Annotated in this window: 43 protein-coding genes, 2 pseudogenes and 1 riboswitch; of the genes and pseudogenes, 16 read left to right on the top strand and 29 right to left on the bottom strand. The window is 71.9% G+C overall.

Features of this window, described 5'->3' with window-relative positions:
• Positions 1-388: 388 nt before the first annotated feature.
• The 4 genes from ACJ73U_RS05995 to ACJ73U_RS05980 form a co-directional block, all read right to left on the bottom strand.
• Positions 389-1,087: a TetR/AcrR family transcriptional regulator gene (locus ACJ73U_RS05995; RefSeq protein WP_407776514.1), complete on the bottom strand. Its 699-nt coding sequence runs from the start codon at positions 1,085-1,087 to the stop codon at positions 389-391.
• Between the two features lie 104 nt (positions 1,088-1,191).
• Positions 1,192-3,420, bottom strand: a complete 2,229-nt coding sequence (locus ACJ73U_RS05990; RefSeq protein ID WP_407776513.1) for a xanthine dehydrogenase family protein molybdopterin-binding subunit — start codon at positions 3,418-3,420, stop codon at positions 1,192-1,194.
• 127 nt (positions 3,421-3,547) lie between these two features.
• Positions 3,548-4,531, bottom strand: coding sequence for an FAD binding domain-containing protein (locus tag ACJ73U_RS05985; protein ID WP_407776512.1), 984 nt, complete (start codon positions 4,529-4,531; stop codon positions 3,548-3,550).
• On the bottom strand, positions 4,528-5,013 hold the full coding sequence (locus ACJ73U_RS05980) for a 2Fe-2S iron-sulfur cluster-binding protein (protein WP_407776511.1): 486 nt from the start codon (positions 5,011-5,013) through the stop codon (positions 4,528-4,530). Before ACJ73U_RS05980 ends, ACJ73U_RS05985 begins: the two co-directional genes overlap by 4 nt.
• Before the next feature lie 278 nt (positions 5,014-5,291).
• Between ACJ73U_RS05980 and ACJ73U_RS05975 the strand changes: the two genes are divergently transcribed.
• The 3 genes from ACJ73U_RS05975 to ACJ73U_RS05965 all read left to right on the top strand — a co-directional run bounded on the left by ACJ73U_RS05975 (position 5,292) and on the right by ACJ73U_RS05965 (position 8,214).
• Positions 5,292-5,954 carry an LPXTG cell wall anchor domain-containing protein gene (locus tag ACJ73U_RS05975; protein ID WP_407776510.1) on the top strand — a complete coding sequence of 221 codons (663 nt, stop codon included), beginning with the start codon at positions 5,292-5,294 and terminating at the stop codon, positions 5,952-5,954.
• A 105-nt stretch (positions 5,955-6,059) separates the two neighbouring features.
• Positions 6,060-7,127: a glutamate--cysteine ligase gene (locus ACJ73U_RS05970; RefSeq protein ID WP_407776509.1), complete on the top strand. Its 1,068-nt coding sequence runs from the start codon at positions 6,060-6,062 to the stop codon at positions 7,125-7,127.
• 10 nt (positions 7,128-7,137) lie between these two features.
• Positions 7,138-8,214 carry an MFS transporter gene (locus ACJ73U_RS05965; RefSeq protein WP_407776508.1) on the top strand — a complete coding sequence of 359 codons (1,077 nt, stop codon included), beginning with the start codon at positions 7,138-7,140 and terminating at the stop codon, positions 8,212-8,214.
• Here ACJ73U_RS05965 and ACJ73U_RS05960 read toward each other — a convergent pair.
• From ACJ73U_RS05960 to ACJ73U_RS05915, 10 genes and pseudogenes are all read right to left on the bottom strand, one after another.
• Entirely contained in the window at positions 8,190-9,146 is a 957-nt protein-coding gene (locus ACJ73U_RS05960) for an acetylxylan esterase (protein ID WP_407776507.1), read from the bottom strand. The two genes, ACJ73U_RS05965 and ACJ73U_RS05960, sit on opposite strands and share 25 nt — an antisense overlap.
• Before the next feature lie 51 nt (positions 9,147-9,197).
• The gene (locus ACJ73U_RS05955) at positions 9,198-10,352 is read right to left on the bottom strand and encodes a VWA domain-containing protein (RefSeq protein ID WP_407776506.1); all 1,155 of its coding nucleotides are present in this window, start codon (positions 10,350-10,352) and stop codon (positions 9,198-9,200) included.
• Positions 10,349-12,547 carry a DUF5682 family protein gene (locus ACJ73U_RS05950; protein ID WP_407776505.1) on the bottom strand — a complete coding sequence of 733 codons (2,199 nt, stop codon included), beginning with the start codon at positions 12,545-12,547 and terminating at the stop codon, positions 10,349-10,351. Before ACJ73U_RS05950 ends, ACJ73U_RS05955 begins: the two co-directional genes overlap by 4 nt.
• A 162-nt stretch (positions 12,548-12,709) precedes the next feature.
• Entirely contained in the window at positions 12,710-13,789 is a 1,080-nt protein-coding gene (locus ACJ73U_RS05945; protein ID WP_407776504.1) for an ATP-binding protein, read from the bottom strand.
• A 52-nt stretch (positions 13,790-13,841) separates the two neighbouring features.
• A complete protein-coding gene (locus ACJ73U_RS05940; protein WP_407776503.1) occupies positions 13,842-15,221 on the bottom strand; it encodes a DUF5691 domain-containing protein in 1,380 nt (459 codons plus the stop codon).
• Entirely contained in the window at positions 15,218-16,486 is a 1,269-nt protein-coding gene (locus ACJ73U_RS05935) for an SWIM zinc finger domain-containing protein (protein ID WP_407776502.1), read from the bottom strand. Before ACJ73U_RS05935 ends, ACJ73U_RS05940 begins: the two co-directional genes overlap by 4 nt.
• 103 nt (positions 16,487-16,589) lie before the next feature.
• Positions 16,590-17,822 (bottom strand): annotated as a pseudogene (locus ACJ73U_RS05930) (tannase/feruloyl esterase family alpha/beta hydrolase); the annotation flags it as partial.
• Between the two features lie 12 nt (positions 17,823-17,834).
• The gene (locus ACJ73U_RS05925; protein ID WP_407776501.1) at positions 17,835-18,158 is read right to left on the bottom strand and encodes a hypothetical protein; all 324 of its coding nucleotides are present in this window, start codon (positions 18,156-18,158) and stop codon (positions 17,835-17,837) included.
• A gap of 45 nt (positions 18,159-18,203) precedes the next feature.
• Positions 18,204-18,896 (bottom strand): haloacid dehalogenase type II, encoded by a 693-nt coding sequence (locus ACJ73U_RS05920; protein ID WP_407776500.1) that lies wholly within the window; start codon positions 18,894-18,896, stop codon positions 18,204-18,206.
• 245 nt (positions 18,897-19,141) lie between these two features.
• Positions 19,142-20,176 (bottom strand): aldo/keto reductase, encoded by a 1,035-nt coding sequence (locus ACJ73U_RS05915; protein ID WP_407776499.1) that lies wholly within the window; start codon positions 20,174-20,176, stop codon positions 19,142-19,144.
• Positions 20,177-20,233: 57 nt separating this feature from the next.
• Between ACJ73U_RS05915 and ACJ73U_RS05910 the strand changes: the two genes are divergently transcribed.
• On the top strand, positions 20,234-20,827 hold the full coding sequence (locus tag ACJ73U_RS05910; RefSeq protein WP_407776498.1) for a TetR/AcrR family transcriptional regulator C-terminal ligand-binding domain-containing protein: 594 nt from the start codon (positions 20,234-20,236) through the stop codon (positions 20,825-20,827).
• Here the strand turns inward: ACJ73U_RS05910 and ACJ73U_RS05905 are convergent.
• Both ACJ73U_RS05905 and ACJ73U_RS05900 read right to left on the bottom strand, forming a co-directional pair.
• On the bottom strand, positions 20,816-21,268 hold the full coding sequence (locus ACJ73U_RS05905; protein ID WP_407776497.1) for a hypothetical protein: 453 nt from the start codon (positions 21,266-21,268) through the stop codon (positions 20,816-20,818). The genes ACJ73U_RS05910 and ACJ73U_RS05905 overlap by 12 nt on opposite strands.
• A gap of 84 nt (positions 21,269-21,352) precedes the next feature.
• The gene (locus tag ACJ73U_RS05900; RefSeq protein ID WP_407776496.1) at positions 21,353-24,781 is read right to left on the bottom strand and encodes a phosphodiester glycosidase family protein; all 3,429 of its coding nucleotides are present in this window, start codon (positions 24,779-24,781) and stop codon (positions 21,353-21,355) included.
• A gap of 169 nt (positions 24,782-24,950) precedes the next feature.
• Between ACJ73U_RS05900 and ACJ73U_RS05895 the strand changes: the two genes are divergently transcribed.
• Complete coding sequence (locus tag ACJ73U_RS05895; protein ID WP_407776495.1) at positions 24,951-25,622, top strand: GntR family transcriptional regulator; 672 nt, start codon at positions 24,951-24,953, stop codon at positions 25,620-25,622.
• On the opposite strand, the gene pxpB is transcribed toward ACJ73U_RS05895, so the two are convergent.
• From pxpB to ACJ73U_RS05880, 3 genes are all read right to left on the bottom strand, one after another.
• Positions 25,567-27,096 (bottom strand): 5-oxoprolinase subunit PxpB, encoded by a 1,530-nt coding sequence (gene pxpB / locus ACJ73U_RS05890; protein WP_407776494.1) that lies wholly within the window; start codon positions 27,094-27,096, stop codon positions 25,567-25,569. The genes ACJ73U_RS05895 and pxpB overlap by 56 nt on opposite strands.
• Positions 27,093-27,845 carry a LamB/YcsF family protein gene (locus tag ACJ73U_RS05885; RefSeq protein WP_407776515.1) on the bottom strand — a complete coding sequence of 251 codons (753 nt, stop codon included), beginning with the start codon at positions 27,843-27,845 and terminating at the stop codon, positions 27,093-27,095. The genes pxpB and ACJ73U_RS05885 overlap by 4 nt, the downstream gene beginning before the upstream one ends.
• Positions 27,846-28,035: 190 nt before the next feature.
• Positions 28,036-29,346 (bottom strand): MFS transporter, encoded by a 1,311-nt coding sequence (locus ACJ73U_RS05880; RefSeq protein WP_407776493.1) that lies wholly within the window; start codon positions 29,344-29,346, stop codon positions 28,036-28,038.
• Positions 29,347-29,664: 318 nt separating this feature from the next.
• Between ACJ73U_RS05880 and ACJ73U_RS05875 the strand changes: the two genes are divergently transcribed.
• On the top strand, positions 29,665-31,233 hold the full coding sequence (locus tag ACJ73U_RS05875) for a chitinase (protein WP_407776492.1): 1,569 nt from the start codon (positions 29,665-29,667) through the stop codon (positions 31,231-31,233).
• Complete coding sequence (locus tag ACJ73U_RS05870) at positions 31,230-32,990, top strand: chitinase (protein ID WP_407776491.1); 1,761 nt, start codon at positions 31,230-31,232, stop codon at positions 32,988-32,990. The genes ACJ73U_RS05875 and ACJ73U_RS05870 overlap by 4 nt, the downstream gene beginning before the upstream one ends.
• Positions 32,991-33,045: 55 nt before the next feature.
• Here ACJ73U_RS05870 and ACJ73U_RS05865 read toward each other — a convergent pair whose 3' ends face one another.
• The gene (locus ACJ73U_RS05865; RefSeq protein WP_407776490.1) at positions 33,046-34,023 is read right to left on the bottom strand and encodes an aldo/keto reductase; all 978 of its coding nucleotides are present in this window, start codon (positions 34,021-34,023) and stop codon (positions 33,046-33,048) included.
• A gap of 43 nt (positions 34,024-34,066) precedes the next feature.
• Complete coding sequence (locus tag ACJ73U_RS05860) at positions 34,067-34,627, bottom strand: TetR/AcrR family transcriptional regulator (protein WP_407776489.1); 561 nt, start codon at positions 34,625-34,627, stop codon at positions 34,067-34,069.
• A 73-nt stretch (positions 34,628-34,700) separates the two neighbouring features.
• Between ACJ73U_RS05860 and ACJ73U_RS05855 the strand changes: the two genes are divergently transcribed.
• Both ACJ73U_RS05855 and ACJ73U_RS05850 read left to right on the top strand, forming a co-directional pair.
• Positions 34,701-35,162, top strand: a complete 462-nt coding sequence (locus tag ACJ73U_RS05855) for a nuclear transport factor 2 family protein (protein ID WP_407776488.1) — start codon at positions 34,701-34,703, stop codon at positions 35,160-35,162.
• 19 nt (positions 35,163-35,181) lie between these two features.
• Entirely contained in the window at positions 35,182-35,565 is a 384-nt protein-coding gene (locus ACJ73U_RS05850; protein ID WP_407776487.1) for a VOC family protein, read from the top strand.
• 74 nt (positions 35,566-35,639) lie between these two features.
• On the opposite strand, the gene ACJ73U_RS05845 is transcribed toward ACJ73U_RS05850, so the two are convergent.
• Positions 35,640-37,331: a phosphatidylglycerol lysyltransferase domain-containing protein gene (locus ACJ73U_RS05845; RefSeq protein WP_407776486.1), complete on the bottom strand. Its 1,692-nt coding sequence runs from the start codon at positions 37,329-37,331 to the stop codon at positions 35,640-35,642.
• Between the two features lie 106 nt (positions 37,332-37,437).
• On the opposite strand from ACJ73U_RS05845, the gene ACJ73U_RS05840 reads away from it, so the two are divergent.
• From ACJ73U_RS05840 to ACJ73U_RS05830, 3 genes are all read left to right on the top strand, one after another.
• A complete protein-coding gene (locus tag ACJ73U_RS05840; RefSeq protein ID WP_407776485.1) occupies positions 37,438-38,679 on the top strand; it encodes an alpha/beta hydrolase in 1,242 nt (413 codons plus the stop codon).
• A gap of 148 nt (positions 38,680-38,827) precedes the next feature.
• Positions 38,828-39,571 (top strand): SCO6745 family protein, encoded by a 744-nt coding sequence (locus ACJ73U_RS05835; protein ID WP_407776484.1) that lies wholly within the window; start codon positions 38,828-38,830, stop codon positions 39,569-39,571.
• Between the two features lie 51 nt (positions 39,572-39,622).
• Positions 39,623-40,546 carry an RNA polymerase subunit sigma-70 gene (locus tag ACJ73U_RS05830; protein WP_407776483.1) on the top strand — a complete coding sequence of 308 codons (924 nt, stop codon included), beginning with the start codon at positions 39,623-39,625 and terminating at the stop codon, positions 40,544-40,546.
• Here ACJ73U_RS05830 and ACJ73U_RS05825 read toward each other — a convergent pair.
• The 4 genes and pseudogenes from ACJ73U_RS05825 to ACJ73U_RS05810 all read right to left on the bottom strand — a co-directional run.
• Positions 40,503-41,657 carry an FAD-dependent monooxygenase gene (locus ACJ73U_RS05825; RefSeq protein WP_407776482.1) on the bottom strand — a complete coding sequence of 385 codons (1,155 nt, stop codon included), beginning with the start codon at positions 41,655-41,657 and terminating at the stop codon, positions 40,503-40,505. The two genes, ACJ73U_RS05830 and ACJ73U_RS05825, sit on opposite strands and share 44 nt — an antisense overlap.
• A 67-nt stretch (positions 41,658-41,724) precedes the next feature.
• Positions 41,725-44,607: an ATP-binding protein gene (locus ACJ73U_RS05820; protein ID WP_407776481.1), complete on the bottom strand. Its 2,883-nt coding sequence runs from the start codon at positions 44,605-44,607 to the stop codon at positions 41,725-41,727.
• Between the two features lie 56 nt (positions 44,608-44,663).
• Positions 44,664-45,377 (bottom strand): ABC transporter permease, encoded by a 714-nt coding sequence (locus tag ACJ73U_RS05815; RefSeq protein ID WP_407776480.1) that lies wholly within the window; start codon positions 45,375-45,377, stop codon positions 44,664-44,666.
• Positions 45,378-45,448: 71 nt separating this feature from the next.
• A pseudogene (locus tag ACJ73U_RS05810) lies at positions 45,449-46,057 on the bottom strand (ATP-binding cassette domain-containing protein); the annotation flags it as partial.
• Positions 46,058-46,190: 133 nt separating this feature from the next.
• On the opposite strand from ACJ73U_RS05810, the gene ACJ73U_RS05805 reads away from it, so the two are divergent.
• On the top strand, positions 46,191-47,249 hold the full coding sequence (locus ACJ73U_RS05805; RefSeq protein ID WP_407776479.1) for a sensor histidine kinase: 1,059 nt from the start codon (positions 46,191-46,193) through the stop codon (positions 47,247-47,249).
• A gap of 73 nt (positions 47,250-47,322) precedes the next feature.
• On the top strand, positions 47,323-47,958 hold the full coding sequence (locus ACJ73U_RS05800; protein WP_407776478.1) for a response regulator: 636 nt from the start codon (positions 47,323-47,325) through the stop codon (positions 47,956-47,958).
• A 23-nt stretch (positions 47,959-47,981) separates the two neighbouring features.
• On the opposite strand, the gene ACJ73U_RS05795 is transcribed toward ACJ73U_RS05800, so the two are convergent.
• The 3 genes from ACJ73U_RS05795 to ACJ73U_RS05785 form a co-directional block, all read right to left on the bottom strand.
• The gene (locus tag ACJ73U_RS05795) at positions 47,982-48,734 is read right to left on the bottom strand and encodes an SDR family NAD(P)-dependent oxidoreductase (protein WP_407776477.1); all 753 of its coding nucleotides are present in this window, start codon (positions 48,732-48,734) and stop codon (positions 47,982-47,984) included.
• Between the two features lie 32 nt (positions 48,735-48,766).
• Entirely contained in the window at positions 48,767-49,789 is a 1,023-nt protein-coding gene (locus ACJ73U_RS05790; RefSeq protein ID WP_407776476.1) for a cytochrome P450, read from the bottom strand.
• 88 nt (positions 49,790-49,877) lie between these two features.
• Entirely contained in the window at positions 49,878-50,114 is a 237-nt protein-coding gene (locus tag ACJ73U_RS05785) for a hypothetical protein (RefSeq protein WP_407776475.1), read from the bottom strand.
• A gap of 108 nt (positions 50,115-50,222) precedes the next feature.
• On the opposite strand from ACJ73U_RS05785, the gene ACJ73U_RS05780 reads away from it, so the two are divergent.
• Together ACJ73U_RS05780 and ACJ73U_RS05775 are read left to right on the top strand one after the other, a co-directional pair.
• Positions 50,223-51,284: a hypothetical protein gene (locus tag ACJ73U_RS05780; protein WP_407776474.1), complete on the top strand. Its 1,062-nt coding sequence runs from the start codon at positions 50,223-50,225 to the stop codon at positions 51,282-51,284.
• A gap of 104 nt (positions 51,285-51,388) precedes the next feature.
• A riboswitch (S-adenosyl-L-homocysteine riboswitch) is annotated at positions 51,389-51,469 on the top strand.
• A gap of 16 nt (positions 51,470-51,485) precedes the next feature.
• Positions 51,486-52,465, top strand: a 980-nt coding sequence (locus ACJ73U_RS05775) for a homocysteine S-methyltransferase family protein (protein WP_407776473.1), incomplete at its 3' end; no start/stop codon positions are given.

Below are 52,465 nucleotides of genomic sequence, written 5' to 3'. Positions count from 1 at the left end.
CCTCGGCCAGCCAGAACGTCGCGTTGTCGATCGGGCGACTGAGACCAGCGCGAGGATGGACCTCGAGGGCAGCACTGTCGGGCTCGGCAAGATCGGCACGCGGATGGCGGCATGGCGTCCGCGTTCGGGATGAACGTGCTGGCGTGGAGCCAGAACCTGACCGTGAAGCGCGCCGACGGGTAGGTGTCTCCCTGGCCGGTTCGCTACCGGAGTTGTTGGCGGCGAACGACATCGTGTCGGTGCACGTGGTGTTGGGGTGGAAGACGTTGCAGGCGATTCTGGCTGTGGCCGGCAGCGGCACGGTGACGAGGCTGGTCCGTAAGTTCTGGTGATCGCCGAGGCCGTGGACGAACTCGACCGGGGAAACCACCCCTGGCTTGGGACGGGTTCAGGTGTTGTGGGGCATGGCGTTTCTGGCCCGCATGCCCAGTACCAGTGTTTCGGCCAGGCGGGTGATCGTGGCGGCGAAGTCGTTGTACGGGAAGGCAAGTTGGGGGTGTTCGGCGTAGAGCTGGGCGACTGTTGGTGGGGGGTGGATGCTCTGCGTCAGTACGGCGGCGATCGCGGTTACCGCGCCGACGACTTCTGTGCAGTCTGCCTGGGACAGGTCGGGGAGTACCAGTTGGACCGCGTTGGCCAGGGCGGTCACGGCTGTGTGGGCGGCTAGTTTGAAGCCCAGCAGGGTTTGGACGGAGACGTTGCGTTCCAGGTTGAGCGGGGAGTGGGTGAAGACGTCGCAGAGGAACGGGCGTTGCTCCAGTGTGCGGCCTATGGCCGTGGCCACGCCTTGGACGTCGCCGGTTGCCAGGGACTTGAGTTCGGCGCCGAGTGTGTCTGCCCAGTCGCGCCAGGCATCGATGGCCAGGTGCAGGTAGATGTCCTCGCGGGTCTCGAAGTAGCGGAGCAGTGCGGTCTTGTGCATGCCGACCTCGCCCGCGATGTCCGCGAGGCTGATGTTGCGGATCCCGTCCCGTTTGGCGAGTCGGAGGGCGGCCTCGAGGATGGCGGCCTGGCGCTGCCGCTTCTGTTCGGGCCGTCGGGCCCGTTGGAAGCGCGTCTCCTGGTCGTCCTCGTGGTTCCGCCGCATGGACATACGGTAACCAGGACACCGGCGGATCACACCGCCAAGCCCCTGGTCAGGGGACGGAGGCACGGGAGACAACCCGCGGACCAGCGCGGTCAGCACGGTCATCACAGGAGTTTGTCCACGGTGATCGGCAGGTCGTAGATCCGCCGGCCGGTCGCGTGGTGGACGGCGTTCGCGATGGCGCCGGCCACGCCCACGATGCCCACCTCACCCGCACCGAGCACGCCCAGCGGCATGGTCGGGTCGGGGTCGCCGAGGCACTGGATGTCGATGCGTGGGACGTCGGCGTGGACCGGCACGTGGTACTCGGCCAGGTTCGCGTTGACGATCCGACCCGTCTCGCGGTCCACGAGGGTCTCCTCGCCGAGTGCCGCGCCCATCCCCATCACGATGCCGCCGCGTAACTGGCTGGCCGCGGTCTTCGCGTTGACGACCGTGCCGATGTCGAACACGCCGAGCCAGCGCGTCACCCGGACCTCGCCGGTGTCCGGATCGACCCGTACCTCGCAGAAGTGGGCACCGCACGCGGCCTTCACGTACCGCCGGCGGTCGCGGATGAACCTGGTCAGGAAGCGGAGCTGCCCGGTGACCTGCCCGAACCGGGTGTCCGAGCCGACCGTCGCGGTGAGCTGGTCGCGGCCCGCCGCCCGGAGAATCGTGGTGGGCGGTTCGGCGGGGGACAGGTGGGCGCGATCGGCCAGCTTGCGCAGGTCGCGCTTCAGCTGCGCGGCGGCCTCGAGCAGGCTCGACGTGACGCTGGCGGTCTGCGCGGAGCCGCCGGCGCCGGGACCGACCGGCAGCTCGCTGTCGCCGTACTCGATGTGGACGGCGTCGAACGGCACGCCCAGCGCGTGCGCCGTCACCTGGCCGAAAGCCGTGGCCGCGCCCATGCCCATCTCGTGGAAGGCACAGCGCACCAGGACCGTCCCGTCGGCGGACAGCCGGACCGTCAGGTTGGCCGGGAACCGCCAGGCCGGGTGGAAGGCGGTCGCGACGCCCATGCCGACGAGCCACCGGCCGTCCCGCATCGAGCGCGGCTCGGGCGTGCGGTCCTGCCAGCGGAACCGTTTCGCGCCCACGGCGTAGGCGTCGCGCAGCCCGCGACGGGCGAACAGCTTGCCGTCGAGTGGGTTGCGGTCCGGCTCGTTGCGCATGCGGAACTCGATGGGGTCGAGGTCCAGCCGGTAGGCCAACTCGTCGACGGCGGCCTCCAGCGCGAACGAGCCGATGGCCTCGCCGGGAGCGCGCATGGAGGCGGTGGACAGCGCGGCGATCGTCACCTGGCTCTGCTGCACGAGGATGTGCTCCGCGTCGTACAGGTGCCGGGACTGGGAGACGACCTGCTCCTCGATGCCGCCGACGTGGCCGAGCTGCGTGACGCTGGTGTGGATCAGCGCCGTGAGCTGGCCGTCCCGGTCGGTGCCGAGCGCGACCCGCTGCGTCGAGGGGGTGCGGCCGCCGACCGTGCGGTAGACGCCTTCGCGGGTGAGCATCAGCCGGACTGGCCGCTCGACGACCCGGGCGGCCAGGACGGCGAGGATCGTGCCGGCCCAGATGTTGCCCTTACCGCCGAAACCACCGCCGACGAACCTGGCCACGACGCGGATGTCGTTGAGGTTCATGCCGAACCGGTGCGCGAGCTGGCGGCGGGTCCAGTCGATGTTCTGGGAGCCGTCGTGGACGGTCAGCTTGTCGCCCTGCCACACGGCGGTCGTCGCGTGGGGCTCCAGCGCGTTGTGGTGGTGCATGGGCGTGGTGAAGCGGAGGTCGACGGAGACCTCGGCCGCGGCGAGCGCGGCGTCGGCGTCGCCCTTGCTGCCGCCGCCCTGGATCAGGGCGTTGTTCTTCTGCGGCTTGGCGGTGGGCTCCGCGCGGGCGAAGTCGACGGCGGCCGGTTGGCTCTCGTAGGTGACCCGGACGAGACGCGCGGCTTCGTGAGCGGCTTCGAGCGAGTCCGCGACGGTGACCGCGACGGGTTGGCCGTTCCAGTGGACCTCGTCGGTGTTGAGGTAGTTGACGGAGGTCCCGGAGGCGAGGGTGGCGAGGTTGAGGAAGCTCGGTTTGGGCGGGGGTTTCATGCGTGGGGCGTTCTCGTGGGTGATCACGGCGAGGACACCAGGGGTGGCCCGCGCGGCGGACGTGTCGAGGGACTTGATGCGGCCGCGGGGGATCGTGGCGTACACGAGTGCGGCGTAGGCGAGGTCGGGATAGGGGTATTCGGCGGAGAACTGGGCGGCGCCGGTGGTTTTGACGTGGCCGTCGACGCGGTCGAGTGGTTCGCCCAGGACGCGGGTTCTGGTCGGGATTGGTGTCTGGGGTGGGGCCTGGGTCATCGGATTCGCTCCTGGTGGAGGCGGTGGAGGCGGTGGAGGCGGGGAGGCGGCGGCCTGGCGAGGCGTGGGAGTTTCGGGCACGTCGAACACGCCGTTCGACGGCCTTGGTGATCGGTGGGAAGGCAGGTCAGGACTGCGTCAATGTCCGTAAGGTCGCGGTGATCGTTCGCCGGGCGAGCTCCACTTTGAACGCGTTGTCCGGTTGCGGAGTCGCCGCCGCCAGTTCTGCTTCCGCTGCCGCCCTGAACGAGGCCTCGGTTGCCGGGGCGCCACGCAGGGCTTCTTCCGCCCTCGCGGCTCGCCAGGGGTGGGTGGCCACTCCGCCCAGGGACAGGCGGACTTCCGTGATGTGATCGTGTTCCACGCGTAGGGCGGCGGCTACCGAGACCAGGGCGAAGGCGTACGACGCGCGGTCGCGGACCTTTCGGTAGCGGGAGTTCCTCGCCGCGGGTAGGGGCGGGATCTCCACCGCGGTAACCAGTTCGTCGCCGGACAGGGTCGTCTCCACCTGCGGCGTGGTGCCCGGCGGGACGTGGAAGTCGGCGATGGGGATTCTGCGTTGGCCCCTGGTGCTTTCGACCTCGACCGTCGCGTCCAGGGCGGTCAGCGCCACGGACATGTCCGATGGGTGGGTGGCGATGCAGTGCTCGCTCGTGCCGAGGATCGCGTGGTTGCGGGCGTAGCCCGTCAGTGCCGCGCAACCCGTGCCCGGCTCGCGCTTGTTGCACGCCGCCGCGGTGTCGTAGAAGTAGTGGCACCTGGTGCGTTGCAACAGGTTGCCGCCCACCGTGGCCATGTTGCGCAGCTGGCCGGACGCACCCATCAGGATGGCCTGCGTCAGCACGGGGTACCGGGTGCGGACGAGCGGGTGCGCGGCCAGGTGGCTGTTGCGGACCAACGCGCCGATCCGCAAGGTGCCGTCGGCAAGTTCGGTGACCTCGTGCAGCGGCAGGGCCGTGATGTCGACGACCGTGTCCGGTCGTTCCACGTCGCGACGGATGAGGTCCACCAGGTTGGTGCCGCCGCCCAGGAACTTCGCGTTCTGGGCACTGGCGATAGTCTCGACGGCCTCTCGGACGTCGGTGGGACGTAGGTATGTGAGCGGTCTCATCGTGCAGTGTCCTCAATGGCCGCGACGATGCCGTTGTAGGCACCGCAGCGGCACAGGTTGCCACTCATGCGCTCGCGGATCTCCTCCGTGGTCAGGGTGGGGTGCGACGACACCTCCTCGGTGACGGCGCTCGGCATGCCGGCGCGGTGTTCCGCCAGCATGCCCACCGCGGAGCAGAGCTGGCCCGACGTGCAGTAGCCGCACTGGAAACCGTCGTGGCGGACGAAAGCGGTCTGCAGTGGATGGTCGAGGCCCTCGATCGTGGTGATCTCGCGGCCCTCGTACTGCACCGCCAGGCCGAGACAGGACAGGATTCGCTCACCGTCCACAAGCACCGTGCACGCACCGCACGCGCCCTGGTCGCAGCCCTTCTTCGTGCCCGTCAGCCCCAGATGTTCGCGTAACGCGTCGAGCAGGCTCACCCGTGGTTCCAGCTCCACGGGGCGATTGGTCCCGTTGACGCGCATCCGTACCTCGCTCACCTTTGCTCCGTTTCGCTGGTTCGGTGTGGTCGAGGTCGAATGTAGTGCAACGGCGTTGACTTAACAAGGCAACGGTGTTGCGTTAACTCGAAGGTGTGCGACGGTTGGTAGACACTCCGCTAGGCCGAATGGAGTAAGGTCAGACAACTGGGGGACCCGGTGAAAGTCCACTCGAAAGGGTGGTTAATCTACGCACCTGATCTGTGGCTGGCGACGCTCAGTAATGCTTGGTGTCACCGGCTCCCCCGTCCAGATTACGTAGCAGCCGGAGGCTTCCCTTGGCACTCAACTCGACTCCGCGCCGCCGGTTCGGCGTGGCTCTCGGTGTGGTTCTGACCGGCGTCACCGCCGGCCTCATCGGGTTCGCAGGCGTCGCCAGCGCTCACACTCCCCAGGTCAGCGCGGAGTGCAAGGGGGAGACCACCACCCTCAAGGTCAATCTGACCCAGTACTCCACGAGCAAGAAGAAGTCGAACCACGTCCAGGTCCTCGACGGGACGCAGAAGCTCGCGGACACCGACTTCCAGAAGGACTACAAGAACTCCTTCAACGTCTCGGGCTCCGTGGCGCACGACTTCACCGTGCACGTCAAGGCGTGGGACGACGTGGACGGCCAGCACGGCTGGTCGAAGGACTTCCCCGTCCACGTCGACGCCTGCGTGACCGTGCCGCCGCCGGACACGGAGACGACCACGACGACCACCACGACGACCGAGACCACCACCACGCCGGCTCCGTCGACGACGGAGAGCACCACCACGACGACCCAGGTCGCCCCGGTGGTCGCCACCTCCACCACCACGCCGCCGCCGGCCGCGCAGGGTGGCCCCCTGGCCGAGACCGGTGCGAGCATCGCCCTGCCGCTGGGCATCGCGGGTGTGCTGCTCGCGGGTGGCGTCGTGATGCTGTTCGTCGTGCGCCGTCGCAGCAGCAAGGCCTGACGGTAAGACCGGACGGCAAGAACAAGAACTGAGTGCGGGCGGGTCCGCTGGTGCGGGCCCGCCCGCACGCGTTTGCGCGATCTCGCATTCGGGTACGAAGTCGACGTGACAGCCGAACAGCTCACCATGGGGGTCGAGGAGGAGTTCCTCCTCGTACAGCCGGACGGTCGGCTTTCCCGCTACGGCCCCGAGGTCGTCGACGCCGCGACCAACGAGCAGGGCGACCTCGAGGCGGAGCTGAAGCGGTGCCAGGTCGAGGCGGTCACCGATGTCTGCCACACGCCGGACGAGGTGCTCGAACAGCTGCGCGGCCTGCGTGGCGGACTGGCCGAGGTCGCCGGTCGCCGCGGGCTGCGGCTGCTGCCGAGCGCCTGCCCGATCGTGCCGGAGAACAAGCCGCAGGAGATCACGCCGAAGCCGCGTTACCTCAAGATGGCGGAGTGGTTCGGCGCCACCGTCCGGTCCGTCGCCACGTGCGGCTGCCACGTGCACGTCAGCATCGAGGACCGCGAGACCGGCATCCGGGTCAGCAACCAGGTCCGCCCGTGGCTGCCGGTCCTGCTCACGATCACCGCCAACTCCCCGTTCGACGGCACGGACACCGGCTATGCCAGCTGGCGCTACCAGGAGTGGTCCCGTTGGCCGTCGGCCGGCCCGCCGCCCCTGTTCGCCGGCGTCGACGAGTACGAGTCGATCGTGGACAGCATGCTCCGCTGCGGCGCGCTGATGGACCGGGCCATGATCTACTGGGACATTCGGCTGTCCGAACGGCACCCGACGCTCGAGTTCCGCATCAGTGACGTCGCGGTCAGCCCCGAGCACGCGACCCTGCTCGCCACGCTCATCCGCGGCCTGGTCGCGCACGCACTCGACACCACCACGCCGCCACCCCAGCTGCCGCAGGCCGTGCTGCGCGCCAACCTCTGGCGCGCCTCCCGCGAGGGTCTGAGCGGCTCGGCGCTGCACCCGGTGACCGGCGAGCTGGCTCCCGTGCAGAGCCAGCTGGACGACCTGGTCGAGCTGCTGACCCCCGTCCTCGGCGCGGACCTCGAGTTCGTCAAGGCCGGTATCGCCGACGTGCGTGAGCACGGCACCGGCGCGGCCCGGCAGCGTGCCGCCTACCAGCGTCGAGGTGAGCTGACCGACGTCGTGGACGCGCTCGCCGGCCCGTAGAGTCCTGACCGTGGTCGTACGGTGCGCGGTTCTCTTCGGACTGCTCGGCCTCTTCCAGGCCACCCTGGGACCACTCATCCCGCTCCTGCGCGACCGCGAACACCTGGACGCGGCCACCGCCGGGCTCATCGTCACCGCGTTCTTCGGTGGCTGCCTGGTCAGCACGGCCGTCGGCGGAGCGCTCAACGACCGCTGGGCGCGGGGACCGCTCTACATCACCTCCGCGGTCCTGGTCCTGTGTGGACTCGGCCTGCTCGCCGCACCGTTCGCCTGGCCGGTCCCGCTGCTGGCGGTCGCGATCGCCGGCCTCGGGTTCGGCGGGCTCGTGCTCATCGTCAACACGGTGATGGCCGCGCGCGGGCTCACGTACGTCGCGCTCGTCAACGGGACCTACGGGCTGGGTGCGGCCGCCGGGCCCGCGCTCATCAGCGTCACGCACGGTGGTTTCCTGTTCGCGGTGGTCGCGGTCGGGCTGCTGGCCGTGCTGCCGCTGCGCATGGCCGTGCCCGCGGTGTCGGCTCGCGAGCGACTGAGGGTCAGTCCGGTGCTGGTCCTGTTCTGCGCCCTGTTCTTCTGCTACGCGGGTATCGAGACGGGACTGTCCAGCTGGGAGGCCACGCAGCTGCGGGCGCACGGCTACGCGCCGGACACGGCGTCCGCGCTCACCTCGCTGTTCTGGCTCGGGCTCGCCACGGGACGCCTGCTGGTGCCCCTGGTGACCAGGAACTGGACGGGCTTCCGGATCCTGGTCACCGCGCTGCTCGCGTGTGCCGCCGGGCTCACGCTCATCGCCGTGGAGGTGAGCGCGCCGGTCGGGTTCTTCCTGCTCGGCATGTTCGCCGGGCCCATCTTCCCCACCACGCTGGCGTGGATCGCGGCCACGCTGCCGCACCCCCGGCGGGTCAACGCGGTCGCGCTCACCGTCGCCATGCTCGGCAACGCGACCGTGCCCGCGGTCATCGGGTACGGCATGCAGGCCACGTCCGACCTCGCGTTGCCGGCGTTCGTCGCGGTGTTCGTGCTCGGCTGCCTCGGGTTCGTGGTGACCTTGCGCGGGGCGACTCAGAGGGTCGAGAGCAAGGAGTAGATCTCGTCGTTCGTGCCGGGCAGGTCCTCGTGGGCGAAGTCCGGGTACAGGCGGTACGACTTCTCGCACGTCAGCCTGTTGTACGCGGCGAACTGGGTGGACGGCGGGCAGACGCGGTCGTTGAGGGAGATCGTCACGACCGTGCTGGCCCTGATGCGGGACGCGAGGTGCTGCACGTCCACGTAGCCGAGGCGGGTGAAGACCTCGTCCTCGCGCCGATGCAGGGGGTCGCGGTTGCGGAAGTACTCGGCGATCTCGTCGTACGGGTGCTCCTCGAGGTCCAGCTGCCAGGCACGCCGGTAGTCGGTGAGGAACGGGTACACCGCGGCGGCGATCCTGGTGCCCGGTACCAGCGCCGCGCAGGCCAGCGTGAGGCCGCCACCCTGGCTGTAACCCGTCGCGCCGACGCGGTCGGGGTCGACGCCGTCGAGGCCGGCGACGATCTGGGCAAGGCGGACGGTGTCCAGGAAGAGGTGCCGGTAGAGGAGGTTGTCCGGGTCGTCGTCGACGCCCCGCAGCAGGTAGGTGGCCATGGACCAGCCGGCGACCGGGGTCTCGTCGGTCGACAGGCCGCCCTGGCCGCGTACGTCGAGCGACGCGACGGTGTGGCCGAGCGCGACGTACGGGAGCTTGGTCACCCAGTCGCCGGAGTAGTTGGTGTAGCCGTGGAACTCGAGCACCGCCGGGCCCCGCGGCTCCCGCGGCTGGAGGAGCTTGGCGTGCACGCGGGCCCCGCCGGTTCCGGTGAACCACAGGTGGGAGCACCTGGCGTACGGCGTCTGGAACTCGGCGGGGACGATCTCGACCTCGGCCGGCTGGTTGTCGAGGTCGGCCAGAGCGCGGGCCCAGTACTCGTCGAAGTCGGCCGGCCGCGGGCTGCTTCCCCGGTAGGTGAGCAGGTCGTCGAACGGCATGTCGAAGTTCAGCGGCATGTCCTCGACTGTAGGTGGTCAGAGCGGGGCGAACAGGTCCACGACGGACGCTCACTCCTCCGTCGGGGCGGCGACCGGGATGTCGTTCGTCGCGGCCCAGGAGGTGATGTCCTGGTTCTGGATGGCCGTGGCCATCAGTTCCGGGAACTTGTCCGGGGTGCACGCGAACGTCGGGATGCCCATTGCCGCCAGCGCCGCCGCGTTGTCGTGGTCGAATGCCGGGGCGCCCTCGTCGTTCAGGGCCAGCAGGCAGACCACCTGCACGCCCTCCGCCGTCAGGGCCTGTGCGCGCTGCCGCATCTCCTCCTCGTTGCCGCCCTCGTACAGGTCGCTGATCAGTACCAGCACCGTGTCGCGGGGCGTGTCGATCCTGGTCTGGCAGTAGGCCAGGGCCGCGTTGATGTCCGTGCCGCCGCCCAGCTGGATGCCGAACAGCAGCTCCACCGGGTCCTGCAGGGACTCGGTCAGGTCGACCACCGACGTGTCGAACGCGATGATCTGCGTGCGCAGCGACCGGATCGACGCCAGCACCGCGCCGAACACGCTGGCGTACACCACGGAACTCGCCATCGAGCCGCTCTGGTCGAGGCACAGCATGATCTGCTTGCTCACGTTCGGCAGCCGGCGGCCGTAACCGACCAGGCGTTCCGGCACGATCGTGCGGTGTTCCGGTTGGTAGTGCTTGAGGTTCCTGAGGATGGTCCGGTTCCAGTCGATGTCGGACTGGCGGGGGCGGTGGGTGCGGTTCGCGCGGTGCAGTGCGCCGGTGACGGCCTGCCGCGTCGGCTGGGCCAGGCGCTTCTCCAGGTCGTCCACCACGCGACGGACCACGGCCCGGGCGGTGTCGCGGGAACGCTCCGGGATGGCCCTGTTGAGCGACAGCAGGGTGCCCACCAGGTGCACGTCCGGCTGCACGGACTCCAGCAGCTCCGGCTCCAGCAGCAGTTCGCGCAGGCCGAGCCGGTCCATGGCGTCGCGTTGCATGACCTGCACGACCGAGCTGGGGAAGTAGCCGCGGATGTCGCCGAGCCACCTGGCCACGCGCGGGGACGAGCCGCCCAGGCCACCGCGGCGGTCCTCGTCCTTGTCGTACAACGCCTTCAGGGTGGCGTCGCGCTTGGCGTCCATGCCGGACAGCGGCATGCCCGTGCCGTCCGCGTCGTCGCCACCCAGGATCATGCGCCAGCGGCGCAACCGTTCCGTCATCCGAGAAGCTCCAGAATCCTTGGCACCACGAGAGAAGCACGCTCGTGGTCCAGCGCGGTGTCGTCCGAGCGCGCGCCGGACGCGCCCTCGCCGCGGTCGATGCGCCGGACGCGCAGGCCGATGTCGCGGCGCTCGGTCGCGGTGAACTCCGCGAACGTCCTGCGCAGCAATGGGAGCAGGTGGTCGAACAGCTCGGCGTCGACGCCCGTCGCCCAGTGGTCCACGATCTCCAGCAGCTCCGGCTCGTGCACCAGCAACGCCGCCTCGCCGGACAGGAAACCCTCCAGCCACCCCGCCGCCTGCGTCGCGTCCGAGGCGAGGGAGAGCTGGCGGGACAGGCGCCCGCCCGCGTCGGTCACGTCGAGCAGGCCGGCGTCGAGCAGCAGCCGCACCGCACGGCCCGCGATGATGCCCGGCACGCCGTGCCGGTCCGCGACCGACCGCAGCGCGCCCAGCCAGACCTCACGCAGTTCCCGCTGGTCGAGCAGGCCGATGCCGCGCTGCACGCCGTCGATCAGCTGCCGCACGTCCGTCGCCGCGTCCTCGTCCAGCGCGGTGCACGCCGCGGGCAGGCCGACGGCGATGCGCGTGACGATGCCCGTCAGGACCCGCTGCACCAGCTCGGTGTCGGCCCGCCGCACGTTGCCGTACCGGCGCACCCGCGCCATCGGCTCGACCGCTGCCATGAGCCTCGTGGTGTCGTGCTGGCGGGCCGCGCGTTCGTCGAGTGCCGCGAGGACGCCGGCGAGCGCGGCCGGCAGGTCGGCGGTCAGCGTCGTCTCGACCAGGGTGCTCAGCTCCGCGATGTCGGCGTCGGCGGTGCGTTGCGCGACGACGGCGGTCGCCGCGGACTCGATGGTCGTGCCGAAGCCGCTCGCCTCGATGAGCGCGACCTCCAGCTCCGGCTTCCACTCGAGGAGCCACGACTCGCGGAACGTGCCCTTGGTGCGGGACGTCTCCGCCGGCTCCGCCCACGGCACCTCCAGCAGCAGGAGCCGGTGGAACAGCTTGCTGCGGTCGAGGTGCGACTGGGTGCGCAGGTCGAGGTCCAGGTCCTGCTGAGCCGCGCTCTGCTTGAGCCGCAAACGTTTGCGCGTGACTTCGAGGTCCCTGGCCAGCGGCACCATGGGAGTCTCGGGGGGCACGCGGCCGAGGATGTCGCCGACCAGCAGCCTGCGGGCCACCAGCCGCATCGGCACGTCCGACCCACCGCAGAGGACCGCCTGGCAGGACTCGAGGACCTCGGGGAGGCCGGGGTGCGGTCGGTTGCGCAGTGCCGCCAGCGTCTGTGCCAGCCGGACCGCCTCGATGACCGCGGCCGAGGACACGTCGAGCTGCTCGCGGCGCAGCAGGTGCGCCACGCGGACCAGCCAGCGGCCGACGACCTCGTCCTTGGCGGTGAACAGGTGGTGGTACCAGCCAGGTGACTCGATGCCGGCGCCGTAGCCGCTCATCCTGGCGAGCCGGGTCGACGTCCACGGCACCCAGGTCGCGGCGACCTTGGTGGTGCGCAGGCCTTTCAGCAGCTGGGCGTCCGCGGCCTGGGTCGGGAACTCCGACGGGACGAGGACCGGCGCGTGCCAGGCGCCGCAGACGACCGCGATCGTGCTCGCCTCACTGCGCAGCGCCGCCCGCAGCACGCGGCGCATCGCGGCCTCGCGGCGGCGGGTCCGCAGGTCCGGGACGTGGCCCTCGCGCAGGGTGTGCATGGCGTCGAGGACGGCGTGGAAGATGTCGAGGCCGTGGTACCGCAGCTCGACCGCGTCCTCCCACCAACGTTCGGGGTCGTCGAAGCCGGCCGCCTCCGCCAGCGTCTTGATGGGGTCCAGCGGGGCTTGCGCCTCCTCGGTGCCGTCGCCGTCCTCGAGCACGAGCGAGATGGTGGCCGGCAGGTCGAGGAAGCGGACCTCGCGGCCGTGCTCCAGCGCCCAGCGCAGCGCGACCCACTCCGGCGAGAACACCGCCATCGGGTAGAAGTTCGCCGTGGACGGGGCGTCCACCGCGTAGACGAGGCCGGCGACCGGCGGCCGCATCCCGTGCGCGGCGGCGAGCGGCGCGACAGTGTCCAGTTCCGGCGGACCCTCGATCAGCACGATCTCGGGGTCCAGCTCGGCAAGCGCGGTGGCGACGGCACGGGCGGAACCCGGGCCGTGGTGGCGGATGCCGAGTACGTGGACCCGATGGTGTCTGCTCACGCCGCTCACGACGTCCCCTCGCAGGCTCGGTGACGCCGTTCGTCGGCGTAGCGCCGATGGTTCGCTCCGCAAGCTCCGCTCACGCCGCTCACGACGTCCCCTCGCAGGCTCGGTGACCTCGTTCGTCGGCGTGGTACCGATGGTTCGCTCCGCAAGCTCCGCTCACACCAGCTCGCGGCATGCCCGGTAGAGGTCGTTCCATGGTTTCCGTTCGCGTACCACCGCTTCGAGGTATTCCTGCCAGACGATCCGGTCCTGTACCGGGTCCTTGACGACCGCGCCGTGCAGGCCGGCGGCGACGTCCGCCGCGCGGACCACGCCGTCGCCGAAGTGCGCGGCCAGCGCGATGCCGCTGGTGACCACCGAGATGGCCTCGGCCGTGGACAGCGTGCCCGACGGGGACTTGATCTTCGTGCGGCCGTCGGCGGTGACGCCGTCGCGCAGCTCGCGGAACACCGTGACCACGCGGCGGATCTCGTCGAGGTTCTCCAGCTCGGCCGGCAGCTTCAGGGTCTCGCCGAGCTGCTTCACCCGCAGCCGCACGATCTCCACCTCGGACTCGGTGTCGTCGGGCAGCGGCAGGACGACCACGTTGAAGCGGCGCTTGAGCGCGGCGGACAGGTCGTTGACGCCGCGGTCGCGGTCGTTGGCGGTGGCGATGATGTTGAAGCCGCCGAGAGCCTGGACCTCGCTGTCCAGCTCGGGGATCGGCAGGGTCTTCTCGGACAGGATCGTGATCAGCGCGTCCTGCACGTCGGACGGGATGCGGGTCAGCTCCTCGATCCGCGCTATGCCGCCGGTCTCCATGGCCCGCAGGACCGGGCTCGCGACGAGTGCCTGTGGCGACGGACCCTCCGCGAGCAGGCGCGCGTAGTTCCAGCCGTAGCGGATGGACTCCTCCGCGGTACCGGACGTGCCCTGCACGAGCTGGGTGGAGTCGCCGGAGATGGCCGCGGCGAGATGTTCGGACAGCCAGGTCTTGGCGGTGCCCGGCACGCCGAGGAGGAGCAGCGCGCGGTCGGTGGCGAGGGTCGCGACGGCGACCTCGATGAGCCGCCGGGAACCCAGGTACTTCGCGGAGATCGGGGTGCCGTCCGGTGCCTCGCCGCCCAGGACGTAGGTGGCGACGGCCCAGGGCGACAGGCGCCAGTTGGGTGGCCTCGGCCGGTCGTCGGTCTTCGCGAGCGTCGCCAGCTCGTCGGCGTGCTGCTGTTCGGCGTGTGCTCGAAGCACATCCGTCATGGGAACTCCTGGGATGGTCAGCGGTGCTCGGCGGGTGCTCGTGGCGGCGCGGTCATGCGAACTCCTGGCGGATGGTCGCTCGGATGGTCAGCGCGTGGGCGATGCCGCGCAGAGCGCGGCGGGTGGCCTTCTCGTCGGCGCCCAGGGTGAGCAGCCACGCCTCGACGGCGGCGAGGGTCGTCGGGTCCAGGTGCTCGGCGAGGGCCGGCGCGGCGAGTTGGAGGACGTTGTTGGCCTTGTTGGCACGCAGGCGGTTGACGATGGCGACGGAGAACTCCGGCGGCCACGGGCCGGGGGCCGCGGCGAGGAGACCGCCGAAGCGGGCGTCGAGCTTCTTCTGCCGGTCGAGGATGCCGGTGGCGGCCTCGGGGGTCAGCGCGGCGATCAGCTCGGGGCTCGGCTGGTGGCTGGCGAGCGCGGTGAGCCACTCCTGGTTCCGTTGGCGCAGCGCGGCTTTCGTCCAGCCGATGACGACCTCGCGCTCCGCCTTCTCGATCTGGTCCGTGTGCCAGGTGGACAGCGGGGTGGCGGCGAGGATCTGGATGAGCCAGGACGCGGCGCGCCCGTAGCCGGGCTCGCGGTGGTCGGTGATGCCGTCGCGGCGGGCCGACTCGTCGGGCTCGTCCGGCAGCTCCAGGTTCCTGGCTCGTTCGGCCATGCGCCGTGCGCGGGCGGACTCGGGCAGCCGGTCGAGCAGGGCGGCGGCCACGGCGCGGACGGTCGCGGCGCGGTCGTCGAGCGCTCGTTCGAGGAACGGCTCGTCGCTGATGGACAGGCCGGTGTGGAGGGTGTCGAGGAAACTGGCGCGGGTGGCGGCCTGCTCGTCGGCCCAGGTGTCCTCTATGAGCGTGCGGGCGAAGTCCGGTTCGGCGGCCCGCAGGTCGGCCAGGAGGGCGAGTCGTTCGGCACGGGTGCCGGTGGCGAAGTGCTCGACGACGTCCTGCGGTCGGACGGCCGCCGCCCAGCGCCAGGACGGGTTGTGCTGGGCGAGCCAGGCGCCGCGGGGACCGATGACGACCTTGACCAGCGGCCGGGTGGCGGCGTTGGCCGTGCCGAACCGGAGGAGGTCGACGATGAGGCGGTAGGGCGGTCGCTGGCCGGCGTCCCTGGCGGACCTCAGCCAGTGGACGGCAAGCGGCTCCGGGCCGCCCTCCACGCGGATGCCGCGGTTGAGCAGCAGCTCGAGGAGCTGGGCGGCGGCCGAGGTGCACTCGGGGCGGTCGTCGGGCTCGGCCGGCGGGGTCGGGGTGCCGCGCCAGGTGGGCGGGGTCCAGCCGGCGCGCCGGTATCCGGCGGCGAGTGCCGCGGCGGCGAGCACGGTGGCCTCGGCGCTGTCGGCGTGGATGGTCTCCGTGCCGACGGTCAGGTGGTCCACGGTCCGGCGGCTGGTGCCGACGAGGGCGGTGCTCAGCAGGTCCTCCCAGGTCGTCACAGCGGCACCAGCCGGTCGTCGATCTCCACACTCAGGGGGTGGAGGCGTTCGTCGATCCACTCGGCGAACAGCCGGACCGGGTGGCCGCCGGACAGGGCCAGCAGCTGCCAGATGTCGGTTTCCGGGGCCAGGGTCAGTGCCGCGCCGTCCTCGTCGACGACCAGCGCCGGCTCCGTGGGGACGACCGTCATGCCCCTGAGAGCCATGGGGATGCGCCGCAGCCACGGGTTGCCGGCGAGCCAGCGGGCGGCCTGGTCGAGTGCCTTGTCGACATTCGTCGCGTGAGGGAGGCCGGCGCCCTGCGTGATCTTGTGTTCCTCGTCGGTCAGGAGCGCGCGGCGCGGCTCGCCGCCGGGGTAGCGCGCCACCTCGCCGTCCACGATGGAGCCGAGGACCTGGGCGACCTTCAGCGCCTGGCCGGCGGCGGCGAAGTCCAGCAGCATGACGGTCTCGCCGGTGCGCTCGCCGTACAGCCAGGTGCGCTGGGACAGCAGGCTGTTGTCGTCCTCCTCCTGACTGAGGCCGACGACCCACCACCGGTCCGCGACGCGGTCGCCGATCTCGTTGCGGCGGCGGGACCAGCCGAGGACGGTGCGCAGGTCGCCCATGGCGGTGTCGTCCAGTTCGGCGTGGCGGCGCCAGGCCCGCACGGCCAGGTACCAGCGGCCCAGCTCGCCGAGGAGGTGCGGGGCCCAGTCGTTGCGGGCGTGGATGTCACTGCCCATGGCGCGGACGCGCTCGCCGAGACCGGGGATCTGGGCGTCGACGAGCCGGGCGCCGGCGGTGTCCCAGAAGCTGGGTGGCTGCCGCCGGGCGCTGGCGAGCCCCTGGCGGACGATGTCGTGCAACCAGCGTTCGAAGTCGTCGATGCCGGCGGACATCAGGGACTCGCGCTCGGCGAGCCGCTTGGCCTGGCCTTCCGGGTCCGGGGTGCGGTCGGTGTTCGTGGCCTTCCGGCTGGCCCGTTGCGCCGCCCAGTCGGCGGCGAAGGGCTCGGCGGCCTCGAGGTCGGCGACGACGCCGTTGTTGGCGGCCCACATGAGCAGGAGGGCGAGACCGTGCTTGCAGGGCAGCTTGCGGCTGGGACAGGTGCAGCGGAAGGCGGGCTCGGTGAGGTCGACGGTGACCTGGTACGGGACGCGGGCGCTGCCCTGGCACTTGCCCCAGACCAGGCTTTCGTTGCTGCCGAGGTCGGACCAGGTGCGGGGGTTGGCGAGCCCGCGCGCGGCCTTGGCGGAGCTGGCGTCGGGCGCGTGCTCGAGCACCTGCGCCACCGTCCACCGCGATCCCAAGTCGTCCGTTCCCTTCCCGTGCCGGCCTGCCGCCAGACTATCCGGCGGCACCGACAGGGCGGTTACGTCGCTTCCGTCAGTAGCTCCGGGCGCAGCGGTAGCTGGCTGCCTGGTTCGGGTCGCCGGTGCCGTTGTAGCGGGAGACCAGCGGGTACCGGCACAGGTTCCGCGTCGCGGTCGCGCTCTGGGCGGGCAGTGTTTCCGGGGCCGTGCCGTGTTCGACCCACGCCACCACCGCCGCCAGCGGGTCCGTGGGTACCGGGCCGGTGCCGCCCCCGCAGTGATCCACGCCCGGGGCCATGAACAGGCGGTAGAAGTCCTCGGTGCGGCCGGGGGTGGCCGCGTCCACGCGGCGGTAGTAGTCGGTCGTGCCCGCGGGGAAGATCAGTTGGTCCGCCTCGCCGTGCCAGGTGACCATCTTGCCGCCGGCCGCGCGGAAGGCGGTCAGGTCGGGGTCGGACGTGTCGATGATCTTCCCGTACTCGGCCTGGGACCGGGCGAACAGGCGGTACCAGTCCGCGTAGGTGAGGGTCGACGTGTCGTAGTCGGGATCGTGGAGCAGGAAGTCCTTGATCCAGTTGTCCGAGATGAGGAACGGGATGCCCGCCGTCCCGTCCTCGGTCGTGTTCGCTATGCCCGAGAACACCGTGCCCCGCCGCATGCCGGACCAGACTCCCGGGCCCGCCCAGATCTTGGCCACCACCGCCGCGTCCGCCTCGGTGATCGTCACCGCCCGGCCGTTGCACTGGATCGTCGTGCCCACCAGCCGGTGCGGGTCGTAGTGGCACTGCGCCGGGCTGCTGATGATGCCGTCCGGCACCTTGTCCAGGCGGTCGCAGGCCGCGACGGCCGCGGTGTTGAACGCCTCCAGCTCGCACTGGGTCGGGTGGTTGTCGGCCTCGTTCATCACGACCTGCGGCCACTGCTCGGCCGGGAGGAACCTGGTCCAGTTGATCGCCGGGGCGCTGGCCACGATGCCGTTGTAGTCGGACGGGTAGCGCTGAGCCTCCAACAGGCCCTGACGACCGCCCGTCGAGCAGCCGTTCCAGTACGAGTACGCGGGTGGGTGGCCGTAGAAGCGTTCGGTCGCCGCCTTGCCGACCACGGTCATGTCGTGCAGGGAGCGGTACGCGAAGTTGGTCACCAGCTGCGGGTCGTCCGCCCACGAGCCGGGGTCCGCGGCGTCGACGGGCACGCCTGCGTCGGTGGCGGCCGCCGCGTAACCCTGGACCAGCGCGGGGACCAGGCCCGCCGCGAACAGGCCCGCCGCGAAGCCGCCGCCACCGGTGCCCTGGAAGCGGCCGTTCCACGTGTTGGTGGGTTACCACACGGCGACGGTCACCCTGTCGCCGGCGCCGGGGTGCGTGAGCGTCACGGTCAGCTCGCAGAACGCCGGCATGCCGGGGATCGGCTCCGGGTTGAACGGGCCGGGCGGCACCGTGTAGCCGTCCGGTCGCGCCACTCCGGACACCGACAGCACGCGCGCGCCCGGCACCGCGGGCAGGCGCACCGTGTCGCATGCCGTGCTTGCCGCAGTGGTCGCCGCAGTGGTCGCTGTCGTGGTCGCCGCCGTTGCCGGGGCGGCGAGCACCACCAGCGCCAGCAGCGGCAGCAGCGCGCTGGCCAACCGGACAAGCCTTCGCATGGATCCCCCTCGTATGTGTGTTCGAATAAAAGAGTAGTGGAGTCGTTACGGTGTGTCGAGCTGGGTGGCCAGGTCCAGGAAGCTGTCGGCGTAGAGGTCGCAGTCGACGTCCGCCGCGCGGTCCGCCTCCCGGTCCGGGCCCTTCTCGCGCGGGCGCTCGACGAAGGCGGTGCGGAGGCCGGCCGCGCGGGCGCCGTCCAGGTCCCACCTGTGCGCGGCGACCATCAGGACCTGTTCGGGCGCGACGTCGAGCAGGGCGGCGGCGGTGCGGTAGACGGCGGCGTCGGGTTTGTAGGTGCGGGCCAACTCGGCGGAGAGGATGCAGTCGAACGGCAGGGCAGCGCTCTTCACCAGCCGGGTGAGCAGCGCGAAGCCGCCGTTCGACAGTGCGGCTGTCGTGTACCGAGCGCGGACGCGGGCCAGCCCGGAGACCGAGTCGGGCCACGCGGGGAGCCTGTGCCAGACGCGGACAAGCCGCTCGCGGGTCTCGTCGTCCGCCGTGACGTCCAGTTCCCGGAGCAGGTCGTCGAGGGACTCGCGGTGCAGTGTGTCGAGGTACGCCCACTCACGCTCACCCTCGCGCACCCGGTTCATCGAGGGGATGTACCGGTCACGCCAGCGTTGCGCGAAGCCACCGGCGTCGACGTCCGGTAGCAGTGGGCGTATCTGGTCCGCCACGCCCGTGTACCAGTCGACGGTGGTGCCGAAGATGTCAAACGCCACGACGCGAATGTCCATGCCTGTCAGGCAACCACAAACTCGGAGCCGTTGGTCGCGGTTGATCGGCCAGCGGTCACGGATCGGCAGCCCTGCGCGGAGATTCTCGCCCACGGCGGCGTCCAGTTCGTGCACTCCCTGATCCGGCTCGGCCTAGTCGCGGTCTGGCCGACCAGTACCGCCTGTGGTGCTACCCGCTGCCGCCGGCCGGGTGCGCGTGGCTTCGCATGGTGAAGCCGTCGGTGTTTCGGGTGGTGATGGGTGGGTCAGGCGACTGGGCTCGGGTTCAGTTGGGCGAAGGCCTCCTGGCGTTGGTAGGGGAAGTAGGGGTATGGCGCGGTCGTCGTGCTTGCTTTGTTCAGGCGGGTTGTCTGGTCCTGGGTGAGGTGCCAGTCGGCCGCGGCCAGGTTTTCTCGTAGTTGTGGTTCGTTGCGGGCGCCTATCAGGACCGTGGAGACCGTTGGTCTGGTCAGTAGCCAGTTCAGGGCTATCTGGGGCACCGTCCTGCCGGTTTCCTCGGCGATGTCCTCCGCGGTGTCGACCACGCGGTACAGCAGCTCGTTCGGTACCGGGGGGCCGAACGACGCCGTCTCGTGCAGGCGGCTTTGCTGGGGTAACGGCTGGCCGCGGCGGATCTTGCCCGTCAGCCTGCCCCAGCCCAGTGGGCTCCACACGACCGCGCCCACGCCCTGGTCCAGGCCCAGCGGCATCAGTTCCCACTCGTAGTCACGGCCCACCAGCGAGTAGTACACCTGGTGGGCAACATATCTCGTCAGGTGGTGGCGGTCGGCCGTCGACAGGGACTTCATCAGCTGCCACCCGGCGAAGTTGGACACGCCGATGTAGCGCACCTTTCCGGCTCGCACCAGGCCGTCCAGTGTGGACAGGGTCTCCTCGATCGGGGTGCTGGCGTCGAACGCGTGTAGCTGGTACAGGTCTATGTGATCGGTGTCGAGTCGGCGTAATGCCGCTTCGCAGGCCGTCAGCAGGCGCGATCGGGATGAGCCGCCCTGGTCGGTGTCGGTCAGCGGCAGGCTTGTCTTCGTGGAGATGAGTGCCTGGTCGCGGCGGCCCTTCAATGCCGCGCCCAGTACCTCCTCCGATGCGCCGTCCGAGTACACGTCGGCCGTGTCGAACATCGTGACGCCCGCTTCCAGGCAGATGTCGACCAGTCTGCGTGCCTCCTCGACGCCCACCGTGCCCCAGTTGCCGAACAGTTGGCCGCGGCCGCCGAACGTGCCCGCGCCGAACGACAATGCCGGGACCCGGAGGCCGGACGCGCCCAGCCTTCTGTACTCCATGGTGACTCCTTAATGGGACTGTGATCCCGTTAAGGTTAGCACGGTACGGTCGCGGGTGTGGAGAGGCCGGGTGGGCGGACGGCGCGGGTGCGTGCGTCGGTGCTGCGTGCCGCCGGGGACGTGCTGGCCGAGCAGGGACTCGCGAGTCTCGACCTCGGTGACCTGGCGCGCCGCGCGGAGGTCGGCAGGACGACCGTCTACCGCCGCTGGGGCACCGTGACGGCCGTGCTCACCGACCTGCTGCTGGAGATGGTGGTCGAGTCGGTCCCCCGGGCGGACACGGGCTCACTGGACGGTGACCTCCGTGCCAACGCGCGGCTGGTCGTGAAGACGCTGACCGACCGGCGGCAGGGGCCGCTGTTCAGGGCCATCATCGCGGCCGCGACCTCGGACGAGGTCACCGCGGCGGCGCTCACCCGGTTCTACGCGGCCAGGATCAGGGAGTGGGCGCCGTGTGTGACCGACGCCGAGGCGCGGGGGGAGGTCCCGCGGGGCACCGACGCCGAGGAGGTCATCAGGGCCGTGTCCGCGCCGTTGTACTACCGGTTCATCACCGGGACCGGGGAGCTGGACGACTCGGTCGCGGACCGGGCCGCTGCCGCGGCGATCGCGGCGGCCAGGGCAGGTGTGTGGTCCAGCTCAGCAGAGTGAGCGGCGCCAGATGAGGGCTTCGGCTGGGGTGGCGGCCATGTCCTCGTACTCGACGTCGCTATCGTCGGCCTCCTGGTCGGCGAAGCGGTAGGGCAGCAGCACGGTGAGGGCCATGCTGTCGGCGTGCTCCAGGTGCACCATGATCGCGTCGGTCTCGTCGCTGGTGACGTCGCTGACCAGGGCCGCGGCGCGCAGGTCGTTCGCCTCCGCGGACATGCCGCTGACCAGGCTCGTCAGCACCTCGGAGGGGTTCGGGTCCTCCTCCTCGCCCGGGTCGGCGGCGAACACCTGCTCCTCACCCTCCCGGGTGATGGCCGCGCCGTACGGGTAGAACTCGCCGTGGCGGCGGAGCATCTCGTCCGCGAACGGCAGCACGGTGTTCAGCAGGCGGTCCAGGTCGGACTGCACGTGCTCGGAGGTGGTGTCGCGCCAGGTCGTCACCCCGACATTGTCCCCTCCGCGGCGGGGGATTGGCGACCAGGCCGGCCGCGGCCGGCACCTGCGTGTTCGGCCGGTTCGAGCCGCCTAACGCCCGCCCGCCGCGGCCGCCTGTGCCGCGGTCAGCGCCAGGGTGTGGCGGCTGGTGACGCCGTTGACGGTCACCGCGATCGTCACGGTCGACGGGCGCAGCGCGGTCAGCTCACCCGTCGACGGGTCGAACACGGCGCTGTGGTGACGCTTCGCGTCCCGTATATGTCCGATGTAGACGCTCGGAGACGCGGACCACCGGGCCGACACCGGGTACGCCACCGGCACGGTCCGGTCGGCCTGCCGGAGGTCCGCACTGACCACTGTGGACCGCCCGACCTGGAGGGAGTCGGGCGCGTGCACGGTGAGCGTGTCGACGTGCGGGCGGACCTCGGCGGCCAGCCAGTCGCCGCCCCGGCCGCGTCCGTCGACGCCCCACAGGGACCAACCGGTGAAACCGCCGTCCGCCGGCAGGGTCGAGGGGGTCTTGCCGGAGTTGCCGTTGACGAAGTACGGCACGCCGTCGACGTGGCTGGCGTGGAACGTGCCGACGTGGGCGCCGATGAACGCGGCGCCCTTGCCGGTCCGGTTCTGGAAGTCCGACAGCCAGGTCTCGATGGTCGCGGCCTCCTTGCGGTCGGACAGCTCACTCGCGCGGGCCGGCGTCGGGTCCCTCGGCGGGACGTGTGCCACGAGCACGACGGACCTCACCCGCCGGTCCTCCGCGGCCTCGTCCAGCTCGGTGCGCAGGCGCCCGAGCTGGGTCCAGTCGCTCGTGCGGAGGTTGATGCCGGAGGTGTCCACGGTGATGAACCTGGTGCCGCGGTGGTCGAAGACCTGTTCCGTGTCCCCGAAGACCGCCCGGAAGTCGTCCAGGCTGTTGTTGCCCCGCTCGTGGTTGCCCGGCACGTAGTAGTAGGGCAGCCGGCCCTTCAGCTCCTCGTCGAGGATCTGCCTGGCCAGTGCGAAGTCGGCCGGGGACGCCTCGTCGACGAGGTCGCCGTTGATGACGAGGAAGTCCGGCTTGGCGGCCTCGATCTCCCGCAGCGTGCGGCGGGCGTTGCGGACGATGTCGCTGTCCGGGTCGCGGGCGACGAACTGGGCGTCGGACATGACCGCGAACCGCCAGTCGCCGCCCGCCGTGGTGTGGATGATCGGGTCCTGCTCCACCGGCCGCGGCGGGACGTCGAGCGTCGGCGGCACGAGCGCGGTGACGTCGTCGATCACGAGGTCGCCCTGGTAGCTCTTGCTCGCGTCGGTCTCGGCCGCGTAGAAACGCCGCAGTGTCAACGGATAGACCGTGCCGGCCGGCACCGCGAACTCGAGCTGGCGCCAGCCCGTGGAGGTGAGGTAGCCGGCGCGGAACGCGGGCAGGAGCGTGCCGTTCCCGTCCCACGCCTGGAGACTGGCCCACTCGCCCTTCCCGCTCGACTTCACCCACATCCGGATCGCCTTGGGCTGCCCGGGAAGCACGAGGCCGGACGGGGCGAGCGCGCCACCGGTGCGGGTGCCGGTGCTCTGGGTGAAGTCGTAGGTGAGGTGCAGGCCCTGGCCGCTGTGCCCGGGTGCCGGGCCGACCGCGCCGGTCGCGCGTTCGCCGAAGAACGTCCAGCCGGCCGGGTCGGTGAAGTCGGCGACGGGGACCTCGGTGAGGCCGACGGTGACCGGCAGCACGGACCTCTTGCCGCGGACGTCGATGGTGACGAGCGCGGAACCGGTGCCCTGCTTGGCCGTCACGGTGTACTGGCCGTCGGCACCCGCCGTGATGTCGAGCAGGTTCGTGTCGTAGGACAGGGTGACGTCCCGCGGCTCGACCGGCGCGCCGTTGCCCTCGCTGTCGTAGCCGAGGACGCCGAAGGTGCCGGACTCGCCGGCGCTGGTCAACGCGATCTGCTCGCGTGTCGCGGCAGTGCGCTGGACCGGGCCGAGGACCGTGAGACCGATCTCGCCCCGCGCGTTCCGGTCCTCGGCGACGACCGTGGCCGTGCCTTCCCGCCGGCCGGTGAAGACGCCGTCGCGGACGGTGCCGTTGGTGGTGTGCCAGTGCGGGTTCCCCTTGGCGGGCCCGTAGGTCTCGTCGTAGCCGGCCGCGGTGAGGGTGCGGGAGAGCCCCGCCAGGACGCGCTCGGGGTGGCTCGGCGCGACGGTGGACGAGCCCGCGGCACGGGTCGGGTCGAGCCGCGTCTCGACCCAGAACGCCCTGAGGCGCCCGGAACCCCTGGGTGCGAAGAGGCCGAGACCGTTGGGCACGTTGCGTTCCACGCCGTCGGACGGCACGTTCTCCAGCTGTGTCGTGGTTCCGCCCGGCTCGCGGGCGACGATCGTCGTGGAGCCGCCGCCGTCGAGGTTGACCGCGGTGTAGGCACCCAGCTCGACCATCATGGTCGCCAGCTCGTCGAGCCCGAGGCCGTCGGCGAAGGCGGGCTGGCGGCCGTCGGCGGTGAGCAGGAACAACCGCTTGCCGTCCTTGGAGAAGCCGAGGGCGGTGCGGGGCGCGGTGGGCACGTTGTTGCCCTGGCTGGACTTCTGGGCGACGCCGTCGACGACGAGGAGCTGGCGGCCGTTGACGGCGGCGTGGATCTTCTGGTCGTCGGCGGTGCGGGCCTGGTAGTCGATGCTGACGCGGTCGCCGGGCCTGAGCGTCCTCAGCGTGGCCGCGGCGGCGTCCCGGCCGACGAGGACCATGGTGCCGTCGGGGATGGCGCCCTCGCCCGCGGTGTCGCGGACGGCGGTCACCTCGTTGTTCGTGACCTCGACCTCGGCGACGGCGGTCGCGCCCTGCGTCGCGCGGCAGCGGCAGTAGGTGCCCCAGAGCGGGGTGAAGGCCTCGACGCCGTTCGGCTGGAGCGTCGGTTTGTTGACGCCGTCGAGGGGTTGGTCGCCGGTGGGGGTCCTGACGGTGCCCCGGAAGAGGACCTCACCGATGTCGCCGATCCCGTTCTCGGTGAAGATCGCGGACGACTGGCGCCAGGTGGCGTCGGTGTCCGGCGACTGGATCAGCTGGCCGTTCCGGATGCCGACGCCGAGTGCGGCGTTGGAGTTGTTGATGTCGAAGAAGTCCCCGTTGACGGCGGCCACCGCGCCGGCACGGTCGGCGGTGTCGGTGAGCGGGGCGCCCTTGGCGACCTGGCCGGGGAAGAGGTAGTCGACGGTGGTGCCCTTGGTGAGGTCGACGGTGAGGCTGTCGCCCTGGAGCCAGGTGGGGGTGCCGGAGTAGGCGTCGGGGCCGTACCGGTCGAAGGAGCGCAGCGTCACCCCGGGCGCGACGGGCCTGGTCCGGGTGGCGGTCTCGAGCCGCGGCTCCGTCGCGACCGCGGCCGGAGTCCGGTTCGCGTTCGGGAGGAAGTCGTCGCCGGGGAAGGCGGCGGCGTCGCTGGTCGAGGCGTTGGGATCGAGGACCGGGTCCGCTTGCGCGGGCGTCGCGAGCGCCATGGCCGAGGCGGCGGCGGCGAGGAAGGCGAGCAGGCGTAAGGACTTCGTCGACACGAGCAAAGTCTGCGCTTGAGGTCGAAGATTTACCAGCCCGGGAGATGACCGGAAAGGAAATTTCCGATGGCCGAGGGTCTCGTCCATCCTGCGTCCCCGGTGGGACGCAGGATTGTAGGGCGATCCGATAGACTCGGGACGTCGCTGGTCAGTGACGTTGGGAGTGCTTGTGGACGCCTCGCTGGACGCGGATCGGAGGCTCTTCGATCGCGCCAGTACCGTCGAGCTGCTCGCCGCGGCGTTGCGGGAGCGCATCATCACCGGGGTCTACCTGCCAGGGGAGCGGCTCGCCGAGGAGGCGATCGTCAAGTCGCTCAAGGTGTCGCGGAACTCGTTGCGGGAGGCGTTCCGGCTGCTGACCCACGAGCGGCTGCTCACCCACGAGCTGAACCGGGGCGTCTTCGTCCGCAAACTGACGGTGGACGACGTCGTCGATCTCTACCGGGTGCGCAAGCTCGTCGAGGGCAACGCGGTGCGGGGGCTGACCGAGCGGCCCGCGCGGACCGACGCCATGATCGAGGCCGTCCAGGCGGGCGACCTCGCCATGAGCAACGAGGACTGGCGTGCGCTCGGCACCGCGAACATGCTGTTCCACCAGGCCGTCGGCGCGCTCGCCGGCAGCCCGCGGATCGACGAGCTGATGCGCAACCTCCTCGCCGAGATGCGCCTTGTCTTCCACACCATGGCCGACCCGCGCAGGTTCCACGAGCCGTACCTCGAACGCAACAAGGAGATCCTCGCCGCCGTCGAGGCCAGGGACGGGCTGCGGGCGGAACGGCTCCTGCTCAAGTACCTGGAAGACTCCGAGCAGCAGATCGTCGCGGCGTACGGGAGCGACTGAACCGCACCGCCTGGCCGGGACGTGCCTGTGCGAGCAGCGGCAGGTCGGCCGCGCGCACGACCGCGATCACCGGGTACCCGCCGGTCACCGGGTGGTCGGCCAGGAACACGATCGGCTGCCCACTCGGCGGGATCTGCACCGCGCCGGCCACCATGCCCTCCGTCGGCAACTCGCCGTCCCGGGCGCGGCTCACCGCGGGACCCGAGAGGCGCACGCCCACCCGGTTGCTCTCGGCCGTCACCTCGTAGCGGCCGTCGAAGAAGGCGTCCCCGGGGAACCAGTCGTCGCGGGGGCCCGGCGTCACGTGGACCGTCAGCTCCCCGGTGGACGGCGTGGCGACCGGGGCCACCTCCACCGGCGGCGGTGGGCCGGCGTACGCGTCGCCGATCGGCAGCACCGCGCCCCGCGCCAGGGGGTCCGGGCCGAGGCCGGAGAGCACGTCCGTCGAGCGGGAGCCGAGCGTCGCCGGCACCGCGATGCCGCCGCGGACCGCCACGTACGCGCGCAACCCGACCGACGCCGGCCCGACGACGAGGGTCTCCCCAGCGGAGACGGTGAACGGCGCGTTCATGGCCTCGCCCCGCCCGTCCCTGGTCAGTGGGCACGTCGCACCCGTCACCGCCACCCGGACCCGTTCGCGGAACCGCAGCGTCGCGCCGAACGACAGCTCCAGGCAGGCCGCCGACGGGACGTTGCCCACCAACCGGTTCGCGAGCGTCGCGGACACCGCGTCCGCGAACCCCGAGTGGCCGACGCCGAGCGAGGCGTACCCGGGCCGGCCGGCGTCCTGGACCGTGCCCAGCGGTCCGCACCGGACGACCTCGATGCCGCCCGACACGACGGAGGCCGACACCGGGACGGCAGCGACCGGCGGCAGTGACGAGACCGCCTCGAAACGGACCTTCGTGCCGGGGTGGAGCAGCGCGGGCGGCTCCCGGCTCGGCTCCCACAGCGGCACGGTCGTACTGCCCAGCAGGTGCCACCCGCCCGGCGACGGTCGCGGGTACACCCCGGTGAACTCGCCCGCGACCGCCACCGCCCCGGCCGGCACGCGGGTGCGGGGCGAGTCCCGGCGCGGCAACCGCAGCCGCTCGTCCAGTCCGGTCAGATAACCGAAGCCCGGCGCGAAGCCGGTGAACGCCACCGTGTACTCCGGTCCCGTGTGGACGGTCACGACCTCGTCCTCGGACATGCCCGTCGCCGCCGCGACCTCGGCGAGGTCCGCGCCGTCGTACCGGACGGGGATGGTCACCTCGTCCCCGGTGACCGCGGTCGAGTGCGGGGTCAGCTCGGACAGGCGCGACACCACGGCCTCGAAGTCCACACCGGACTCGCACCGCACCAGCACCGTGGCAGCCGCCGGCACCAGGTCGACGACGCCGGGCAGCGGCCGGGCGGTGAGCGCGGCGTACCAGCCGAGCACGTCCTCGGTCTCGATCAGCAGCGCCGCCTCACCGCACCGGCGAATCCTCACCGAAAGCTCGCCACCTCGACCCCGACCGCGGCCAGCGCGTCCCGCACCGCCTCGACCAGCGCGAGCGCGCCGGGCGTGTCGCTGTGCACGCAGATCGACCGTGCCGGCGCGGGCACCACCGACCCGTCGACCGCGACCACCGTGCCCTCGGTCGCGAACCGCACGGCACGTTCGGCCACGAGCGAAGGATCACTCACCACCGACCCCGGCTCGCGGCGGGACACCAGGGTGCCCGACGGGGTGTACGCCCGGTCCGCGAACGCCTCCGGCACGGTCGCCAGCCCCGCCTCCGCCGAAAGCGCCAGCCACCGCGAGCCCGGCAGGCCGAGCACCGCGAGCGACGGGTCGAACCGCCGGACTGCCTCGACGACCGCCGCCGCCTGGGCCTCGTTCGTCACGATCGCGTTGTACAGCGCGCCGTGCGGCTTCACGTAGCTCATCCGGCCGCCGGACACCCGCGCGAGCCCGTCGAGCGCCGACAGCTGGTAGAGGACGTCGTCCACGAGGTCCGCCGGCGGCACGTCGATGAACCGGCGGCCGAAGCCCGCGAGGTCGCGGTAGCTGACCTGCGCGCCGATCGCCACCCCGTGCTCGACCGCGGTCACGCACGCCCGGCGCATGGTGCCGGGGTCGCCCGCGTGGAAGCCACACGCGATGTTCGCACTCGACACCACGGCCAGCAACGCGTCGTCGTCGGTGATGCGCCAGACACCGAAACCCTCGCCGATGTCGCAGTTCAGGTCGACCATCGTCACGACGCCCCCTCGCCCGCCCCGCCCGACGCTGTCCACATGGCAACGAGCGAACCGCGCATCCTGCTCCCCGGACCCGTACGAAAGTCCCACTCGCGCGGTGGTCTTCTACGAAAGTCCCACTCGTGCGCCCAGCCGCAGGTGAGGTGCCGTCCTGACCATACATCGTGCGCTCCGCGAGCTCCGCTCACGACGGCACCGCCTCCTCGGACCTCGACTCGGGCTCCGCGTCCTCCTCGGCCGGGTCGCGGGCCAACACCAAGCCAACCACGGTCAGCACGGCGGTGAGCACCAGGTAGACCGCGAGGACCACCCACGAGCCCGTCCAGTTGAGCAGCGCGGCCAGGACGAGCGGGGCCGGCGCGCCGCCGATGACGCCCGCGAGCGTGTAGGCGAGTGAGCTGCCGGTGTAGCGCAGGCGTGGCGAGAACTGCTCGGTGATCAGCGCGGCCTGCGGGCCGTACAGCGCGGCGTGGATGACCAGCGCGACGACCACGCCCAGCGCGAGCGCCCAGAACGAGCCGCCGGAGACCAGCGGGAAGAACACGAACGGCCAGGCGGCGGCCGCGATCGTGCCGTACAGGTAGAGCTTGCGGCGGTTCATCCGGTCGGACAGCGCGCCGAACGCCGGCATCAGCGCGAGCTGCACCGCCGAGCCGATCATGATGGCGGCGGAGCCCTGCGCCTTGCTCATGCCCAACTCCTTCACGATGTAGGTCAACACGAACACCGTGAACAGCGAGTACAGGACGTCGGGGCAGACACGCACCAGCAGGCCGGCGAGCACCGCGCGCAGTTCCGTGCGGGTGACCTCCGACACCGGCGCGTCCGGGCGGTCCTGGTGTGCCGCGATCTGCTTGAAGACGGGGGTCTCCTCGAGCCGCAGCCGGATCCACAGCCCGAACGCGACGAGCGCGGCGGACAGCAGGAACGCGACGCGCCAGCCCCAGGAGTTGAACGCGGCGTCGGTGAGGAGCCCGTTCAGCAGGGCGATGACGCCGTTGGCGAGCAGCGTCCCGGCGGGCGGCCCGATCTGCGCGGCGGAGGCCCAGAAGCCGCGCCGCCTCGGGTCGCCGTACTCGCTGGAGAGCAGGACCGCGCCGCCCCACTCGCCGCCGACCGCGATGCCCTGGGCGAAGCGCAGCAGCACGAGCAGGACGGCTGCGCCGCCACCGAGCGTGGCGTAGGTGGGCAGCAGGCCGATCAGGAACGTCCCGATGCCGGCCAGCAGAAGGGTGTACACGAGGACCTTCTTGCGGCCGATCACGTCGCCGAGCCGGCCGAAGACGAACCCGCCCAGCGGCCGCGCGAGGTAGCCGACCGCGTAGGTCGAGAACGCGGCCATGGTGCCGGCGAGGTCGTTGCCGGAGGGGAAGAACAGGTCGCCGAAGACGGTGGCCGCGGCGACCGAGTACGCGGCGAAGTCGTAGTACTCCAGGGCGGTTCCGGAGAGGCTGGCGGTGTAGGCGCGGCGAAGCGCGCGTTTGTCGACGGTCATGAGGTCACATCCCTCGGCCGGCGTGCAGGATGAAACCCAGGGTAGATATCGCCCTACAATCCGGCAATACTACGTTCTGCGCGTGTCCAACCTGCCGAACGCGCGTGTCCAACACTCGCGACCCGTGAGTTGAACCGAACGTGCCGCGAGCACGGGTGCGTTTTGTCGAACTCGCCTGTCCGCCGCGTTGGACACGGAGGGCTGGAGCGTTGGACTCGCGGGTTTTGGGGATAGGTCTGGACAACTGGGGTGGATTGGTCTAGACAAGTAGGCAACCTCGCGGTTACCCCCTGCTCACCGCGTGTTTCGGAGGTTGTCATGCGACGCCGCCTGTTCACCGTCCTCTCCGCGCTCCTCCTCGGGCTCGCCCTGCTGCCCGCCGCCCCGGCCGCCGCCGCCGGGGAGACCGCCGTCTTCGTCAAGACCTCCGACTGGGGGTCCGGCTGGGAGGGCAGGTACACGATCACCAACGGCGGCACGGCCACGATCACCAGCTGGCGGGTCGAGTTCGACCTGCCGGCCGGCACCACGCTCGGCAGCTACTGGGATGCCCTGCTCACCTCCAGCGGCAACCACCACACGTTCACCAACCGCGATTACAACGGCACGCTCGCGCCCGGCGGGTCCGCCAGCTTCGGGTTCCTCGTCAGCGGGTCCGGGACGCCGCAGAGCTGCAAGGTGAACGGGCTCGACTGCGCGGGCGGCGGCACCACCCAGCCCGGCGCGCCGGCCACGCCCGCCAACGTCCGCGTCACCGCGACCACCACCAGCAGCATCACGCTGGGCTGGAACGCCGTGACCGGCGCGACCGGGTACCGGGTCTACGACGGGAACTCGTTGCTCAGCACGGTTTCCGGCACCTCGGCGACCGTCAGCGGGCTCGCCGCCTGCACCAGCCGGTCCTACGTCGTGACCGCGTACAACGCGACCGGGGAGTCCGCCCGCAGCGGGGCCGTCACCGGCACCACCGCCGGGTGCCAGCAGGCCGCCCTGCCGCGGCACCTGCTCACCGGCTACTGGCACAACTTCGTCAACCCGGCGACCGAGCTGCGGCTGTCGGCCGTGCCGAACGAGTACGACATGGTCGCGGTCGCGTTCGCCACGGCGACGTCCACGCCCGGTGCGGTCGCCTTCGGCGTCGACCCCGAGCTGTCCTCCGCGCTCGGCGGATACACCAACGACCAGTTCAAGGCCGACGTGGCGACCCTGCACAGCCGAGGCAAGAAGGTGATCCTCTCCGTCGGCGGGGAGACCGGGACGGTGTCGGTCGGCGACGCCAACTCGGCCACCAACTTCGCCAACAGCGTCCGGTCGATCATGTCGACCTACGGCTTCGACGGCGTCGACATCGACCTGGAGAACGGGGTCAACCCCACCTTCATGGCCCAGGCGCTGCGGAACCTGCGCAACCAGGTGGGCTCCGGCCTGATCATCACGATGGCCCCGCAGACCATCGACATGCAGTCGACCGGGGGCTCGTACTTCGCGCTGGCGTTGAACATCAAGGACATCCTCACGGTCGTCCACACCCAGTTCTACAACTCCGGCTCGATGCTCGGCTGCGACCAGTCCCAGGCGTACTCCCAGGGCTCGGTCAACTTCATCACCGCGCTCGCGTGCATCCAGCTGGAGAACGGGCTGCGCCCGGACCAGGTCGCCATCGGCCTGCCCGCCGGGCCGGGCGCGGCGGGCGGCGGCGTGGTCGCCCCGTCGGTCCTCACCAACGCGCTCGACTGCCTCGCCCGCGGCACGAACTGCGGCTCGTTCCACCCGCCGCACACGTACCCGGACATCCGCGGCGCCATGACGTGGTCGATCAACTGGGACGCCAGCAACGGGTACAACTTCTCGCGCACCGTCGCGCCGTTCCTGGACACGCTGCCATGAGGCGGGTACTCGGGGCGGTGGCCGCGCTCCTGATGATCCTCGCCGGGGCACAGCCCGCGAGCGCGGCGAACCTGCTGACCAACGCCGGCTTCGAGTCCGGCAACCTCGGCGGCTGGTCGTGCTCCGGCGGCAGCGCGGTGACGAGCCCGGTCCACTCCGGCGGCTACGCCCTGGCCGGCGCGGCGACCGCGTCCGACAACGCCCAGTGCACCCAGACCGTCACGGTCGTGCCCAACACGACGTACACGGTGTCGGCCTGGGTGCTCGGCAACCCCGTGTACCTCGGCATCACGAACGGGCCGTCGACGTGGTCCGGGTCCGCGTCCTACAACCAGCTGGCGCTGTCGTTCACCACGGCCGCCGGGCAGACGTCCGCGCAGCTCTACCTGCACGGCTGGTACGGCACGGGCACCTACTACGCCGACGACGTGGTGCTCGACGGCCCCGGCGGCGGCAACCCGGGCAACCCGGGCGCGCCCGCCGCACCGGGGAACCCGACGGTCACCGCGGTCACGGCGTCGTCGATCGCGCTGTCGTGGCCGGCGGTCGGCGGCGCCACCGGCTACCGGGTCTACGAGGGGAACTCGGTACGTGCCACCGTTTCCGGCACGTCGACGACCATCACCGGGCTCGGCGCGTGCGAAACCCACAGCTACACCGTGGCGGCCTACAACACGGCGGGGGAGTCGGCCCGCAGTGCGTCGGCCGCCGGCGCCACGTCCGGCTGCCAGCAGGCGGACCTGCCGCGGCACGCGTTGATCGGCTACCTGCACGCGAGCTTCGCCAACGGGTCCGGGTACATCCGGCTGGCGGACGTGCCCGCGGCGTGGGACATCATCGACCTGGCCTTCGGCGAGCCGACCTCGGCGACCTCCGGGGACATCCGGTTCACGCCCTGTCCGGTGGCGGAGTGCCCGAACGTCGAGTCGGAGGCCGAGTTCATCGCGGCGATCCGCGCGAAACAGGCACAGGGCAAGAAGGTCCTGATCTCGATCGGCGGCGCCAACGGGCAGGTGCAGCTCACCACGACGGCGGCACGTGACACGTTCGTCCGGTCGGTCTCGGCCATCATCGACAAGTACGGCCTGGACGGTCTGGACGTCGACTTCGAGGGGCACTCGCTGTACCTCAACGCCGGTGACACGGACTTCCGCAACCCGACCACGCCGGTGATCGTGAACCTGATCTCGGCGCTGCGGACGCTGAAGTCGCGCTATGGCGGCAGGTTCGTGCTGACGATGGCGCCGGAGACGTTCTTCGTCCAGGTGGGGTACCAGTTCTACGGCGGCGCGGGCGGCGGCGACAACCGGACCGGCTCGTACCTGCCGGTGATCCACGCGCTGCGGGACGCGCTGACCGTGCTGCACGTCCAGGACTACAACTCGGGTCCGGTCATGGGACTGGACAACCAGTACCACACCATGGGCGGCGCGGACTTCCCGATCGCGATGGGCGACATGCTCAGGGCCGGGTTCCCGGTCGCCGGCACGGGTCAGACGTTCCCCGGGCTGCGCGACGACCAGATCGCGGTCGGTCTTCCGGCGGCCGTCAGCGCCGGCAACGGGTACATCGCGCCGGGAGTCGTCCAGCAGGCCGTGAACTGCCTGGCGCGCAACCAGAACTGCGGCGGCTACACGCTGCGGGGCGGCGCGTCACCGGGCATCCGCGGCCTGATGACGTGGTCCGTCAACTGGGACCGGTACTACGGCTGGGAGTTCCAGAACAGCCACCGCCCGTTCCTCAACGGGCTCCCGTGAAAGACGCCTCGTCGAGCCCGCCGACCTGAACCGGCGGGCTCGACGAGGCGGCCCGTCAGAAGCCTTCTGGCTGGTGGGGGATGTAGTCGGCCGCCAGGCGGGACAGTTCCTCGGCCGAGAGCGTCAGGTCCACGGCCGCGACCGCGTCGTCCAGGTGGTGGGGCCTGGTCACGCCCACGATCGGGGCCGTGACCGCCGGCTGGTGCAGCAGCCACGCCAGGGCGACCCGCGCACGCGACACCCCGCGCTCGCTCGCCACCGCCGCGACCGCGGCCGCCACGCGGCGGTCCGCCTCCTCCGCCTGCCGGTACAGGGTGCCGCCGAAGTTGTCGTTCTCCGAGCGGGCGGTCGCCTCGTCCCAGTCGCGGGTCAGCCTCCCGCGCGCGAGCGGGCTCCACGGCAGCGTGCCGACCCCCTGGTCGAGACAGTACGGGAGCATCTCCCGCTCCTCCTCGCGCATGATCAGGTTGTACTGGTCCTGCATGGACACGAACCGGGTCCAGCCGTTCAGGTCCGCGGCGTGTTGCATCCGCGCGAACTGCCACGTCCACATCGAGGACGCGCCGATGTACCGGGCCTTCCCGGCGCGCACCACGTCGTGGAGGGCCTCCATGGTCTCCTCGATCGGGACCTTCGGGTCGAACCGGTGGATCTGGTACAGGTCGACGTAGTCCGTGCCGAGGCGGCGCAGGCTCGCGTCGATCTGGGTCATGATCGCGCCGCGGGACAGGCCGGCGCCGTTCGGTCCGGGGCCCATCCGCCCGTGCACCTTCGTCGCGATGACGACCTCGTCGCGCTTCGCGAACTCGTTGAGCACCCTGCCGGTGATCTCCTCGCTCGAGCCGAGGGAGTAGACGTTGGCGGTGTCGAACGTGGTGATGCCCGCTTCGAGCGCCGCCCGGATGATCGGTCGCGACGCCTCCAGGTCGAGCGACCACGTGTGGTGGCCGCGGTCGGGATCCCCGAAGCTCATGCAGCCGAGGACCACTGTGGACACTTCCAGGCCGGACCGGCCGAGTCGCCTGTACCGCATTGGATTGGGTCGCTCCTTCACTACGCTCCGGATGGCCTCGACGTTAGCCCACGAGCTTCGCCGCGGCCGCCCGTGCCTTCCTGGCCGCGTCGAGGTCGCCGGTGAGCGCGGACGTCACGATCGCGCCCTCGGCCAGGAGCAACAGGTGGTCCCCGGTGTCCGCGGGCAGGCCGGCGTCGACGGCGAGAGCACGCAGGAACGCGCCGAAGCCCTCCTTGTGCGTGCGGGCCTCCTCGGCGACGGCGCGGGACGTCGCACCCAACTCGCCGTAGCAGTTGATCCACGCGCAGCCCCGGTAGTCGGGCTCGTGGAACCAGCCGTCCATCCAGTCGAACACCGCCAGCGGCCGCTGCCGCGGGTCGTCGACGGTGGCCACGTGCTCGGCCAGGCGGGCACGCCACCACACGTCGCGGCGCCGGAGGTACGCCGTGACGAGGTGCTCCTTGTTGGGGAAGAGCTGGTAGAGGCGCTTGAGTGAGACGCCGGACGCGTCGCGGATGTCGTCCATGCCCACGGTCTGCACGCCGCGGGCGTAGAAGAGCCGCGCGGCGGCGTCGAGCACGCGTGTCTCGGCGGTCCGGAGATCCATCGCGTTCGTCGGCATCGTGTTCCTTGACTTCGAGAACCTTCGTTCTCTAGCTTACGTGAGAACGAAGGTTCTCGCTCGGAGGTGGCTCGTGCCCGAAAGCCGTCCGCCGTTTCCCCCGTTCTCGCACGAGACCGCGCTGACGAAGGTGCAGGCCGCCGAGGACGCCTGGAACACCCGCGACCCGCGGCGCGTGGCCATGGCATACACACCGGACACGGTCTGGCGCAACCGGGACACGTTCGTCACCGGCCGCGACGAGGTGGTCGCGTTCCTGACCAGGAAGTGGGCGCGCGAGCTGGACTACGCGCTGCGCAAGAACCTCTGGGCGTTCGACGGCAACCGCATCGGCGTCCGCTTCCAGTACGAGTGCCGCGACGCGGACGGCCAGTGGTGGCGCAGCTACGGCAACGAGCTGTGGGAGTTCGCCGAGAACGGTCTGATGGCGCGGCGTGAGGCGAGCATCAACGACGTCCGCATCGAGGAGGCGGAGCGGCGCATCCTCGGCCCGCGCCCGGAGGCCGAGCACGGGGTGGAGTTTCCGTTGCGGTGAAGGGGCTAGTCTCGGGTCCATGAGCTGCCGACTGTCCGAACTGGTCATCGACTGCGCCGATCCCGTCGCGCTGTCCCGTTTCTGGTGCGAGGTCCTCGGGTACGTGGAGCTGAGCCGCGAAGCCGAGGACGACGGCATCGAGATCGGCCCGGCGAGTGGTTTCGGCGGCGGGACACCGACACTGGTGTTCGGCCGCACGACCGAGCCGAAGAGGGGCAAGCTGCGCCTGCACTTCGACGTGAACCCGGTGGACCGGGACCAGGACGCGGAGCTGGCGCGCCTGCTGTCGCTGGGCGCCCGCCCGGCCGACATCGGCCAGACGGGCGAGGAGTCGTGGCACACCCTCCAGGACCCGGAGGGCAACGAGTTCTGCCTGCTGCGCCGCCGCCTCCCGGAGCTGTGAGTGCCGCGGCGGCCCCCCGGTCCACCGCGGCACACCACAGCACACCACGGCCGCGCCGGGAGGGGTCCCGAGCGCTAGACCCGTTGCAGGGCGCGCAGTAGCGCCCGCGGCCGGCCGCCGAAGCCCTCCGCCTCCATGGCGGCCAGGGCGATGCGGGGCAGCTCGCGCGCGGCGGGGAACGCGATGAAGCGCGGCACCCACGTCGGCTGGAACTTGGCGTTGAAGCGGTACAGGCTCTCGATCTGCCACCACCGCGAGCCCAGCCGCAGCAGGGACGCCCACGCGCGGGCCACCGGGCCGGCGCCGATGCGCTCGCCGCGTTCCAGGGCCGCGCGGAAGACGGCGAAGTTCAGCGACACCCGCCGCACGCCCAGCGACGGGCACGCGGCCAGCAGCGAGGTGATCATCAACTCGTTCAGGCCGCCGGTCGCCGCGCGGTCGCGACGCATCACGTCCAGGGACAGGCCGTCCGCGCCCCACGGCACGAACTGCAGGAGCCCGTCGCACCGGCCGTCGCGTTCGGCCGTCACCAGCACGCAGTCCGGGTCGTCGGCCGCGGCCGTGCGGCACAGCGCCATCGAGAAGCCGCGTTCCGGTTCCGTGCCACGCCACTGCTCGGCCAGCTCGGCCAGGTGCGCGCGCTCCACGTCGGACATCTCGGCCGCGCGGCGCACGCGCACCGCGTAACCCGCCCGGCGGGCGCGGGCGGCCAGCTGCCGCACGTCCCGCATCGCGCGGCCCTCGACCGTGAACGTCGTCGCGTCGACAACGGCCTCGTCGCCCAGCTCCAGGGCACGCAGGCCGTGCCGGTGCCACACCGTCGCGCCGCGTTCCGAGCAGCCGAGCACCGCCGGCACCCAGCCGTGCCCGGCGCAGGTGGCGAGGAACGCCGTGATCGCGCCCGGCCACGCCTCCGGGTCGCCGAGCGGGTCGCCAGACGCCAGCGCCACCCCGGCCAGCACGCGGTAGGTCACCGCCGCCTTCTGGGTCGGCGAGAACACGACCGACTTGTCCGGGCGCAACGCGAAGTACGCCAGCGAGTCCTGCGTGCCGATCAGCCTGCGCAACGCGGCGTCCCCGCACCCGAGCGGCGCCGGTTCGGCCGAGCGCAGCAGGAAGTACCCGCCGAGCACGGCCGCCACGATGCCGCTGGCCAGGCCGATGGCCGAGGTCAGGTCGTCCAGGAACGCGACCCGGAAGGTGACCGGGCCCTCGATCCCGACCAGCGACAGGGCCGCGTGCGCCAGGCGGGCGTCGAACGTCGGGCGGCCGATCAGCCGGTGCCGCGCGAACAGCAGGATCACGAAGTTGGTCAGCGCGCCACCGAGCGCGATCTGGCCGAACACCCGGATGCCCAGCCACCGGCCGGTCACCGGGTCCGGCCGCGCGGCGAACTCACGCCGGTAGACGACCAGCGCCACGAACAGCGTGGCCGTGACCACCGGCGCCACGACCGCGTGCCGGAAGACCAGCTGCAGAACAGAGATCAGCGCCGTCAGGAACACCGCGACCTGCCACGCGCGCCGCTTGCGCCGCCGCAGCCCGGTCGCGAGCATCAGGAGCCCCACACCGGCGACCGCGGTCACCACCAGTGCGCCGACGTGCGCCTGGTAGGGCAGGCCGAACCAGGTCGCGAGCGACGGCCGGAACATCCGCCGGCCGAGCGGCAACGCGACCACGAGGATCGCGAGCAGCCCCGCCACGCGTGTGGTCGTGGCCAGCACCCGTACCGCGCGGCCGTTGTAGACGCCCCAGGAGGTGAGCATGACCGTGACCCTTCGCCGCGTCAATTGATACGCCCCGAAAAACGTGATCGCCACCTTGGTGTCCGTATCTAAGTCAACTCTCAGGAATAGGTCCCACAATGGCTGCGTGAGTGTGTCACTGCTGTCCGGGTGGTTACCGGCGGCCCTCCGGATCATCGCCGTCGTCGCCGTCGTCCTGGCGGTGGCGCGCCGGGACCGTCGCTGGTGGACGCGCGCCGTGCCGGTGGCTCTCGGGGCCGCCGCCGTCTGCGCGGGGCTCGCCTCGATCGTCGTGAACGACGCGCTCGAGCAGCCCGAGCCGCTGCCGGACGAGGTGTGGCTGTGGCTGGGCGTCATGGTGTTCGCGCTGGTCGCGCTGGTCTGGCGCGGACAGTCGTGGCGGCGGCTGGCCGCTGCGGCCGCGGTGGTGCTCGCCGCGGCGTCGGCGGCCAGCACGGTGAACGCCTTCGTCGGCTACTACCCGACGGTCGGTGCCGCCTTCGGCGAGCTGACCGGCCAGCCGGTGCCGTCGGAGGTGGGCGTCGGCGAGCTGTCGAGTGTGGATCCGAGCACGCGGAACGGGCGGATCGTCCCGGTGTACATCCCGGACACCTACAGTCATTTTACTCATCGAGAAGAATTTGTTTACCTACCGCCCGCGTGGTTCCGTCCGGGGCGAAAAGAACAGTTTCCGGTGATCGAGATGATCGGGGCGGAGTTCTCGACACCCCAGAACTGGATCAGGGCCGGCAACGCGATCGGCACCGCGGACCTGTTCGCGCAGCGCCACCACGGCCGCGCGCCGATCCTGGTGTTCGCCGACGCGTCCGGCGGGTTCACGGTGGACACCGAGTGCGTCGACGGTCCCCACGGCAACTCCGAGGACCACCTGGTGAAGGACATCCCGGCGTACCTGGCCGCGCGCTTCGGCGTCACGCCGACGGGCTGGGGCGTGGCGGGCTGGTCGATGGGCGGCACGTGCGCGGTGGACCTGGCCGTCGAGCACCCGGACGTGTTCACCCGCTTCCTGGACATCTCCGGTGACCTCGGCCCGAACATCGGCGACCAGGCCACCACCATCGCCACCCTGTACGGCGGGAACCGGGCGGCGTGGGCCGCGCACGACCCGCTCACGGTGCTCGCCCACCACCCCCGCTACCGCGGCGGCCTGTGGGGCGTCTTCGCCGACGGCACCCGGGAGCACCGCACGACCAGCGCGGCGTACCGCCTGGCGGCCGCCTGCCACGCGGACGGCATCGACGCCCAGGTGGTGGTCCGGCAGGGCGCTCACAACTGGCAGTTCGGCGCCCAGGAGTTCGCCGAACAGCTACCGAGGCTCGCCGCGTCGATGACGACCACCCCGACCTGACCGGAACCAGGGCGCACCAGCCATCAACGGTTACCTCAGGGGAACGTGACGGCACCCAGCCACAATCCACCTCGCCAACCGCACCTCCGCCGGAACGCAACCAACACCTGGAAGCGCGGGGGAGCCGGACTGGCCTAGCCTGCGGGGCATGCCAGAACTCACCGGGGAACAGACCGTCCAGGCCGCTGACCGAGTGCTGCACGACGTCGGCACCGCCTGGATGATCCACGACGACACGCGGCGCCGCGCCGAGGAGCACGGGTACGGCAAGCTCCAGCCGTTCTACTTCGCCGGGCGGGGCGGGGTGCTCGGGGACGTCGACGCCGCCGTGGTGGTCGCGGCCTTCGGCTGGTGGAACCCGAGCTACGTGCGGCTCATGTGGGAGCGCGGGCTCGCGGTCGCCGGGGCGCGGGAGAGCGCCCACCGGTACGCCCAGGCCTGTGCGGCCTGGGCGGAGGACCACCTCGCCGGGTTCGGCCACGCGGACCGGCTGTCCGAACTGGCCGAGCGGGTGGTCGACGCCGCGGAGGAGTCCGCGTTGCCGCTGTTCGCCGGGTGGCGGGCCGAGCCGAGGGCCGAGGGTGGCGTCGCCAGGATGCTGCAGCTCGTGCACGTGCTGCGGGAGTGGCGGGGCGCGGTGCACCTGGTCGCGACGACGGCCGCCGGCCTGGGGCCGCTCGAGGCGATCCTCACCAACGAGGGGCCGCAGCAGGCGCGGTTCTTCGGCTGGCGGGACGAGCTGCCGGACTGCTCGCACCTCGGGGACCGGCACGTCCGGGCCCAGGAGACCACCGACCGGCTCGTCGCCGCCGCGTACGAACGCGCGCTGACCCCGGCGGAACGGGCCGAGTTCGTCGACCTGGTCGGCGCGCTCGGCGAGAAGGTGCTCTGAGCCGATTCCTTCTCGGGCTTCGGCGGGTCTACCTGTGCGAGAGGAGGCGCGATGCTGGAGTTCGAGACCTACCGGCGTGAGCTGATCGCGCACTGCTACCGCATGACCGGGTCCGTCGACGACGCGGAGGACCTGGTGCAGGAGACGTTCCTGCGGGCGTGGCGGGCGCGGGACGGGTTCGAGGGCCGGGCGTCGGTGCGGTCGTGGCTGTACCGGATCGCGACCAACGTGTGCCTGACCGCGTTGGAGCGGCGCCGGTACCTGCCCTCCGGTCTCGGCCCGCCCGGCACCGACCCGCTGGCACGCGTCGAGCCCGCGCCGGACGTGGACTGGGTGCAGCCGATCCCCGACTCGCTGGTCGCGGACCCCGCGGACGCGGCGGTGCGGAAGGACGACCTGCGGCTCGCGCTCGTCGCCAGCCTGCAGTTCCTGCCGCCGCGCCAGCGGGCCGTGCTTCTGCTGCGGGACGTGCTCGCCTGGTCGGCGGCCGAGGTCGCGGCGGCGCTGTCCATGTCGGTGGCGGCGGTGAAGAGCGCCCTGCAGCGGGCCAGGGCCACGGTCTCGACGCTCTCGCCGGAGCAGGTGGCGCCGGCGCCCGCCGAGGCGCGGGCCGTGCTGGACGCGTACGTCAGGGCGTTCGAGACCTCGGACGCCGCGGCCCTGGAACGGCTGCTCACCGACGACGCCGTGCTGGAGATGACCGGCGTGCGGACGTGGTTCGCGGGGAAGGCGAACTGCCTGCCGCACCTGCGGGTGCAGGCACTCGGCGAGCCGGGGGACTGGCGGATGGTCCCGGCGCCGGCCAACGGCCAGCCCGCGGTGGTCGCCTACCTCCAGGGCGAGCCGTACGCGGTCGCGGTGCTGACCGTCCGCGGGGACCGTCTGCACCGGATCGCCGTCTTCGCCGATCCCCCCGTGGTGGCGCGTTTCGTCAGTACGTCGGCAGGTCGATCCGGGTCGCGAAGCGGTCGGTGAGCTTCATCATCGCGCCGAAGAGGACCCTGCGGTTGAACATCCAGTTCCGCATGCGGATGCCGCGCGCGCTGCCCGGCGCGAGGAACCTGCCGGCGTTGCCCTGCTTGGAGACCTTCGCGTAGGGCCGGAACAGCTCGGTGTACCGGCGGAAGGCGACGCTGTGGTCGCCGCCCGCCCGGTGCAGCTCGCCGGCCAGCACGTACGCGCCGACGATCGCGAGGCCGCTGCCGAAGCCGCCGAGCGTGTTGCCGTACGCGGAGTCGCCGAGCAGCACGACCCTGCCCCGGGCGTAGTCGGCCACCGCCACGCGGCTGATCGAGTCGAGGTAGAAGTCGGGGGAGCCGGGCACCTTCGCGAGGAGGTCCGGGATCCGCCAGCCGCCGCCGCGGTAGGCGTCGAGCAGCAGCTTCTTCTGCTGCTCGGGGTCGTAGCGGTCGTAGGTCAGCTCGGGCGAGGCGAACACGAAGAACGACTCGGCCTTGGGCCCGCCGACCGCGACCATGCGGCCGGGCTCGTTGTACATGAGCGCGTCGCCGGGCACGCCCAGGCTGGCGAGCGCGTAGTAGTGGCCGAGGAAGTGGACGTAGTCCTGCTCGGGGCCGAACGCGAGGCGCCGGACGGTGGAGTGGATCCCGTCGGCGCCGACGACCAGGTCGAACGTGCGGGGTGCGCTCTTCTCGAAGGTGACGTGGACGCCGCCGGCGGTCCCGGTGGTCTCGTTGGTTTCGGTGAGCGAGGTGATCGAGTCGCCGAAGACGTACTCGCAGCTGTCCCTGGTGCGCTGGTAGAGGATGTCGGCGAGGTCACCGCGGCGGATCTCGATGTCCCCGCCGGTGAACTCGCCGGGGATCACGGCCCGCGGCCGACCCTGCGCGTCGACGACGGTCTGGTCGTGCCCACCGGTCTGCCGGCGGCGCACCTCGTCGAGGATGCCCATCCTGGTCAGCACGGTGCGGTGGGTCTCCCCCTTGAAGTCGACGGCCTGCCCACCGGCGCGGAGGCCGGGCGCCTTCTCGACGACGGTGACGGTGGCGCCGTAGCGGGCGAGCCAGAGAGCGAGCGCGGGCCCGGCGATGCTGGCGCCGGAGATGAGGACTGTCGTGTTCTTCATGCCGACCACGTTCGCCGCCCCCGCCGACAGCCCGCCGACACCCGACCGACAGCCACCGACAGCCCGTTCAGGGCAGTTCGGCCAGGGCCTCGGCGCGGGTCTGGCGGGCGCCCTGCGCGAAGGCCGCGGCGAAGGCGTCGGCGCCCAGGGCTGCCGTGGCCCGCGCCGCCGTGGCCGCGACCGCGGGATCGCCGACGATGGCTGTGCCGCGCAGGGCCACGGCTGTGCCCAGCAGGAACGCCGCCCGTTCCGCGTGTGCCGCGCCGGCCAGGCCCTCCACCGCCGCCGCCAGGGGCGCGATGAACGGGGACCTGCGGGCCGCGGCGACCGCCTCCTCGTGGCGGCCCAGTGCGGTCAGGATCCGGGAACGTACCGGCGCGCCGCCGAAGTCGTCGCGGGTGCTGGACAGGGCCTCGGTCAGGTCCGCCGGGGAACGGGCCAGGCCCAGCGACACCGCCGGGGACTCCTGGCCCGCCCGCCGCGACAGCTCGGCCGCTCGGCGGAAGTCCGCTGCCGAGGCCTCGGGCTTCCCCTGCCGTGCCAGGCAGTCCGCGCGACGGCACAGCACGTCCACGCACTCCTCCAGTGCGCCGAACCGCTCGTAGTGCGCCAGCGACTCCGCCCACAGCTCCATCGCCCGGGACCACTCGCCGCGCCAACCCGCCACCTCCGCCAGCCAGTCGAGTGCCTGCGCCATGCCCCAGCGCTCGCCCAGCTCGCGGAACCTCGTCAGCACGTCGGCCAGCTCGGCCTCGCCCGCCGACGGCCGGCCGTCCAGCACCAGCATGATCCCCATGCTCAGCCGGTACAGCGCGACCGTCCACGGGTCGTCGTCCAGCAGCGCCGCGGCCTCCGACACCGGGCCCCACGGGCCGGTCGTCATGCCCCACACCGTCGCCACGAACGGGTACCGCGGCGGGCCGGACAGGTTCCGCATGATCTCGGCGGCCCGAGTCCGGTGCACGGGGTCGGGCGGCACCGCGTGCAGTGCGCAGGCCACGTACTCCTCGCCCGTGTCGAAGCCCGGCACGTCGAGCAGCGCCCGGGCCGCCTCGCCCGCCTGGCTGCGGCGGCCGGACAGCCACCAGTACGCGGTCAGCGCGGCCACCAGCCGGTACCCCGTCGCCGGGTCGTCGTGCACGCACCAGCGCAGCGCGGCCATCAGGTTGTCGTGGTCGGCGGACAGCGCCGCCAGCCAGTCCAGCTGTTCGGCCCGGCGCAGGTGCGGGTCGGCGCGTTCCGCGAGGTCGACGTAGTACCGGGCATGGGCGGCGCGGGCGTCCGGCGGCAGCCGCTCCAGGCAGAACAGGCGGACGGTCTCCAGCATCCGGTATCGCCGACCTGACGGGTCCGTCTCGATGAGAGACCGGTCCACCAGGTCGGCCAGCACGTCATCGGTCGTCTCGCAGACGGCCTCCGCCGCAGCGAGCGTCGCGCCGCCGGTGAACACCGCGAACCGCGCGGCCACGGCCTGCTCGACCGGGGTGAGCAGGTCCCAGCTCCACGTGACCACCGCGCGCAGCGTCCGGTGCCGGGCGGCCGCCGTCCGGTCGCCGCGGGACAGCAGCCGGAACGGGCCGTCCGACGACAGCCGCGCCGCCAGCTCCGCCACCGTGAACTGCCGCAGCCGCGCCGCCGCCAGCTCGATGGCCAGCGGCAGCCCGTCCACCGCGGCGCAGATGGCGGTCACGTCCGCACGGTTCGCGTCGGACACCGTGAAGCCCGGCCGGACCGCGGCGGCCCGGTCGGCGAACAACCGCACCGCGTCGCCGGCAAGCGGTGCCAGTGGCAGCAGCGTCTCCCCGGTGAGCCCGAGCGGTTCGCGGCTGGTCGCGAGGACCGTCAACGCGGGGCACGCCGCGAGCAGCGTCCTGGCCAGCGTGGCGACCGCGGCCACCACCTGCTCGCAGTTGTCGAACACGAGCAGGAGCGGCTGGTCGAGTGCCGCCACCAGCCGCGCCACCGGATCACCCGAGGACGGCACGAACCCGGACTCCCGCAGCCCCAGCGCGCCGAGCACCGCCTGCGGCACCAGGTCGCCGTCCTCGACCGGTGACAGGTCGACGAAGCACGCGTCCCGTCCTCGCACGGCCTCGACCGCGAGCCGCGTCTTACCGGTGCCACCCGGCCCGAGGATGGTCACGAGGCGCTCGGTCCGCAGCTCGCGCAGGCGGGCCAGCTCGGCGGTCCGGCCGACGAAACTGGTGAGCTGCGCCGGCGGCCCGACCCGCCGCGGTGCCTGCTCGGCCCGCAGGATCGCCAGGTGCGTCGCGGACAGCTCGGGGGAGGGGTCGGCACCCAGCTCGTCCGCGAGCAGCCGGCGGGTGTCCTCGAACTCGACCAGCGCCTCCGCCTGCCGCCCGGTCGCGTGCAGTGCCCGCATCAGCTGGCCGCGCAGCCGCTCCCGCAAGGGGTTGGCGGTCACGAGCGCCCGCAGCTCCGCCACCGGCGTGCCCGCCGGCAGCGCCAGCTCGGCCTCGACCAGGTCCTCCCGCGCGGCGAGCAGGAGCTCGTCGAGCCGAGCGGCCTGGGCGGCACCGTGGGGCAGGTCGACGAGCGCGGGCCCGCGCCACAACCCGACGGCCTCCCGCAGCACGGCGGCGGCCTTGTCGTGTGCGCCGGCCGCCAGCAGCCGGCGACCCTCGGCGGCCAGCCGCTCGAACCGGAGCGCGTCCACGCCGTCGGGGTCGACCGGTAGCCGGTACCCGGCCCCGTCGAACTCGACCGCGACCGCCCTGCGCAGCCGGGACACGTGCGCCTGCACCGCACCGGCCGCGTCGGCGGGCGGCTCGTCGCCGTACTGCGCCGCGACGATCGCGTCCACCCCGACCACGCGGTTCGCGTTCAGCGCGAGCAGCACCAGCAACGCGCGCGGTCGCGGGCCGCCGACGGTGATCGGCGCACCGTCGGCGGCCCGCACCTCGAGTGACCCGAGAATCCCGATCCGCACCCCGTGATTCTCCCCGCCGCCCGGACCGGGCCCGCCACACCCGGCGGGCGCACCGCTCAGGTCACGTCGCGGCGGGTGGTGGTCAGCACCGCGAGGCCGGCCGCCGCCAGCGCGTAGGCCAGGAACAGCAGGCCACCCGCCCACATCGGCAGCAGGTCGCCCGCCACCGGCATCGCGTCCCGCGTCCAGCCCGACACCGCCTTCGCCGCGCCCGAGGGCGTCCACCGCCCGACCGCCGGCACCAGCGCGATCAGCAGCCACTCCGCGTAGAAGAACCACAGGAACGCCCCCACGACCGTCGCGGTCTGGTTGCGCACCAGCGCGCCCAGCGCGCCACCCAACACCGTCCACAGTGCCGTGCTCACCACCGAGCCCAGCAGCGCGAGCGGCACGCCGGCGGTGAACAGCCCGGTCGCCGCGAACACGTAGGTCCCGGTCGCCGCCGCGCCGGCCAGTCCCACGACGAGACCGACGACGGCGCAGGCCGCCAGCTTCGCGACCACCACCCGCGACCGGTGCGGGGTGACCAGCAGCGCCCAGGTGACCGTCCGGTGCCGGTACTCGCCCGCCACCAGCAGCACCCCGATGACCAGCGCGAACAGGTACCCCTGCTGGGCCATGGCGTACGCGGCCTCGACGTCGCGGTCGCTCCGGTCGCCGAGCCACAGCGCGACGTCCACGACCGCCCACACCACGCAGAACACGACCGCGACGGCACCCAGCCACCAGACCGACCGCGTCGACCGCGCCTTGTACAGCTCGGCGATCACCGCGTGCTCCCCACGAGGTCGAGGTACCAGTCCTCCAGGTCGTCCCCGACCGGCCGGTCCCCGACCAGCCGGCCCCGGTCGACCACCACCACCCGGTCGGCCGTGCGGGACAGCTCGGCCAACCCGTGGCTGGACACCAGCACCGTCCGCCCCTCCGCGGCGAGTGCCCGCAGCAGGCCGCGCAGCCAGTGCACGCCCGTCGGGTCGAGCCCGTTCGCCGGCTCGTCCAGCACCAGCACCGCGGGATCGCCGAGCAGCGCGGACGCGAGCGCGAGCCGCTGCCGCATGCCGAGTGAGAACCCGCCGACGCGCCGGTCCGCCGCGCCGGCGAGGTCGACGGTGTCGAGCACGGCCTCGGTCTGCTCGAGCGGCAACCCCGCGGCCAGGCACAGCGCGCGCAGGTGCACCCGCGCGGACCGGCCCGGGTGGAACGCGGTCGACTCGAGCACCGCGCCCACGACCCGGACCGGCATGTCCACGTCCGCGTACCGCCGCCCGCCGACCAGTGCTTCCCCCTGGTCCGGTCGCACCAGGCCCAGCAGCATGCGCAACGTGGTCGTCTTGCCCGCGCCGTTCGGACCGAGGAACCCGGTCACCTCGCCCGCCGGCACGGTGAACGAGAGACCGTCCACGGCCCGCACCCGCCCGAACGACTTCGTCAGCCCTCGTATGGAGATCACGCGGACAAGGCTGCCCGGCGCCGGCCGCCGTGGCTTGGGCCCGCGGTCCGACCCCCGGGCCTCCCACCGGAGGTGGAGAAGACCAACCCGTGGGTGGAGGCGCGGGGCGGTGTGGCCGGTCCACAATGCGGCCATGTGGCGTCGCCTGCTGGCCGTCGTGGTCGTGCTCTATGCCGCGTGGGGACTGTGCGTGAGCATCGCCACGGCGGCACCGGGCGAGCTGCCGGGCATGCTCGTGCCGTTCGGCCTGTCGCTCACGTGCGTGCTGTCGGCGTGGCGCCGCGAGAAGGCGCCGGCACTGATGGCGGCCACGGCCGTGCTCGGGCTCCTCACCGACGCGTACGTGCCCTACACGGGCCTGACCGCGCTGTTCATCGTCGTGTACCTCGCGCCGTTCCGGATGCCGCTGTGGCAGGCGCTGGCGCTCGCCGTCGTCACGGCCGGCGGCTTCGTCGGGATCTCGTTGGCGCAGGGCCTGCCGGGCAGCGTGGTCTGGGGCATCGGCGGCGGCATGGGCTGGGCGGTGCTGTTCGCGGCGGTGGTCCGCCAGTTGGCCGTCACGAAGCGGCAGTCGGCGCAGCTGGCGGCCACGCGGGTGCTGGCGGAGCGGCAGCGGCTGGCGCGGGAGATCCACGACATCCTGGCGCACTCGCTGTCCGCGCAGGTCGTGCATCTGGAGGGCACGCGCATGCTGCTCGAACGGGACGGCGACCGGGCGGTGGCGCTGGCGCGGGTCGAGCAGGCGGGGGCGATGGCACGGGCGGGGCTGGAGGAGACCAAGCGCGCCGTGGCGGCGCTGCGGGGTGAGTCCGCGCCACTCGTCGACGAGCTGGGCCTGCTGGCCGAGCAGTTCCGCGAGACGACCGGGAACCGTTGCGTCGTCGAGGTTTCCGGCGACCCGTCGACGCTCTCGCCGGAGGCGCGGCTCGCGGTCGTGCGGACCGCGCAGGAGGCGTTGACCAACGTGCACAAGCACGCCCCCATGGCGTCGGTCACGGTGGCACTGCGGTGTCCGCCGGGCCGGTGCGAGCTGGACGTGTCCGACACGGGCGGCCGGCCGGGCGCGTTGTCCAAGGCCGGCAACGGTTACGGCCTGGTCGGCATGCGTGAACGGGCGGAGCTGCTGGGCGGCGAACTCACGGCCGGCCCGTCGGAGACAGGGTTCCGCGTGTCGCTGACGGTGCCGGCATGAGCGGAGCTTGCGGGGCTTGCGGAGCGAATCGTCGACACCATGCCGTCGTGAGCGGAGCTTGCGAGGGGACGTCGTGACCGCCCGGGTGGTGGTCGTCGACGACCAGACCGTGGTGCGGGAAGGGCTCGTGCTGATCCTGGGCATGCTGCCGGACGTCGAGGTGGTGGGGTCCGCCGCCGACGGGGAGCAGGCGGTGGCGCTCGTGGCGGCGCAGCGGCCCGACGTCGTGCTCATGGACCTGCGGATGCCGCGGCTCGACGGGGTGGCGGCCACGCGGCGGATCCGCGCCGAGTACCCGGACACGCAGGTCGTCGTGCTGTCCACGTACGCCGACGACGAGTCGGTGTTCGCGGCGCTGCGGGCCGGCGCACGCGGCTACCTCACCAAGGACGCGCCGAGCAGCGCCCTGGCCGAGGCCATCGCGACCGTCCACCGCGGCGACGCCCACTTCGAACCGAGCGTCCAACGGCGACTGCTGGAGACGGTGCGCCCGCCGAGCCCGGCCGCCCTGACACCGAGGGAGACCGATGTCCTGCGGCTCATCGCGGCCGGGCGGTCCAACGTGGAGATCGCCGAACGCCTGTACATCACGCAGGCGACCGTGAAGACCCACATCAACAACCTGTTCGCGAAGACCGGGGTGCGCGACCGCGCACAGGCCGTCACCTACGCCTTCCGCCACGGGTTGGCGCCAACGGATCCCACCTGACGCCTTCCCGGCCGGGGAACCGACTAGGCCGTCGCGCCGCCGTCCAGGACGAGGTCGTGGCCGACGGTGAAGCCGGACTCCGGCGACGCCAACCACAGCACGGCGGACGTGACCTCGTCCAGTGTGGCCACGCGGCCGATCGGGAGCGCGGTGCGCAGCCGGGCGGCGCGGTCGGCGGGCGTCTCGCCGGGGCGCAGCGACATCGGCGTGTCGACCGGGCCGGGGCTGACCGCGTTGATGCGGATGCCGTCCGCGATGTGTTCCAGCGCCGCGTTGCGGGTCAGGGCGCTCACCGCCGCCTTCGACGTCACGTAGGCGGCGATGCCGGGGAGGCGGGCGTGCGCGCCCAGGTTCGACGCCGTGTTCACGATCGTGCCGCCGCCGTGGGCGCGCATGTGGGCGATCTCGTGCTTCATCGACAGCCACGTGCCGGTCAGGTTGACCGAAAGGGCCCGGGACCACTCGTCGGCCGCCAGATCCGCGACCCCGCCCGGCACGAACGTGCCCGCGTTGTTGAACGCGACGTGCAGGCCGCCGTGGCGCGTCACGACCGAGTCGACCATGGCGGCCACGTCGTCCTCGCGGGTCACGTCCGCGACCACGGGGGAGGCCGTGCCGCCCGCCGACTCGACGAGCTTCACCGTGTGCGCCAACGGCTCCGGGGAGCGGCCGGCCACCGCGACCGCGGCGCCCTCGGCCGCGAACGCCAGCGCGGCCGCCCTGCCGATCCCCGAGCCGCCGCCGGTCACCAACACCACCTGGTTCACGAATCGCATGGGCGGACCGTAGCGGTATCTGGAACGAGCGGTCAAGAATTCCAGACGGCGTCGACCGGTCCGGGCAGCCGCAGCCGCCATCCCTCCGGGACCCGCCGCCAGCCCGGCGCGGGGCACAGGTTCGGCATGCGCTCGAACAGCTCGTCCAGCGCGGTCCTGGCCAGCGCGATGACCATCGGGTAGGCGGGGCAGGGCCGCGGCCCGACGCCGAAACCCAGGTGCGGCCGCACCTTGCGGTGCACGTCGAACCGCTGCGGCAGCAGGAACGCGGTCTCGTCCCGGTTGGCCGACGCGACCGCCACCGCCAGCGACTCACCGGCGGGAATCTCCCTGCCTCCCAACGACACCGGGCACGTTGTCCGCCGCGTCAGCACACCGACCGGCCCGCCCCACCGCAGTGCCTCGTACACGGCCGCGCCCAGCAGGTGCCGGTTCGCCCACACCGCCGTGAACTGGGCCGGGTCGCTCCACAGCGCCGCCAGCGTCCACGCCGCGAGCCAGCCCGGCTTCAGCACGCTGACCGCCAGGTGCTTCAGCAGCGGCACGGGGTCCGCGTCCACGCGCACGAGCCGCGCCGCCAGTGAGTCCTCCGGCAGGCGCCGCAGCCGCCCGACGATCACCGCGGCGTCCTCGGTGGTGTCCGCGTCCGGGTCGCGGGCGAGCGTCTTGCCCCAGCGCAGCAGCGTGTCCACGCAGCCGAGGCCCAGGCCGAGCATCGTCGCCCCGGCGACCGCCGCGACACGCTCGAAGTACTCGGCGGTCAGGTCCGCCTCGCCCGCGGCGAACAGGTCGTCGGCCGCCTTGCGGGCGATCGGCCGGGTGATCGTGTCGATGTCGGCCGGGCTCAGCCCTGGCTCGTAGGCCTCGTGGAACGCGTCGTGGATGTCGGCGTGGCCGTTCGCGAAGCGCTCCGGGTCGGACAGGACCCGCAGGACGTCGTGCCAGCGGGTGACGAGCCACTGCCCGGCCTCCGGGAGCCAGCTGACCGGATCCTGCGCGCGCAGCCGCAGGTACGCCGAGTGGGGGTCGGCGGCGAGCTCAGCGAACGCGGTCACCAGGTTGACACTAAGAGTGACAACCCGGATTCAGCTGGTCACCAGCGTTTTCGCGGCCGACGAGTTGTGCTTTCGAGACATGCGGGGGCTAGACCACACCGCGTTCCGGCGGGGTGACGTTGAGCACCGTGGCGACCGGGATCAGGGTCACGGTCTGCCGTCGCGGCCCGTCGGCCATCCGGATGCCCACCCAGATCTCCCCGGTGACCGGGTCCTGTTCCAGCGGCCCGACGACCTCACCGACGCGAAACCGCTCGCCGTGCTCGTCACGCAGCAGGAATGTCACTTTCGAGCCGCGTGTCGGGCTCGCCTTCGCCTTCGCCACCGTCGCTCACCTCAACCAGGCCGTGGGGACTGCGAGAGACGTATTCCCAGAAAGCCCGCGCACTATTCATATGACCATGAACTAACCGCTTGAGGCACACTTACCGGTGTGCGCGTGCTGCCGATCCTCGCCGCCCTGCTGCTCCTGGCCGGGTGCGGTGACGCGCCTGCCGCCCGCACCCCGTTCACCAGGGTCGACCTGCCTCCCGGCGTGGTGGCGACCCGCATCGCCGCGGCCGGCGACGCGCTGGTCGTGGGCGTCAGCAGGCACGGGAGACCGGGCATGCTGCGTTACGCGCACGGGCGGGCGACGGAGGTCGGTGTGGTCCCGGCCACGCCGTACGGCAAGGTCGCGGACTGGTTCTCGGTCACCGCCGACGGCCAGGAGATCCTCGCCGTCGGCGGCAGGTCCGGCGGCGCGCACATGAACGTCCGGTGGAGCGTCTGGCGCACGCGGGGGACGGAGCTCGTCGAGCAGCCGCAGAGGTTCTCGGCCTTCGGCGGGTACGGCGCCGGCGCGCTCGTCGACGGCGTCCTCCCGACGAGCGGGCCGCTGCTGGTCGGCGTCTGGCAGGGTGCCAGCGAGGGCTCGGACGCCGCGCTGTGGACGACCGACGGCACCACGTGGAACCGGCAGAGCTCGGCTGGTACGCCGCTGGAGAGCACTGGGAACTCCCTCAAGTTCCCGATGTCCGCGGCCGCGCACGGCGCTGACGTCCTGGTCGCGGGCTGGCAGCTGGCGGGTGGGAAGCAGCAGGCGGTGGTGTGGACGGTGCGTGACGGCAGGGCGAGCCTCGTCACGCTGCCGGGGGGCGGGAAGTCGGCGGAGGCCATGGCCGTGAGCTGCGCGGACACCTGTTCCGTCGCGGGTCGGGTGGACGGGCGGCTCGCCGTCTGGCGGCAGGGTCGTAACACATGGCGACGGGTGCCCGACGTACCCGACGTCCCCGTCGGCGACGACGACCGGCCGGTACCACCCCTCGGTGACACCCTGGTGTACTCCGATCGGGGCAGTGTGCGCGTTGCTACCCTCGACGGCGACATCAGCGACGCGGTCGGCCCCACCGGAGTGGTCACGGCGGTCGCACGGGTCGGCGACACCACGTACGTGTTGGCGGGACCCGACGGAGACGAAGACAACAGAACTCTGTGGCGCGCGGACCTGGGCTGACCGCCTGGTCGCGCGTCGGCTCGGGCGTCAGCACAGAACCGGTCGGCGATCCCACCCCGTGACCGTTGTCGCGGTGGCGGCGCTGACTCGGTAAAGTCGATGCTTGGGCCGAGAGGCGCTGCAACGGACGGGGGTCCGCCACGCTCGGCCCGGCTGAACCGCGTAAGCAAGGGCGCCTCCCACATCACCATGGGAGGCCGCATGAGCAAGGTCAACGCGCTGCGCGCACTGCTCGACTCACGCATCGCCGTGCTCGACGGCGCGTGGGGCACCATGCTCCAGAACGCCTCGCTGACCCCGGAGGACTACCGGGGCGATCGGTTCGGCGACCACACGCACGACGTGACCGGCGACCCGGACGTGCTCAACCTCACCCGCCCGGACGTGATCCTGGACGTGCACCGCCAGTACCTCGCTGCGGGCGCGGACATCACCACCACCAACACGTTCACCGCGACCTCCATCGGGCAGGCCGACTACGGGCTGCAGGAGTACGTGCGCGAGATGAACGTCGCGGGCGCGCGGCTCGCCCGCCAGGCCGCGGACGAGGCGGGCGGCAAGTTCGTGGCCGGCTCGATCGGCCCGCTGAACGTCACGCTGTCGCTGTCGCCGAAGGTCGAGGACCCGGCGTACCGCGCCGTCACCTTCGACCAGGTCAAGGCCGCCTACGCGGAGCAGATCAGCGCCCTTGCTGATGGCGGCGTCGACATCCTGCTCATCGAGACGATCTTCGACACGCTCAACTGCAAGGCCGCCGTCGCCGCGGCCCGGGAGGTGGCGCCGGACCTGCCGCTGTGGATCTCGGTGACGATCGTCGACCTGTCCGGGCGCACGCTGTCCGGCCAGACGGTCGAGGCGTTCTGGCGCTCGATCGCGCACGCGCACCCGCTGGTGGTCGGCGTGAACTGCTCGCTCGGCGCGGCCGAGATGCGACCACACGTGGCGGAGCTGGCCCGGCTGGCCGACACCTACGTCGCCTGCCACCCGAACGCGGGCCTGCCCAACGCCTTCGGCGGCTACGACCAGACGCCCGAGGAGACCGGTGAGCTGCTCGGCGACTTCATCGGCGCCGGCATGGTCAACATCGTCGGCGGCTGCTGCGGCACCACGCCCGTCTACATCCGCCAGATCGCGCAGGCCGTCGAGGGCGTGACGCCGCGACGTCGGCCGAAGACGCCGGG

The organism is Actinophytocola sp. (assembly GCF_045807065.1).
In the GTDB taxonomy this organism is placed as follows: domain Bacteria; phylum Actinomycetota; class Actinomycetes; order Mycobacteriales; family Pseudonocardiaceae; genus Actinophytocola.
The sequence above is the reverse complement of the archived record's forward strand: the minus strand, read 5'-3'. Positions and strand labels throughout refer to the sequence as shown.

What these genes read in the sequence shown, in the direction of transcription:
- ACJ73U_RS05995 (WP_407776514.1), bottom strand. Translation starts at nt 1,087, where the DNA reads ATGCGGCGGAACCACGAGGACGACCAGGAGACGCGCTTCCAACGGGCC.
- ACJ73U_RS05990 (WP_407776513.1), bottom strand. Translation starts at nt 3,420, where the DNA reads ATGACCCAGGCCCCACCCCAGACACCAATCCCGACCAGAACCCGCGTC.
- ACJ73U_RS05985 (WP_407776512.1), bottom strand. Translation starts at nt 4,531, where the DNA reads ATGAGACCGCTCACATACCTACGTCCCACCGACGTCCGAGAGGCCGTC.
- ACJ73U_RS05960 (WP_407776507.1), bottom strand. Translation starts at nt 9,146, where the DNA reads ATGCCGCTGAACTTCGACATGCCGTTCGACGACCTGCTCACCTACCGG.
- ACJ73U_RS05955 (WP_407776506.1), bottom strand. Translation starts at nt 10,352, where the DNA reads ATGACGGAACGGTTGCGCCGCTGGCGCATGATCCTGGGTGGCGACGAC.
- ACJ73U_RS05945 (WP_407776504.1), bottom strand. Translation starts at nt 13,789, where the DNA reads ATGACGGATGTGCTTCGAGCACACGCCGAACAGCAGCACGCCGACGAG.
- ACJ73U_RS05925 (WP_407776501.1), bottom strand. Translation starts at nt 18,158, where the DNA reads ATGCGAAGGCTTGTCCGGTTGGCCAGCGCGCTGCTGCCGCTGCTGGCG.
- ACJ73U_RS05920 (WP_407776500.1), bottom strand. Translation starts at nt 18,896, where the DNA reads ATGGACATTCGCGTCGTGGCGTTTGACATCTTCGGCACCACCGTCGAC.
- ACJ73U_RS05915 (WP_407776499.1), bottom strand. Translation starts at nt 20,176, where the DNA reads ATGGAGTACAGAAGGCTGGGCGCGTCCGGCCTCCGGGTCCCGGCATTG.
- ACJ73U_RS05885 (WP_407776515.1), bottom strand. Translation starts at nt 27,845, where the DNA reads ATGGTCGACCTGAACTGCGACATCGGCGAGGGTTTCGGTGTCTGGCGC.
- ACJ73U_RS05880 (WP_407776493.1), bottom strand. Translation starts at nt 29,346, where the DNA reads ATGACCGTCGACAAACGCGCGCTTCGCCGCGCCTACACCGCCAGCCTC.
- ACJ73U_RS05875 (WP_407776492.1), top strand. Translation starts at nt 29,665, where the DNA reads ATGCGACGCCGCCTGTTCACCGTCCTCTCCGCGCTCCTCCTCGGGCTC.
- ACJ73U_RS05870 (WP_407776491.1), top strand. Translation starts at nt 31,230, where the DNA reads ATGAGGCGGGTACTCGGGGCGGTGGCCGCGCTCCTGATGATCCTCGCC.
- ACJ73U_RS05865 (WP_407776490.1), bottom strand. Translation starts at nt 34,023, where the DNA reads ATGCGGTACAGGCGACTCGGCCGGTCCGGCCTGGAAGTGTCCACAGTG.
- ACJ73U_RS05860 (WP_407776489.1), bottom strand. Translation starts at nt 34,627, where the DNA reads ATGCCGACGAACGCGATGGATCTCCGGACCGCCGAGACACGCGTGCTC.
- ACJ73U_RS05850 (WP_407776487.1), top strand. Translation starts at nt 35,182, where the DNA reads ATGAGCTGCCGACTGTCCGAACTGGTCATCGACTGCGCCGATCCCGTC.
- ACJ73U_RS05845 (WP_407776486.1), bottom strand. Translation starts at nt 37,331, where the DNA reads ATGCTCACCTCCTGGGGCGTCTACAACGGCCGCGCGGTACGGGTGCTG.
- ACJ73U_RS05835 (WP_407776484.1), top strand. Translation starts at nt 38,828, where the DNA reads ATGCCAGAACTCACCGGGGAACAGACCGTCCAGGCCGCTGACCGAGTG.
- ACJ73U_RS05830 (WP_407776483.1), top strand. Translation starts at nt 39,623, where the DNA reads ATGCTGGAGTTCGAGACCTACCGGCGTGAGCTGATCGCGCACTGCTAC.
- ACJ73U_RS05825 (WP_407776482.1), bottom strand. Translation starts at nt 41,657, where the DNA reads ATGAAGAACACGACAGTCCTCATCTCCGGCGCCAGCATCGCCGGGCCC.
- ACJ73U_RS05805 (WP_407776479.1), top strand. Translation starts at nt 46,191, where the DNA reads ATGTGGCGTCGCCTGCTGGCCGTCGTGGTCGTGCTCTATGCCGCGTGG.
- ACJ73U_RS05795 (WP_407776477.1), bottom strand. Translation starts at nt 48,734, where the DNA reads ATGCGATTCGTGAACCAGGTGGTGTTGGTGACCGGCGGCGGCTCGGGG.